Here is a 45,967-nt window from a genome sequence, read left to right on the forward strand (position 1 = left end):
CGACTTCTCCGAGAAGCTGGAGCTGGACCTCTCCACGGTCGTCCCCTCCATCGCCGGACCGAAGCGCCCGCAGGACCGCATCGTCCTGGCGAACGCCGCCGAGCAGTTCAAGTCGGACGTCCTCAACTACGTCGACGTCGTGGACGAGGCGGGCAAGGAGTCCTTCCCGGCCTCCGACTCCCCGGCGATCGCCCCCAACGGCACCCCGTCGAACCCGGTCACCGTGACCGCCCCCGACGGCACCACCTACGAGCTGGACCACGGTGCGGTGACGGTCGCGGCCATCACCTCCTGCACCAACACCTCCAACCCGTACGTCATGGTCGCCGCGGCGCTCGTCGCCAAGAAGGCCGTGGAGAAGGGCCTGACCCGCAAGCCGTGGGTCAAGACCACCCTCGCCCCGGGCTCCAAGGTCGTCACCGACTACTTCGAGAAGGCGGGCCTGACCCCCTACCTCGACAAGGTCGGCTTCAACCTGGTCGGTTACGGCTGCACCACCTGCATCGGCAACTCCGGCCCGCTGCCGGAGGAGGTCTCCAAGGCCGTCAACGATCACGACCTCGCGGTCACCTCGGTCCTCTCGGGCAACCGCAACTTCGAGGGCCGGATCAACCCCGACGTCAAGATGAACTACCTGGCCTCCCCGCCGCTGGTGGTCGCGTACGCCCTCGCGGGTTCCATGAAGGTGGACATCACCAAGGACGCCCTGGGCACCGACCAGGACGGCAACCCGGTCTTCCTCAAGGACATCTGGCCCTCCGAGGCCGAGGTCAACGAGGTCGTCGCGAACGCCATCGGCGAGGACATGTTCGCCAAGTCCTACGAGGACGTCTTCGCGGGCGACGCCCAGTGGCAGGCGCTGTCGATCCCGACCGGCAACACCTTCGAGTGGGACGCGGAGTCCACCTACGTCCGCAAGCCCCCGTACTTCGAGGGCATGCAGACGGAGCCGTCCCCGGTCACCGACATCACCGGTGCCCGCGTGCTCGCCAAGCTGGGCGACTCGGTCACCACCGACCACATCTCCCCGGCCGGCGCGATCAAGGCCGACACCCCGGCGGGCAAGTACCTCACCGAGCACGGTGTGGAGCGTCGTGACTTCAACTCCTACGGCTCGCGCCGTGGCAACCACGAGGTCATGATCCGCGGCACGTTCGCCAACATCCGCCTGCGCAACCAGATCGCGCCGGGCACCGAGGGCGGCTACACCCGCGACTTCACCGTCGAGGGCGCGCCGGTCTCCTTCATCTACGACGCCTCGCGCAACTACATCGAGCAGGGCATCCCGCTGGTCGTCCTGGCCGGCAAGGAGTACGGCTCCGGCTCGTCGCGCGACTGGGCCGCCAAGGGCACCGCGCTCCTCGGCGTCAAGGCCGTCATCGCCGAGTCCTACGAGCGCATCCACCGCTCGAACCTCATCGGCATGGGCGTGCTCCCGCTCCAGTTCCCGGAGGGCCAGAACGCGGCCTCCCTCGGCCTGACCGGCGAGGAGACCTTCTCCTTCACCGGCGTCGAGGAGCTGAACAACGGCACCACCCCGCGCACGGTCAAGGTCACCACCGACACCGGTGTGGAGTTCGACGCGGTCGTCCGCATCGACACCCCCGGCGAGGCGGACTACTACCGCAACGGCGGCATCATGCAGTACGTGCTGCGCAACCTGATCGCCAAGTAAGCGGTCCGGAAACGCGGTTGAAGGGCCGCATCCCCTCGGGGGTGCGGCCCTTCGTCGTGCGCGGCCGTGCCGCCGTCACCGGGGTGGACTGAGTAGGCGTACTCATGCGGCGCCGGGGCCGGAGCGGCACGGTAGGCGCATGACAGCGTCGCACCCCGCCTCCGCCTCCGTCTCCCCACCGCGCCGGAGACGGCCCTGGTCCCGCAGGACCTCCACGTTCGCGGACGTCTCCGTCGCCCTGCTGCTCTTCGCGGTGGAGGCGCTGGTGATCTGGGGGGCCGTCCTCGGGTACGGCATGTGGGCCTGGGCCGCCCAGGGGATGCGGTCGGAGATCGACGCCGCCGCGCTCGCGGAGATCGGCTGGCTGCGCGGCGCGGCTGTCGTCGTGACCGTCTGCGCCGTACTCGCGCTGCTCTCCCGGGCGCCCTGGACCGTCACCTCGCAGGTGATCGTGGCGCTGGTGGTGGGGGCGCTGCTCGCGCAGGTCCAGCGTGATTACGACCGGAGCCATCCGGCGCCTCCGCCTCCGCCGGCGGCAGGTTATGTGCCCTGCTACAGCGGAAGCGGCACCTGTGAGTGACCCCGGCCCGCCGGTTCCCCGGTGAGGAACCGGGCGGCCGCCTCGCCGATCATCACCGACGGCGCGTTGGTGTTGGCCGAGGTGATGACCGGCATGACCGAGGCGTCGGCGACCCGCAGGCCCGTGATGCCGTGGACGCGCAGACGGGCGTCCACCACGGCCTCCGGCCCGCCGCCCATGGCGCAGGTCCCGGCCGTGTGCTGGTAGGGAAGACAGGCGTCCCGCAGGAACGCCCTGATCCGCCGTCCGTCCAGGGGTCCCGCCGGGGCGATCCGGCGCCGGATCAGCGCGCGGTGGGCGGGCTGGTCCGCGAGGTCGAGACCCAGCTCCACGGCCGCCGACAGGGCGTCCACATCGGCCTGTTCGGTGAGCAGGTTCGGCTGGATCTCCAGCGGGCCGGCGGGGTCGGCCGACAGCAGCCGGAGATGGCCGCGGCTCTCGACCCGCATCAGCCCCGGCAGGATCGAGAAGGCGTGCGGCGGGGGCGGGGGAGGGGACACCGCGCCGATCTCCGGTGACACGTACGGCAGTTGGATGGACACGAACATCAGGTCGGGGACCGGCCGGCCCGGACCGCTGGGCCAGAAGGCGATGCTGCCCTCCAGATTGTGCTCCGGCGGCGGCAGCGCCCGCCGGGTCTCGAAGCACAGCCCCGCGAGCAGCGGGTGCTCCTGGAGGTTCCGTCCCACGCCGGGCAGGTCGGCCACCGTCCTGATGCCCAGCCGGGCCAGCTCGTCGGCGGGTCCGATCCCGGACAGCATCAGCAGCCGGGGACTGTCGACGGCACCGGCCGACAGCACCACCTCGCCGGTGGCGCGGACCCGGTGCACCCGGCCCTCCCGCGCGAACTCCACGCCCGTGCAACGGTTTCCGGCGAAGGTCAGCCGCCGGACGGCCGCCCGGGTGACCACGGTGAGCCGGGGATGGCCGAGCAGTGGCCGCAGACAGCCGTGCCAGGAGTTCCAGCGCCGGCCGTCCCGGACGTTCATGCTGACCGGGCCCGCGCCGAGGGGCTCGGGAACGTTGATGTCGTCCAGATACGGCATGCCGTAGGACCGGCAGCTGTCGATCAGGGCGGCCGCGACGGGATGCAGGTCCCTGGCCCGCTCCACCCGCAGGGGTCCGCCCGCGCCCCGGTGGGCGCTCGGCCCGTCCTCCCAGTCCTCGGAGGCGGTGAAGTACGGCAGGACCGAGGCGTAGTCCCAGCCCGGGTTGCCGGCCGCCGCCCAGCCGTCGTAGTCCGCCGCCCGGCCGCGCGCCCACACCAGCGCGTTGACGGCACCGGAGCCGCCGACGACCTTGCCCCGGGCCAGCGGCAGCGTGCGGTTGCCGGTGTGCGGGTTCGGGGCGTACCGGTAGTTCCAGTCGAAGGCCGAGCCGAGGTTCTCCACCCACCGCCGGGGGCAGGTCAGGCTCGGGGCGTCGTCGCGACCGCCGCCCGCCTCCAGGACCAGGACGCGGCCTTCGGTACGGCACAGCAGACGCGCGGCGACGACACAGCCGGCGGAACCGGCGCCCACCACGATGTGGTCGTACTCCCGCGCCCGCTTCCTCGTGGCCCTGATCATGAGCCCAGCACCATCGCGAAGGCGGCGTGGTCCGCCAGGGAGCCGGACCGGTCGACGCTGATGAACTTGGACTCGGTGTAGGCGTCCAGGGCGTCCGGGCCGCCCTCGCGCCCCAGACCGCTCTGCTTCATCCCGCCGAACGGGTAGGCCGTCGGCGTCACGTGCCAGTCGTTGACGAACACCATCCCGGCGTCGATCCGCCGGGCGACGTCGAGCGCCCGCTCCTCGTCCCGGCCCCACACCCCGGCCGACAGCCCGTACGAGGTGTCGTTGGCGAGCGCGACCGCGTCCTCGACCGAGTCGTAGGCGAGGACCGTCAGGACCGGTCCGAACACCTCCTCGCGGGCGATGCGGGAGTCCCGCGCGACACCGGCGACGACGGTCGGCTCGATCCAGTTGCCCGTCTCGAACCGCTCGCCCTTGGGCACGCCCCCGCCGCAGACGACGGCCGCGCCCTCGGCGCGGGCCTCCTCGACGCGGGCCAGGATGCCGTCCCGCTGCTCCCTCGTGATCACGGGGCCGAGATCGGTCGCCGGGTCGAGCGGGTCGCCCACGCGCAGGGAGCCCGCGCGGGCGGCGAGCGCGGCCACGAAGGCGGTCTCGCGCTCCCGGGGCACCAGGAGCCGGCTGCCCGCCTCGCAGGCCTGCCCGTTGTTGGCCATGACCGCGTACAGGGCGCCGTCCACCGCGAGCTCGAAGCCGGCGTCCGGCAGGACGATGTTCGGTCCCTTGCCGCCCAGCTCCAGCGTCACCCGCCGTACCGTGCCGGCGCTCTGCCGGAGGATCTCCTTGCCCACCTCGGTGGAGCCGGTGAAGGCGGCCTTGCGGACGCCCGGGTGCCCGCTGAGATGCGCGCCCACCGGTACGCCGTCCCCCGTCACCACGTGGAGCACACCGCGCGGCAGGCCCGCCGCCTCGAACTCCCGGGCCAGCTCCAGGGCGAGCAGCGGGGTGTGCTCGTCGGGCTTGAGGACCACGGTGTTCCCGGCCGCCAGCGCGGGGCCGACCTTCAGCGCGGTCACGGTCAGCGGAAGATTGAAGGGCACGATCGCCGCGACCACACCGACAGGTTCCCGGCGCAGAATTCCGGTGCTCTGGAACGGGTACATGTCGGGGCCGCGGATTTCGAAGGGGTACGACTCCGCAAGGTCCGCGAAATACCGTAGATGCGCGATACTCAGGCCCAGGTGCAGAACGCGGCTGGTGCGGATCGTCGCGCCGTTCTCCCGCGACTGGAGGACGGCCAGTTCCTCCTGGCGGCGCTCCAGCGCGTCCGCGACCGTGCGGATGATCCGGGCGCGCTCCGCCGGCGGGGTCCGGCGCCAGGAACCCTCCGCGTGCGCGGCGGCGGCCGAGGCGACCGCCTGGTCCACGTGCTCCGTGGTGCCCCGCGCGACGGTCGCCACGGGCTCGCCGGTGGCGGGGTCGGTGATCGTGTAACGGTCCGCGCTGTCGGTCCACTCGCCGTTCACGTACAGCGGATAATGCGGGATATTCATTTCTCCTCCATTTCGCGGGTCGGACGCGCTTTCACGGACCGGATTCGCGGACCGGATCGGACCGGAGCGGCCGGAAAAGGGAATCGCGATCAGCGTAGGTTTCGCCCGCGTACACGGAACACCCAGTAAGCTGGGGAAATCGGCCGCACGTCAGGGCGGGTGCAGCATGAGCGATTCCCGGCTCCAGCGGGGCCTTCGGAAACTGGCGGGACAGGGGCTGGGCTCGTCCGCGTTCCGGCACGCGTCCGCGGACCGGATCGCCTCGGCGGTCGGCGCCGACGCGTACTGCTTCGCCGAGACCGACCCGGAGTCGGTGCTCGCGACCACCTACGCGACCGGCAACCTCGACCGGTCCGGCGCCGCCCTGCTGCACTTCAACGAGGCCGGCCAGCACGACTTCCTGAAGCTGCGCGCCCTGGCCGCCGGCCCGGACCCGGCCGGTGCCCTGTCGGCGGTGACCGGCGGCCGGCTCGACCGCAGCGCGCGCCACCGGGAGCTGCTCGGCCCGCTCGGCCTCGGCGACGAGATCCGGGCCGTCGCGCGGACCGACGGCCGGGTCTGGGGCTTCCTCCATCTGTTCCGCCGGGAGGACCGGCCCGCCTTCGGCCCGGACGAGGTCGGCGTGGTCGCCGCGGCGGCGCCGTTGCTGGCCGAGGGCATCCGCGACGCCGCCCTCGGCTCGCCGGGGCCCGCCCACGACGTGCCGGGCCCCGTGCTGGTCCTGCTCGACGACACCGACCGCGTCGTGGAGTCGACGCCCCGCGCCGACGAGGTGCTGGCCGAACTGCGCGACCCGGACGAACGGCCGGCCGAGACCCCGGACGTCGCCCTCATGATGGCCGTCCTCGCCCGGGCCCCCGCCGAGGCGTCCGCTCCCGTGACCGCCCGGGTGCGGACGCGGGCGGGCCGCTGGTTCTCGCTGCACGCGGGCACGACCACCGCGGCCGGCGGTGTCCGGCGGGTCGCGCTGATCCTGGAACCCGTCGCGGCCCCGCTGACCCCGGAGACCTGGCGTGCCCGCTTCGGGCTGTCGGCCGGGGAGGCCGAGGTGGTGGAGAAGATGCTCGCCGGACGCTCCACCGCGCAGACGGCCGCCGAGCTGATGATCTCGCCATGGACCGTGCAGGACCGGTTCACCAGCGTCTTCGCCAAGACCGGCGTCCGCAGCCGCCGCGAACTGAGCGGCCTGCTGCGCCCCTGAGCACGGCCCGGCTCCACGCCCGTGACCTCCCCACTGAGTAGCCGTACTCATGCGGTCCGGTCACCGGAGCGGCACGGTGGGCGCATGACACAGCCGCACCCCCTCTCCCCGCCGCGACGGAGATGGCCCTGGTCCCGCAGGACCCCCACGTTCGCGGACGTGAGCATCGCCCTGTTCCTCCTCGTGGTGGACGCGATGGTGATCTGGGCGACCGTCCTCGGGTACGGAATGCGGGGCTGGGCCGCGCAGGGGGATCGGCAGGAGATCGACACCGTCGCGCTCGCGGAGATGGCGTGGCTGCGGAACCTGGCCGTCGTCCTGACGGTCGGCGCCGGGATCGCGCTGCTCTGCCGGGCGCGCTGGACCGTCGCCTCGCTGGTGCTCGCGGGGCTCGTGGTGGGGGCGTTCCACACGCAGGTCCAGCGCGAGTACGACACGGACCATCCGAGCCCGGCGCCGGCCTCGCGTCATGTGCCCTGCTACAGCGGCAGCGGAACCTGCGAGTGAGCCCCTCGGCATCGCTCTGGGCGGACCCGGTGGAGAACGGTCCACCGGGTCCGCGAGCCGGGTGGGCGAGGGGGTGGTGCCCGTCCGGATGGGGCTGGTCCTGCGGGGGTGCGGCGGCTTGTGCCGGGGGAGGCGGGGCCTCGTCCCGGAGTGGAGCGCGACAACGTTGTCTAGTGGGTCCGTACCTGACTTTACCGCCCCAACGGACAACGATGTCAACCCAGTTGAGGGAACCGGGCCCCGCTGGTGCGGGCGGTCTTCCATGGGGCGGGCGGCGCACGTTACTGTCCCTGCGGCTTGTGCGACCCGTGGGGCGCGACCCGTCCGCAAGGAGGAAGGGCCGCGTCATGCGTTTCCGTCCGATGTCCCTGCTGCTCGCCGCCGCGCTCGCGCTCGGCGGCGGTGCCACCCCCGCCCTCGCGGCGACCCACGCACCACCCGCTCTCGTCGACGACCCGACGCCGTACGCCGATCCGCTGATCGGCACCAGCAACGGCGGCGACACCTTCCCCGGTGCCGTCGTGCCCTTCGGCATGTTCTCCTGGAGCCCGGAGAACACCAGAGGCGACGCCACCCGCACCGCCGCACCCGGTGGTTACCACTACGACGCCACCCGGGTCAGAGGCTTCAGTCTCACCCACATGTCCGGCACCGGCTGCGCGGGCGGCAGCGGCGACATCCCGTTCTTCCCGTACGCGGGCGAGGTCACCTCCTCCCCGGCGAGCGACACCAAGGACGCCGTCTACGCCTCGGACTTCAAGCACACCGACGAGACCGCCGAACCCGGCCACTACAAGCTCGGCCTCGCCTCCGGCGTCACCGCCGACCTCACCGCGACCGCCCGCACCGGCGCGGCCCGCTTCACCTACCCCGCCGACAAGCCCGCCTCGCTACTCGTGCGCACCGCCAACTCCGAGGTGGGGTCCGAGGATTCGACGGTCAGCATCGACCCCGACCGCCACACGGTCTCGGGCTCGGTCACCTCCGGCAACTTCTGCGGCTACCTCGATCCCGAGGGCCAACGCTCCTACTACACCCTCTACTTCACCGCCCACTTCGACCGCGCCTTCAAGTCCACCGGCACCTGGCAGGACGACAAGCTCACCCCCGGCTCCACCAGCGCCTCCGGCGGCACCGGCGGCTTCTCCCACGGCGGCCGCCCCGTCGCCGGCAAGGGCGCCGGAGGATACGTCGAGTTCGCGCCCGGCGCCGGACCGGTGAACGTCAAGGTCGGCATCTCCTACGTCAGCAAGGACGCCGCCGAGGCCAACCTCCGTGCGGAGAACGGCAGTCACCGCTCCTTCGACGCCGTACGGAACGCGGCCCGCGCGGCCTGGCGCGAGCGCCTCGGTGCCGTCCGTGTCGGCGGCGGCACCGACGACGAGCGCACCACCTTCTACACCGCGCTCTACCACGCCCTGCTGCACCCCAACGTGATCAGCGACGCCGACGGCCGCTACCGGGGCAGCGACGACAAGGTCCACCGCACCGCGCGCGGCCACCGCGCCCAGTACGGCACCTTCTCCGGCTGGGACGTCTACCGCGACCAGGTCCAGCTGCTCACCCTGCTCGACCCGCGCACCGGCTCCGACATCGCCCAGTCGCTCTACGAACTCAGCGAGCAGAACGGCGGCGTCTGGGACCGCTGGCTGCACGGCGCGAGCGGCACCCACGTCATGAACGGCGACCCCGCACCCACCGCCCTGGCCGGCATCCACGCCTTCGGCGGCACGGACTTCGACCTCAAGGGCGCCCTGAAGTCCCTGGTCGAGGCGGCCACCGTACCCACCGAGGAGGACCTGTCCGCCTCCGGCAAGCCGGTGCTGTCGGCCGGCCAGCGCCCCTCGCTCGACAAGTACCTGAAGCTGCACTACATGCCCAGCGTCTCCAACGCCTGGGGCGGCGCCGCCGAGACCCTGGAGATGTCCACCGCCGACTTCTCCCTCTCCCAACTCGCCACGGCCGCAGGGCGGAAGAGCACGGCTGACACCTTCGCGAACCGCGCCCAGTGGTGGCAGAACAACTTCAACATCGCCGCCGACTCCACCGGCGGCTACATCGCCAACCGCAAGGCCGACGGCAGCTGGGTCACCGGCTTCACCCCCGACACCGGCAACGGCTTCGTGGAGGGCTCGGCCGCCCAGTACACCTGGATGGTCCAGCACAACCCCGCCGGGCTCTTCGCCGCGCTCGGCGGCGCCGACAAGGCACTGGCCCGGCTGGACGACTTCTTCCACACCGCCGACGGCGAGTGGGCCCTCACCGGCAACGGCGGCGCCAAGTCCGAGCTGGACAACGAGCCCTCGATCAACGTGCCGTACCTCTACGACTACGCGGGCGCCCCGTACAAGGCGCAGGAGACCGTGCGGGCGGCGATGACCCAGCTGTGGGCGCCGACGCCCGGCGGCATCCCCGGCAACGACGACCTCGGCGCCATGTCGGCCTGGTACGTCTTCTCCGCGATGGGCATGTACCCCCAGGTCCCCTCGCGGGCCGAACTCGTCCTCGCATCCCCGCTGTTCGAGCGGATCGAGATCAGCCGCCCGCACGGCAACGACATCTCCGTGCGCGCGAGCGGAGCGGCGGCAAACGCGCCCTACGTCCAGTCCCTGAAGGTCAACGGACGTTCCAGCGACCGTCCTTGGCTGCCTGCCTCCTTCGTCCGCGACGGCGGCCGCCTCGACTACACCCTCGGCACCACCGCCGACCACGCCTGGGGCGCCCACAATCCGCCGCCGTCCTTCCGGCAGGGCGAGCAGCCCTACCAGATCGGCGTCGGCCCCACGGCGGCCACCCTCGCACCCGGTGACAGCACGAAGATCGGCATCCGCGCGCTGTCCCTGAACGGCGGCACCGGACCCGAGGTCCGCTACCAGGTCGAGACCCCGGCGGGGATCACGGCCACGCCCGCCGAGGGCACGGTCACCGGGGGCGCCCAGGAGATCACCCTGACCGCCGCCGAGGACGCCGGACAGGGCTTCGCCACCGCCAAGGTCACCGTGACCTCCGGGAGCACCTCCTACGAGCAGCCCGTGGCCCTCACGGTCGCCGCCCCCGGCACCCTGCTCGCCGCCTACGACAACACCGGCGTCTCCGACGACCAGGGCGACCACGACGAGGCCGACTACGACGGTGGCGGCTGGTCCTACTCCCGCCAGGCCCTCACCACGGCCGGACTCGACGCGGGCAAGCAGTACGCCACCGACGGCCTCGCCTTCACCTGGCCCGACTCGCCGGCGGGCCGCCCCGACAACGCCACCGGCGCCGGACAGACCGTCCAACTCAAGGACGGGGTGCATCAGTTGGCGTTCGTCGGCAGTGCCGTCAACGGCAACCAGCAGGCCAAGGCCACCGTCACCTACACCGACGGCAGCACCGCGACCGCCGACCTCTCCTTCACCGACTGGACCGTCGGCGGAGGCGGCGGCACCGTCCAGTACGGCAACGAGGTCGTCGCCAAGGCCGCGTACCGCAATGTCGCGGGCGCCGACAAGGACCCGGTCGCCACCTACGTCTTCGCCACCAAGCCGTTCACCGCGCCGGAGGGCAAGGCGGTGAAGAGCGTCAAGCTTCCCACCGACAGCGACCTGCACGTGTTCACCATCGCCACCGACTGACCCCGCACACACCGAAGGGGCGGGCCCGTGAGGGCCCGCCCCTTCGTCATGCCCGGTGCGTCAGCCCAGCAACTCCACCTCCGCGAGGGTGGATTCGCCGTCCAGGACGAGCCGGTACCTCGTGTACGACCCCGGCTTCGCGATGCTGAACGCCCGTGTCTGCCGGTCCCAGGCGAAGGACTCGCCCGACCGCTTGTCCAGCGTCGTCCACGTGGTGCCGTCCGTGGACCCCTGGAGCGTCCAGCCGGCCGGCGCCTTGGTGCGGTCCGCCGGTGAAGTCAGCGTGTACTGGGCGCCCTTGACGGCCCCGCTCACCGGAAGGTCCACCGAGGTGACCGTCGCGCTCGTCGCCGAGGTGTTGTCGAACAGCGCGCCGTCACCCTTCAGCACGTCCGCGCGCGGGCTCGGCACCTTGTCGTCCTGGGTGATGGAGGCCGGCGCCGCGTCCTTGCCCGTGCCCCACGACGAGGGCTTGTCGCCCATGGAGAACTCCAGCACCCCGCCCTTGGACAGCAGCGAGTGGGGGAGCGAAGTGGAGTTCCAGCTGCGGCCGTTGAAGCGCACACCCTGCACATAGACGTTGCGGGCGCTGTTGCGCGGGGCCTTGATCACCAGGTCGTGTCCGTTCTCCAGGTGGACGGTGACCTTCTTGAACAGCGGGGAGCCGATGGAGTATTCACCGCTGCCCATGACCAGCGGGTAGAAGCCGAGCGAGGAGAAGAGGTACCAGGCCGACTGCTCGCCGTTGTCCTCGTCGCCGTGGTAGCCCTGCCCGATCTCGCTGCCCGTGTACAGCCGGGACAGCGCCTGGCGCACGGTCGCCTGCGCCTTCCAGGGCTCGCCCGCCGCGTCGTACATGTAGATGACGTGGTGCGCGACCTGGTTGGAGTGGCCGTACATGCCCATCCGGACGTCCCGCGCCTCGGTCATCTCGTGGATGACACCGCCGTAGGAGCCCACGAACTCAGGGGAGGCCGTCTCCGGGGTGGCGAAGTAGGTGTCCAGCTTGTCGCCGAGGGCCTTGCGGCCGCCGTAGAGGTTGGCCAGGCCCCGGCTGTCCTGCGGGGCGGTGAAGGCGTAGCCCCAGCCGTTGGTCTCCGTGTAGTCGTAACCCCACACGCGCGGGTCGTACTTGGCGGAGTCCACGCGCCAGGCGCCCTTGGCGGTGCGGCCCTGGAAGAAACCCGCCTTGTCGTCGAAGAGGTTCACGTAGTCGCGGGCCCGGTTGAGGAAGTACTGCGACTCCTCGTGGTACCGCTTCTCGCCGGTCTTCCGGTAGAGGGCCTCGCCCATCTTGGCGATGCCGTAGTCGTTGACGTAGCCCTCCATGGCCCAGGAGAAGCCCTCGCCGGTGTCGGTGCTGGTGTAGCCGAGGAAGGGCGAGGTGGCCATGCCCTTGCGTCCGACGCCCGAACTCGGCGGCACCACGGTCGCGTTCTTCACGGCCGCGTCGTACGCCGCCTTGGCGTCGAACTTCACGCCCTTGACGTAGGCGTCGGCGAACGCCACGTCCGAGGAGGTGCCGGTCATCAGGTCGGCGTAGCCGGGGGAGGACCAGCGGGAGGTCCAGCCGCCGTCCTTGTACTGCTGCACGAACCCGTCGACCATCTCACCCGCCTGACCGGGCGTCAGCAGCGAGTACGCCGGCCAGGTCGTCCGATAGGTGTCCCAGAAGCCGTTGTTGACGTACACCTTGCCGTCCACGATCTTGGCGCCGGTGTGCGTCGGGGAGTCCGGGTTCGGCATCGGGGAGAACGGCGAGGCGTACTGGTACTTCGAACCCACCTTCTCGAAGCCGGAGTTGGGGTAGAGGTACAGCCGGTACATGCTGGAGTACAGCGTGGTCAGCTGGTCCGGGGTCGCCCCCTCCACCTCGACCTTGCCGAACAGCTTGTCCCAGGTGCGCTGGGCGCGCGCCTTCACGGTGTCGAAGGAGGTGCCGTCCGGGATCTCCTGGCGCAGGTTGTCCTTCGCCTGGTCGACGCTGATCAGCGAGGTGGCCAGGCGCAGCGTCACGGTGTGCCCGGAGCCGGCGGCGAACCGCAGATAGCCCTTGACCCCGCTGGAGGAGCCGTCCGTCACGGGCTTGTCGAAGGTGCCGTACACGAACAGCCGCGTCGCGCCCGTGGACAGGCCCGACTTGACGTCCGAGTAGCCGGTGACGATCCCGTGTTCCTTGTCGAGGGTGAGCCCCGCCTGCTCGGTGACGTTGTCGAAGAGCACGGACGCGTCGTCGCCGGGGTAGGTGAAGCGGAGCGCGGCCGCGTGGTCGGTCGGGGTCATCTCGGCCTTGAGACCGTTCTCGAACGTCACGCCGTAGTAGTACGGCCGCGCGGTCTCGTTCTCGTGCCGGAAGGCCAGCTCGCGCGCGTCACGGCCGGTGTCCGGGGTGCCCTTCGCGGCCGACGGCATCAGCTGGAAGGTCTGCCGGTCGCCCATCCACGGGCTCGGCTCGTGGCTCGCGCTGAACGCCTGGATGGTGGGCAGGTTGTCGTCGTTGTTGGCCCGTGCGTACTCGTACAGCCAGCTCAGCGAGGACGCGTTGGTCACCGGGGTCCAGAAGTTGAACCCGTGCGGGAGCGCGGTCGCGGGGAAGTTGTTGCCACGCGAGAAGCTGCCGCTGGAGTTGGTGCCGCGCGTGGTCAGCGCGTAGTCCGAGAGGTGCGCCTTGGGCCGCTCGGGCGCGGCCCGCCCGATGGCCACGTCGTCGATCCAGCCCCGGAACTTCGCCGGGCCCTTGGGGGAGTCGTAGGCCAGCAGGATCCGGTCGACGGTCTTGCCCGCCGCGACCGAACCGATGCGCGAGGCCACGTTGTTCCACTGGTTGACGTAGAGCACCTTGGCGTCGCCCTGGCCGCGCGGGGTCAGCGGGAAGCCGTGCTGGTCGCTCGCGCCCAGGTTGCTCAGATAGGTGCCGTCGGTGAAGGCCAGGTCCACGGAGACGTTGGTGGCGTCGTAGTCCCGGTCGCCGTCGGCCATCGACGGGAAGACGCGGTACGACAACCGGCTGTCGCGGCCGACCTTCACGTTGACGTCGAAGACCTTGTTGTACGAATAGGCGCGGCCGTCGGCCGTGTGGCGCCCCGCGTAGCGCAGCGCGTGCCTGCCGGTGAAGCCCGCGCCCGCCTTGGCCGTGGGCGAGCCGCTGGGCCCGCGGTCCACCAGCGAGAGCATGTCGTGCGGGACCGGGCCGTCGCTCCCGCCGGTCGAGAACTGCGCGTCGGCGAGCTGGAGGGCGTCGGTCGCGCCGTTGTTCTTCGTCACCTCCAGGCGGAAGTGCTGGTACTCCGCCGGGGCCGCCAGGTCGTAGGACTTGGTCTGGAAGCGCTCGGAGAAGGACTCGCCCGTGCGCGCGTCCACCTGCTTCCAGTCCTTGCCGTCCGCCGAGCCGAGCAGCTTCCAGTCCCTGGGGTCGCGCTCGTCGTGGTCGTTGGCCGAGGTGAGCGCGTAGGTGACCAGCTTGACCGGCTTGTCGAGGTCGAACTCGACCCAGCCGGTGGGCTGGAAGGTCAGCCACTTGGTGCTCGGGTCGACGTCGGTCAGGTTCTCCTTGACCTCGCCCGCGCCCGTGTTCTCGCCGTTGGCCCGCAGATCGGTGACGTGGTCGGTGACATTGCCCGGGATGCCGTTGCTGAAGCCGCCGTCCACCCCCGAGGAACGTTTGGCGCCGTCCGGCCCGGTGTCGACGGTACTGAGCCAGTCGGGCGCCGGATCACCCGCCTCGAACGAGGAGGCGAACTCCCCTTCCGCGGCCTTCGGATGGACGGGCAGGGCGATCGCGGCCCCTTGCGCGCCCGCGGCCATGACAAAGGCGGCCGTGAGGACGACCGCCGGAGTCCATCTGTGCCGAGTTCTCCGCTGCATCTACGGATTCCCCTCCTGCGCTCACTGCGGACAACGTTGTCAACTTGCTGCGCAAGAACCAGTAGGTGGTCAAGTGACCCGCGATGTCAAGGGCGTTGGGTGTGGCATTCAGGGGGCTGTCGCGCGCATTCGGCACAGGGGTCCGAACCCGCCGGACCGATATTTCCGGCAGGTCTCAACTCGGAAAAGTCCCGAGGTCCCGTTGTGCTCGATCTTGCCCCGTTGGCGGGAAGTGGACTATACCTATCGGCGTTTCCTGCACGAACCAGCACTACCCGACGCGGCGGCCGGGGGAGATCCGGTTCACCGCCTGAGTGGCGAGGACTTGAGCATGGGATCACTTCCGCACCTCGGTGGAGAGGGCGTCGGCCGGCGCGACCTGATCAAGCGTTCGGCGGCGATTGGCCTGATCGCGGCACCCGGTATGGGACTGCTGTCGGCCTGCGCGAGCAGCGGGGGCGACGCGCAGGGCAAGGCGAAGGCAGGCGAGAAGACCAAGAAGAACCCACTCGGTGTCAACAAGAGCGCGGGGATGGAATTCGTCCTCTTCGACGGCGGTTTCGGCAAGGAGTACGCCGAGGACGCGGTGAAGATCTACGAGAAGGACTTCCCCGGCGCCAAGGTGAAGTTCTCCGCCACCCAGAAGATCCAGTCCACGCTCCAGTCCCGCTTCAACCAGGGCAACCCGCCGGACCTCATCGACAACTCCGGCGCGGAGCAGATGGACATGGGCGTCCTGGTCGGCAAGAAGCAGCTCGCCGACCTCACCCCGCTGCTCGACGCGCCGTCGTACGACGACCCCTCGAAGAAGGTCCGCGACACCCTGCGCCCGGGCATCGTGGAGATGGGCCAGTTCGACGGCGACCCGGTCTGGATCATGTACTACGCCTACACGGTGTACGGCGTCTGGTACTCGCAGAAGGCGCTCGACTCGCTCGACGAGAAGTACCCCGAGACCTGGGACGAGATGCTCAAGGTCTGCGCCAAGGCCAAGAAGAAGGGCATCGCGGGCTGGACGTACGCGGGCAAGTACCCGTACTACATCCCCTTCTCGCTCTACCCGATGATCGGCAAGGTGGGCGGGCGCGACGTGCTCGACGCCATCGACAACCTGGAGCCGAACGCCTGGAAGCACCCCGCGGTCAAGGCGTGTTTCGAGGCCTACTACGAGCTGTACAAGAAGGGGTACATCCTGCGCGGCACCCCGGGGCTCGACCACATCCAGTCGCAGACCGCGTGGGCCAAGGGCGAGGCGCTGTTCATCCCCAACGGCTCCTGGGTGGAGAACGAGTCGGCCAACGTCATCCCGGCCGACTTCGACCTCGCGGTGTCGGCGCCGACCGGCATCGACAGCTCGGACAAGCTGCCCTTCGGCACCATCTGGGCCTCCGGCGGTGAACCCTTCGTCGTCCCCGCCAAGGCGGCCAACGCCGAGGGAGGTATGGAGCAGCTGCGCATCATGCTGTCCGAGGCGTCCTCGAAGAACTTCACCGCCAAGGTGAAGTCGCTGACCGCGTTCAACGGCGGCACCGACGGCATCACCCTCACGCCCGGCCTCAAGTCCGGTGTGGCGGCGCTGGAGAAGGCCGGCACGAACGTGGTGAACCCGCGCATCCCCGACTGGTACGTCCAGCTGGAGAAGGAGAAGATCGGCGTCTCCGGGCTCGGCGAGATGATGGCCGGCCGGATCACCCCCGCCGAGGCGGTCAAGCGCATCCAGGGCTACGCCGACCAGGCCGCCAAGGACTCGTCGATCAAGCATTACAAGCACCAGTAACGCGGCTTCTCCCACCAGCGGCGGCATCTGACCACAGATCGGGGTCGGCAGCAATGCAGCACGGCAAGTACCGCTTCATCGTGGGGTTTCTGGCACTACCGCTGGGGCTCTACGCGCTCTTTGTCGTCTGGCCGTTCATCCAGTCCATCTACTACACGTTCACGGACTGGACCGGACTCAGCCCGGAATTCAAGACGGTCGGTTTCGACAACTATCGGCGGATGCTGCACGACGACATCTTCTGGAAGTCGCTGTGGCACAGTCTGCTGTTCGCGCTGGTGCTGCCGCTGGTGACGCTCGGCATGGCGCTGTTCTTCGCCTTCATGATCAATGTGGGCGGGCGGCGCCGCCGGGGCGGACCGGCGATCTCCGGAGTCCGGGGATCGGGTTTCTACAAGATCGTCTATTTCTTTCCGCAGGTGCTCTCGATCGCCATCGTGGCCCTGCTGTTCACCTTCGCCTACAACCCCGACACCGGGATGATCAATTCATTCCTGCGGGACATCGGGCTGGGGAGCCTCCAGCCGCTCTGGCTCGGTGATCCGTCCCTCGCGCTGTGGTGCGTGATGGCGGTGCTGGTGTGGTCCACGACCGGCTTCTTCGTGGTGCTGTTCTCGGCGGGCATGGCCTCGATCCCCGTCGAGCTGTACGAGGCGGCGCTCCTGGACGGCGCGAGCCGCGTCGCCACCTTCTTCCGCGTCACCCTGCCGCTGCTGTGGGACACCGTGCAGTCCGGCTGGGTCTACATGGGCATCCTCGCGCTCGGGGCCGAGTCCTTCGCGGTCGTCCAGATCATGACGACCGGCCCGGGCGGCCCCGACTACTCGACCACCGTGCTGGTCCTGTACGTGTACCAGAAGGCGTTCCGGGACGGTCAGGCCGCCTACGCCACCACCATCGGCGTCGCCCTCCTCGTCGTCACCCTCGCGTTCGCCGCGATCGTGATGCGGCTGGGCCGCCGCGAGCGGCTGGAGTACTGAGAGCGATGAAGACGACCGAGCCCCCTGCCCCGCTGCCGGCCGAACGCGGCCCGGCAGTCACCAAGTCGGACACGACCGGGGCGCGGCCCGGCCGCCGGAAGGAGACCGAGGGCGCGGTCCTCAACGTCTTCTCCCACGGCGTGCTGGTCATCTGGGCGATCCTGGTGGTGCTGCCGCTGGCGTGGGCGGTGATGACCTCGTTCAAGGACGACAACTCGATCCTCACCTCGCCCTGGTCGCTGCCCACCCGGCTGCACTTCGACAACTGGTCGCGGGCCTGGACCGGGGCCAACATGAGCGACTACTTCCTCAACACCGTTCTGGTGGTGGGTGGTTCACTCATCGGCACGATGGTCCTGGGCTCGATGGCGGCCTATGTGCTGGCCCGCTTCGACTTCCCCGGGAACCGGTTCGTCTACTACCTGTTCGTCGGCGGCATGAGCTTCCCGGTGATGCTCGCGCTGGTCCCGCTGTTCTACGTCGTGAACAACATGGGCCTGCTGAACACGATCCACGGGCTGATCCTGGTCTACATCGCCTACTCGCTGCCGTTCACGGTGTTCTTCCTGACGGCGTTCTTCCGCACGCTGCCCACCTCGGTCGCGGAGGCGGCCTTCGTCGACGGCGCCTCGCACAGCCGGACCTTCTTCCAGATCATGCTGCCGATGGCCAGGCCCGGACTGATCAGCGTCGCGATCTTCAACTTCCTCGGTCAGTGGAACCAGTACATGCTCCCGACGGTCCTGAACACCGACCCGGACAAAAAGGTGCTCACCCAGGGACTCGTGCAGCTCGCGGTCAGCCAGGGCTACAAGGGCGACTGGTCCGGACTGTTCGCCGGGCTGGTCATGGCGATGCTGCCGGTGCTGGCGGCGTACATCGTCTTCCAGCGGCAGGTCGTCTCCGGACTGACGGCGGGAGCGCTCAAGTAGGATCACACACCGTGTGGAGTCGATCACTCACCCGATGTCGTAGCTTCTGACGGCGATTTCCGTCAAGGACTTGACTGCGGGAACCCCTTCGGCACAGCTTGGAGTTCATAACTTGTAAGTGGCCCGGTTCCGCAGATGTGACCTGGGCCACGGGCGGCGATGGGGCCGCCCGGCCGATGGCGGGAGTGAATGGGTCGATGGAGACTCCGGGGTCGCAGTCGTCGCTGCACCGAGCCAACCTGGAAAGAGTCGTACGGGCGGTGCGGCTGGCCGGGTCGCTCACGCAGGCCGAGATCGCCCGCACGACCGGTCTGTCCGCCGCGACGGTCTCCAACATCGTGCGGGAGCTGAAGGATCACGGCACCGTGGAGGTCACGCCCACGTCGGCCGGCGGCCGGCGGGCCCGCAGCGTCTCGCTGAGCGGGGACGCGGGGATAGTGATCGGCATCGACTTCGGGCACACGCACCTGCGCGTCGCGATCGGCAACCTCGCGCACCAGGTGCTCGCCGAGGAGTCCGAGCCGCTGGACGTGGACGCCTCCTCCGCGCAGGGCTTCGACCGGGCCGAGGAACTGGTCGACCGGCTGATCGCGGCGACCGGGGTGGACCGGTCCAAGATCGCCGGGGTGGGTCTCGGCGTACCGGGCCCGATCGACGTGGAGTCGGGCACCCTCGGCTCGACCTCGATCCTGCCGGGCTGGGGCGGCACCAAACCCGCCGACGAGCTGCGCGAACGCCTCGGCGTCCCGGTCCACGTGGACAACGACGCCAATCTCGGGGCCCTCGGCGAGCTGGTCTGGGGCAGCGGCAAGGGCGTGCGCGACCTGGCCTACATCAAGGTGGCCAGCGGGGTCGGGGCCGGTCTGGTGATCGACGGCAAGATCTACCGGGGTCCCGGGGGGACGGCCGGTGAGATCGGGCACATCACGATCGACGAGTCGGGCCCGGTGTGCCGCTGCGGCAACCGGGGCTGCCTGGAGACCTTCACCGCCGCGCGGTACGTCCTGCCGCTGCTTCAGCCGAGCCATGGCAGCGCGCTGACCATGGAGGGCGTCGTGCGTCTCGCGCGGGACGGAGACCCCGGCTGCCGGCGTGTGATCGCCGACGTGGGGCGGCACGTGGGCAGCGGAGTGGCCAATCTGTGCAACCTGCTGAACCCCAGCCGGGTCGTCCTGGGCGGCGATCTGGCCGAGGCCGGCGAACTGGTCCTCGGGCCCATCCGGGAGGCCGTGGGACGCTATGCGATTCCCAGTGCGAGCCGTCAACTGTCTATTCTTCCAGGGGCACTTGGCGGTCGCGCGGAAGTGCTCGGCGCCCTCGCCCTCGCGCTCAGCGAAATGGGCGATTCGACCCTTCTGGACGGTTCTGCGACAGCCGCCCTGCCTGTCGTCGCGCCTGCGTTCACTTAAACAACGATTGGCACCGTTGCCATCTCGTTAAGAATTTACTTCTTGACGCCGAACGCGTGGCCGAGTTGACTTCCAGCCACCTCGGCCGCAACGACGCGGCCTCGTCAGGGAGGTTTCTGAAGTGAACACGCGTATGCGTCGTGCGGCCTTCGCCGTTGCTGCTGGTGCCATGGCCGTCTCTCTCGCCGCCTGTGGCAGCGCCAAGGAGTCCACCGGTGGCGCCTCGAAGACCGCTGACACCAAGAAGGGCGACGCGATCAAGGTCGGTCTGCTCCTTCCGGAGAACCAGACCGCGCGTTACGAGAAGTTCGACCGTCCGCTGATCGAGAAGAAGGTCTCGGAGCTGACGAACGGCAAGGGCAAGGTCGTCTACGCCAACGCCAAGCAGGACGCGACGCTGCAGAGCCAGCAGGTCGACACCATGATCACCAACAAGGTGGACGTCCTGGTGATCGACGCGGTGGACGCCGCGGCCATCAAGAACTCGGTCCAGAAGGCCCACGAGGCGGGCATCCCCGTCGTGGCCTACGACCGCCTGGCGCAGGGCCCGATCGCCGCCTACACCTCGTTCGACAACGAGACCGTCGGCAAGACCCAGGGCGAGGCGCTCCTCAAGGCGCTGGGCTCCAAGGCCAAGTCCGGCAAGATCGTCATGATGAACGGCTCCTCCACCGACCCGAACGCCGCGCAGTTCAAGAAGGGCGCCCACGAGGTGCTCGACGGCAAGGTCAAGGTCGGCAAGGAGTACGACACCAAGGAGTGGAAGCCGGAGAACGCCAACTCCAACATGGAGGGCGCGATCTCCGCTCTGGGCAAGAAGAACATCGTCGGCGTCTACTCCGCCAACGACGGTATGGCCGGCGGTATCATCACCGCCCTCAAGCAGGCCGGCATCAACGTCCCGGTCACCGGCCAGGACGCGGAGCTCGCGGGTGTCCAGCGCATCGTCGCCGGTGAGCAGTTCATGAGCGTCTACAAGCCGTACGCCCCGGAGGCCGCCGCCGCCGCCGAGATGGCCGTGGACCTCGCCCAGGGCAAGTCGCTCGACTCCGTCGCCAAGGACAAGGTCGACAGCCCCACCACGAAGGGCGTCCCCTCGGTCCTCGTCGCCGTCACCTCGCTGACGAAGGACAACATCAAGGACACCGTCATCAAGGACGGCGTCTACACCGTGGCCGACATCTGCACGGCCCAGTACAAGGCCGCCTGCGCGAAGGCCGGCCTGAAGTAAGCCGCCGCCCCGCCCGGGGCCGGACCCGCTCGACGAGTCCCGCCCCCGGCCGGGCCGCAGGCCGGCAGGCCGCAAGGCCGTACGGCCGCATCAGGCTCCCTCCGGCGCCCCGCGCCTTCACACAGCCCCGCAAGCTCGTCGCGGGGCGCCGGACGGAATTCCCCCAAACTTCTGCACAACCTCCCGCCGGGTCAGGCGGCGAAGGAGTTGGTTCACGTGTCCGCTACGCCCGTGCTGGCGTTGCGCGGAGTCTCCAAGCGGTTCGGTGCCGTCCAGGCGCTCACCGATGTCACGCTGGAGATCCACGCCGGTGAGGTGGTCGCCCTGGTGGGCGACAACGGTGCCGGAAAGTCCACGCTGGTGAAGACGATCGCCGGTGTGCACCCCATCGACGAGGGCGTCATCGAGTGGGAGGGCAGGACTGTCCAGGTCAACAAGCCCCACGACGCCCAGAACCTGGGCATCGCCACGGTGTACCAGGACCTCGCGCTGTGCGACAACATCGACGTCGTCGGCAACCTCTACCTCGGCCGGGAGCTCCGCCGCAGCGGAGTGCTGGACGAGGTGGAGATGGAGCGGCGTTCGCGCGAGCTGCTGGACCAGCTCTCGATCCGCATCCCCAGCGTCCGCATCCCGATCGCCTCGCTCTCCGGCGGTCAGCGCCAGGTCGTGGCCATCGCCCGCTCCATGCTCGGCGAGCCCAAGCTGGTGATCCTCGACGAGCCCACCGCCGCGCTGGGCGTCGAGCAGACCGCCCAGGTTCTCGACCTCGTCGAGCGGCTGCGGGAGCGCGGCCATGCCGTGATCCTCATCAGCCACAACATGGCCGACGTCAAGGCGGTCGCCGACAAGGTGGCCGTTCTGCGACTGGGCCGCAACAACGGCGTCTTCGAGGTCAAGTCGACCTCTCAGGAAGAGATCATCTCCGCCATCACCGGCGCCACGGACAATGCCGTCACCCGTCGTGCGGCGCGCACCAATGGGGAGAGCACGAAGTGAGCATCGACAAGACCCCCACGCCCTCCGGGGGCGCGGCCGTGGCGAACCCGGAGGCCGCTCCCGGCGCCGGTGTCGCCGTGGACCCCCGGCTGCTGGTACGCGAGCAGGGACTCGCGGGCTACGTCGGCGAGTTCAAGCGCAAGATGAAGGCCGGCGACCTGGGCTCGATGCCCGTCGTCGTCGGACTCATCGTCATCTGGATCATCTTCCAGAGCCTGAACTCCAACTTCCTCACCGCGGGCAACCTCTCCGACATCTCCGTCGCCATGGTCGGCACGGGCATGATCGCCGTCGGTATCGTGTTCGTCCTGCTGCTCGGTGAGATCGACCTCTCGGTCGGCTCCCTCTCCGGTGTCGCGGGCGCCACCTTCGCGGTGCTGAACATCACCCACGGCATGAACGAGGTGCTGGCCTTCGTGCTGGCGATCCTCACCGGCGCCGTCGCCGGCGCCGTCCAGGGCTTCTTCTTCGCCAAGATCGGTGTGCCCGCCTTCGCGGTCACCCTGGCGGGTCTGCTGTTCTGGAACGGCCTCATGCTCAAGATCCTGGGCGACAACGGCACGATCAACCTCAACAGCGACGGCCTCGTGGCCAACCTGACGAGCTACTACTTCTCCGACGTGGCCGCCGCCTACGGTCTGGCCGCCGCGGTGACCGTGCTCTTCTTCCTCAACTCGTTCTTCGCCAACAAGCGCCGCGAGGCGGCCGGTGTGCCGTCGAAGCCGCTGAGCGAGACGATTCTGCGCACGGTGCTGCTGGGTGTCCTCGCCTTCGCCGTCGCGATCGTGTTCAACCAGTACAAGGGCCTGCCCCTGGCTGTCGTGATCTTCGTCGCGGTCCTCTTCGTCACCGACTTCGTGCTGCGCCGCACGGCCTACGGCCGCAAGGTGTTCGCGCTCGGCGGCAGCGTCGAGGCATCCCGCCGCGCCGGTATCAACGTGGACCTGGTCCGCATCTCGGTGTTCGCCATCTCCGGCACCTTCGCGGCGCTGGGCGGTCTGTTCATCGCCTCCAAGATCGCGTCCGCCAACCAGGGCGCCGGCGGCGGTGACCTGCTGATGAACGCCATCGCGGCGGCCGTCATCGGTGGTACGTCCCTCTTCGGCGGCCGCGGCCGCACCTGGAACGCGCTCCTCGGTGTGCTGGTCATCGTCTCGATCCAGTACGGCCTGGCCCTCCAGGGCATCCCCTCTCCGGTGCAGTACATGATCACCGGTGGTGTCCTGCTGGCGACCGTCGTCATCGACGCCGTCACCCGCAAGACCCAGAAGTCGGCCGGCCGCGCGTAAGCGCGGCTGGCTCAGAGGCCCGGCGCAACGGAGCGCCGGGCCTCTTCGGCGTCTCCGGCCGCTCCGTCTGCCTGGTGAAACAACCATGGGCACGCCCGGACACCGGCGGCCGGAGCGGAACATTAGACTCATCAAGCCCGGCAACAGCTCGATCAGCTCTTATCTGCAAGGAGGCACGGGTGCCGCTGCTGACCCGCATCACGGGACCGCGCGATCTGGACCGGCTCACTCTGGAGGAGCTGAACCAGCTGGCGGAGGAGATCCGGACCTTCCTCGTCGAGGCCGTCTCCAAGACCGGCGGCCACCTCGGCCCCAACCTCGGTGTGGTCGAGCTGACCATCGCGATGCACCGGGTGTTCCACTCGCCCAAGGACAAGGTGCTGTGGGACACCGGCCACCAGTCCTACGTGCACAAGCTGCTCACGGGCCGCCAGGACTTCTCCCGCCTGAAGATGAAGGGCGGCCTGTCCGGCTACCCCGCGCAGGCGGAGTCCGAGCACGACGTCATCGAGAACAGCCACGCCTCCACGGTGCTCGGCTGGGCCGACGGCATCGCCAAGGCCAACGAGCTGAAACAGCGCGACAGCCACGTCGTCGCCGTCATCGGTGACGGCGCCCTGACCGGCGGCATGGCCTGGGAGGCGCTCAACAACATCGCCGAGGCCAAGGACCGCCCGCTCGTCATCGTCGTCAACGACAACGAGCGCTCCTACGCGCCCACCATCGGCGGCCTCGCCAACCACCTGGCCACCCTGCGCACCACCGACGGCTACGAGCGCTTCCTCGCCCGTACCAAGGACCTGCTCGACCGCACCCCGGTCGTCGGCCGCCCGCTCTACGACACCCTGCACGGCGCCAAGAAGGGCCTGAAGGACTTCATCGCCCCGCAGGGCATGTTCGAGGACCTCGGCCTGAAGTACGTCGGCCCGATCGACGGTCACGACATCGAGGCGCTGGAGTCCGCGCTGGCCCGCGCCAAGCGGTTCGGCGGCCCGGTCATCGTGCACTGCCTCACCGAGAAGGGCCGCGGCTACCAGCCCGCCCTCCAGGACGAGGCCGACCGCTTCCACGCCGTCGGCAAGATCCACCCCGACACCGGCCTGCCGATCGCCACCTCCGGCGCCGACTGGACCTCCGTCTTCGGCGACGAGATGGTCAAGCTCGGCGAGGAGCGCGAGGACGTCGTCGCCATCACGGCGGCCATGCTCCAGCCGGTCGGCCTGGACAAGTTCGCCAAGCGCTTCCCCGACCGCGTCTACGACGTGGGCATCGCCGAGCAGCACGGCGCCGTCTCCGCCGCCGGTCTCGCGCACGGCGGGGTGCACCCCGTCTTCGCCGTCTACGCCACCTTCCTCAACCGCGCCTTCGACCAGGTCCTGATGGACGTCGCCCTGCACAAGTGCGGCGTCACCTTCGTCCTGGACCGCGCGGGCGTCACCGGCACCGACGGCGCCTCCCACAACGGCATGTGGGACATGTCGATCCTCCAGGTGGTCCCCGGGCTGCGGCTGGCCGCGCCGCGCGACGCCGACCAGGTGCGCGCCCAGCTGCGCGAGGCCGTCGCCGTGGAGGACGCGCCGACCGTGGTCCGCTTCTCCAAGGGCGCCGTCGGCCCCGCCGTACCCGCCCTGCGCAAGGTGGGCGGCATGGACGTGCTGCGCGAGCCCGGCGCCGACCGGCCCGACGTGCTCCTGGTCTCCGTCGGCGCGCTCGCCCCGATGTGCCTGGAGATCGCGGACCTGCTCGACAAGCAGGGCATCTCCACCACCGTCGTCGACCCCCGCTGGGTCAAGCCGGTCGACGAGGCCATGGCCCCGCTCGCCAACGAGCACCGGGTCGTCGTCACCGTGGAGGACAACAGCCGCGTCGGCGGGGTCGGCTCCGCCGTCGCCCAGGCGCTGCGCGACGCGGGCGTGGACGTGCCGCTGCGCGACTTCGGCATCCCGCCGCGCTTCCTCGACCACGCCTCGCGCGCCGAGGTCATGGCCGAGATCGGGCTGACCGCGCCGGACATCGCGCGTCAGGTCACCGGCCTGGTCGCCAAGCTCGACGGCCGCTTCGAGGACAGCGCCGCCGCCGTGGAGTCCGCGCGCGACTAGCCGGCACAAGAGCGCGCGGGCGGACGCGCGCTCCATGAACAACCCTTCGGGCCGGTTTCGCCGCCTCTCCAGGTGGCGGAACCGGCCCGCCTGCGTGAACCTGCCAGTGCCGGGCACACGCATCCCCGGCCCTCTCGATCATGTCGAGGTCGACGAGCGTGGGAGGTAGGTACGTGTGAGCACGCTCTTCCGGACGAAGAACGTCGAGCAGTCCATCCGGGACACCGAGGAACCGGAGCATTCCCTCAAGAAGTCCCTCTCCGCCCTCGACCTGACCGTCTTCGGCGTCGGAGTCATCATCGGCACCGGCATCTTCGTCCTCACCGGCCAGGTGGCGAAGAACAACGCGGGCCCCGCGGTGGCGCTCTCCTTCGTCGTGGCCGGCATCGTCTGCGGCCTGGCCGCGCTCTGCTACGCCGAGTTCGCCTCCACGGTCCCGGTGGCCGGGTCCGCGTACACCTTCTCGTACGCCTCCCTGGGCGAACTGCCCGCCTGGATCATCGGCTGGGACCTGGTCCTGGAGTTCGCGCTGGGCACGGCGGTGGTGGCGGTCGGCTGGTCCGGCTACATCCGCTCGCTGCTCGACAGCTGGGGCGCGACCCTGCCCCCGTACCTCTCGGGCCGCGACGGCGCGAGCGGGTTCGGCTTCGACATCCTGGCCGCCGCACTCGTGCTGCTGCTGACGGTCGTCCTCGTCGTGGGCATGAAGCTCTCGGCGCGGATCACCTCCGTGGTCGTCGCCATCAAGGTGATCGTGGTGCTCATCGTGATCATCGGCGGCGCCTTCTTCGTCACGGGCTCCAACTACCACCCGTTCATCCCTCCGGCCCAGCCGGCCGAGGCGGGCGGCGACCTCAGCGCGCCGCTCATCCAGCTGATGTTCGGCTGGGCCCCGGCCAACTTCGGGGTGATGGGCATCTTCACCGCCGCCTCGGTGGTGTTCTTCGCGTTCATCGGCTTCGACATCGTCGCCACCGCCGCCGAGGAGACCCGCAATCCGCAGCGGGACATGCCGCGCGGCATCCTCGGCTCGCTGATCATCTGCACCCTGCTCTACGTCGCCGTGTCCATCGTGGTGACCGGGATGGTGAAGTACGACAAGCTGTCGATCGAGGCGCCGCTCGCGGACGCCTTCAAATCGCTCGGCCATCCCTGGTTCGCGGGGGTCATCAGCTTCGGCGCGGTGATCGGTCTGACGACCGTGTGCATGATCCTGCTGCTCGGGCAGACCCGGGTGTTCTTCGCGATGAGCCGGGACGGGCTGCTGCCCCGCTTCTTCTCCCGCGTCCACCCGCGCTTCCGCACCCCGCACCGGCCGACCATCCTGCTCGGCGTGATCATCGCCGTCATCGCGGGCTTCACCAGCCTGAGCGAGCTGGCCGAGCTGGTGAACATCGGCACGCTGTTCGCGTTCGTCGTCGTCGCGCTCAGCGTGATCATCCTGCGCAGGACCCGCCCCGACCTGCCCCGCGCGTTCCGCACCCCGTGGGTGCCGTTCCTGCCGATCGTCTCGGTGTGCGCCTCGCTGTGGCTGATGGTCAACCTGCCCGCCGAGACCTGGCTCCGCTTCGCCATCTGGATGGCGATCGGCTTCGTCGTCTACTTCGTCTACGGCCGCACCCACAGCCGCCTGGCGGTACGGGCGCGGGAGGAGGCGGCGGAGAAGCCCTCGGGAGGCGCCGGCTGAGAGCGGGCGCGGGCGGGGCGCAGCCCAGTGCCGTACGGGGGCGCTCAGCCCAGTGCCGTACGAGGGCCGGACACGTCCGCGCCCAGCTCGCCCACCCGGCGCCGCAGTTCGCGGTCGGCCGTGACCACGAGACGGTCGCGGCCGTCCGCGTCGGCGACCAGCTCCACGATCCAGTCGTCGCCGCTGCCGGGCGCGGACTCCACCCGTACGCCGGGGACGGACTCCACGCCGCGCGCGGCGCCCTCCACGACGAGCACGATCTCCACGTCGTCGGTCCGCCCGGGCAGCCCGTCGGAGGCCAGCCGGTCGCGCAGCCGCTCGGCGGCGCCCTTGCGGTCGCGCCACCAGCCGTCGGGCCGTGAACCGACGACGTTCGCGCAGTCCACGATCGCGAGGAGGGTGCCGTCCTGGTCAGCGTTGCCTTGCACGTCGTCCATGACTCCAGCGTCCCACTCCCGGGCCCAGGGGGCGCGGGAGGGCGCCCGGACCGGGCCGTTTATGGTGATTCCGTGAACGGCGACTGGCTCATATGCGGACGCGACGGGCGGCTCGGTGCCTATCTGCTCTCGGGCGACGCCGTCCTGTGCCGGGCGGAACGCGGCCCCGGCGGCGGCTGGAGCGCACCGCGCAGGGCGGGCGGCGACCAGCGGCTGCACCCCGTCCTGGCCGTCGGACAGGGCGCCGACGGCTACGCCCACCTCGTCTCCTGGCGCCCCACGGCGAAGGGCGAGGCGGCCCTGGTGCACTCGACCCACTTCCGCGCCCATCTCGCCCCGCTCGACTGGACCCCCATCGGCCACCCCGACAAGAAGGGCCCGCGCACCGGCACCCCGGCCGTCGCCGTGGACGCCCAGGGCCGCGCCCATGTCTTCGTCCGCAACGACGGCGGCGGGGTGAGCATGACCGTGCAGAAGGAGAAGGGCGGCTGGGAGCCCTGGAAGGACCTCAAGGGCCATGACGTCCAGGACCGCCCGGCGGCGGTGACGGGGGAGTCCGGCCGTATCGAGCTGTACGCGGCGGTGCCCGGCGGCATCCTGCACTGGCGTCAGGAGAAGGCGGGCGCCGAACCGGTCCTCAAGGAGGCCCTGGAGACCCCGGTCCGCCCCGGCACCCTGTACGCGCTGGCCACCTCGCCGGGGCACACGACCCTCTTCTACACGGACGACTCCGGCGCCCTGCACGCCTGGCGGCCCGGCGCCGAGCCCGCCGCGCTGCTGACCGCCGCCGGACCGGGCCCGGTGACCGCCGTCCGCTGCACGCTCGACGGCCACGACTGCACCCTGCTGGCCCAGCGCACCGCGAACTCCCGCGTGGCGTTCGCGGCGTACCCCACGGAGCTGGAGTCGGCCGGCGCCTGGTGGGCCGAGTCGGGCCCGCGGCTGGCCGAGGACGCGGTGGTGTCGCTGGCGACGGACGAGTTCGGCCGTACGGTCGCGGCCGCGCTGTCCCCCTCCACCGGGCGGCTGCTGCTGACGCGCCGCAAGGACGAGCCGGGGCTCGCGCTGGAGGCGTGGCGCGAGGTCTGAGCGGACCGGGGCCCCGCCGGACCGGGCGAAGCCCCGCCGCGCTTACGGGGTCTCGCCGCCCCGGGCCGGGGACTTCTTGGCGGAGGCGGGGATCGCCGTGTCGCTGCGGACGGCCTTCCACAGCTGGGTGGCCTGCGGGTCGGCGGCCACGACCCGGTTGGGGTCCTGGGTGTCGTAGCGCACCGGGAGCATGATCGTCTCCATGGTCTCGGGGTCGACGCCGTTCATGCTGCGGCTGAACTCCGCGAGCTTGGTGAGGGAGTCGAGCCCGGAGTCGGTCGTGAGTGACTGGGTGAGCTTGTCCGCGACGGTGTACGCCTTGGTGGGGCTGCCCAGCAGGTCCTGCTTCTTGATCTCGGAGAGCAGCGAGATCAGGAACTTCTGCTGGAGCCCGATGCGCCCGAGGTCGCTGCCGTCGCCGATGCCGTGCCGGGTGCGCACGAACTGCAGCGCCTGCGTGCCCGTCAGCCGGGTCGTGCCCGCCTTCAGGTCCAGGCCGCTGGAGGAGTCGTGGATGTCGCGGTCCACGGTGACGGGCACGCCGCCTATCGCGTCCACCAGCCCCTGGAAGCCGGCGAAGTCGATCTCCACGAAGTGGTCGAGCCGCACGCCCGACATCTGCTCGACCGTCTTGACCACACACGCCGGACCGGCCACCGAGTAGACCGAGTTGAACATGACGCGCTTGGCCGAGGGCAGCTGCTTGCCGCTCCGGCCCGTGCACTCGGGCCTGGTCACCAGGGTGTCGCGCGGAATGCTGATGGCGACGGCCTTCTTCCGCCCCTCGGGTATGTGAATCACCAGCGCGGTGTCCGAACGCGCCCCGGACACCTGCCCGGTGTGCAGCGCCGCGTTGGCCCCGGAACGCGAGTCGGAGCCGAGCACGAGCAGGTTCTGCCCCGAAGTCGGCTGCTTCTGCGGCCGGTTGTCACCGATGGCCTGGTCGAGGTCGACGCCCTTGATGTTGGAGTCGAGGCTGTCGTAGAGCCAGTAGCCCGTGCCGCCCGCCGCGACCAGGACGACGGCGAGGGCGATGAGGATCTTCCGGCCGGTACGGCGTTTGCGCTGCGGGGCCTCTCCGGTGCCGGGCCCGGCGGGCGTTCCGGGGGCGCTGTGCTGGGGCGTCGAGACGTGACTCATCCTGCTTCGAGTTCCTCGTGGGTCGTGCCCCGCGGGGCGGGGGGAAGTGGCGTGGGGAGGCGGAGGATCGACTGATCCTGTAGGAAAAGTGAGGCATCTGTAAACATCCGGCGCTGATGCGCCCGTTGTGCTAGCGCTCCTGATCGCGAATGATCGACACGCAAAGTGATCAAAGAGTCGCCCTGTGTCGCGCGAGGGGTGGGCGGCCTTGCGCCCCGGCCCGGTCAAAGCTGTCACATGTGGCGTCAACTCCCTTGCCGGACTTGAGGCTTGAACCCCCAGTGCACCGGTCGGCGACGGGTTACGCAGACATGAGCGGCGAAGTCGGCAAAAGGTTGTACGGAAGGTCTGTGATCATCCTCGCCGTGTATGGAGGGTGATCGCGCGTCGACACTTAGTTGAAGCGTTGTTAAAGTTCACCACCTCATGTGATGGTTCTGTGAAACACCAGGTACGTGCGTGAGAAACCCGTCGGGCGCCCTTCGCGCGACGGAAGATCTTGTCCCGTCCGGCGCGTATCTGAGGGGTTATGGCCGATCTGTCGCTGCGGGCGGTACAGAAGCTGACGTGTAAGAAGCGCGATGCGTGGTGGACCGTGTTCCTGGTCGACCCGCTCGCCACCCGGCTGCTGATGGTGGTGGCCCGCTTCCGGTTCATCACCCCCAACGGGGTCACCTGGGCCGCGCTCTTCGTCGGACTCGCTTCGGCGGTCTTCTTCCTCGAAGGGGACACCGCCTCCCTCGTCGTCGGCGCGCTGCTCTACCACTTCAGCTTCGTCCTCGACTGCATCGACGGGAAGCTCGCCCGCCTCAAGGGCAACGGCTCCGTCTTCGGCGGCTGGCTCGACTACGTCTTCGACCGCGTCCGCGTGCTGGCCTGTGCCCTCGCGCTGATGGGCGGTCAGTATCTGCGCACCGACGACCCGCGCTTCCTGCTGGCCGCGCTCGGCGTCGTCTTCCTCGACATGCTGCGCTACCTGGACGCCCTGCAGATCTACAAGATGCGCCAGTCCATGCGCACCCGGCTCGAACGCACCGCCGCGGCACGGGCCGAGGCCGAGCGCGCCGAGCGCGACGCACGGGGCGAGGGCCGGCTGGTCTTCATGGAGGACCTGCTGCGCGACAACCCGGCCACCCCCGTGGAGACCCTCCGCGCGAAGGCCGAGGCCCCGGTCGTCGACCTGCACGAGCAGTTCCGGGACCAGTTCCCCTGGTACACCCGCGTCCGCCGCGCCATGCTGCGCACCCGGATACGCCCGCATCTGTTCAGCGGCATCGAATTCCAGATGTTCGTGTTCATCGTGGGCCCGCTGCTCGGCAGCATCCTGTGGACCACAGCCGCCTCGGCCGCCCTGCTGCTGGCCTTCGAGCTGTTCATCATGTACAAGTTCTGGCTCTCCACGCGCGACTTCAACCGGGTCGTACGGGACATGACGACCGACCGGGCCCCGGCGCCGGCCCCCGCCCCCGCCGAGCCCGTGTGGACCGAGCCGACCCCGGCTCCCGAGGGCGCCCCCGCCCCCGAGGCCGCCTGGACCGAGCCCGCCCCGGACCCCGCCTGGACCGAGCCCGCCCAGGACCCCGCCTCCGTCCCCTCCTGGGCCCGGCCCGAGGTCCCGCTCGCCGCGGGCGTCCCCAGCCAGCCGCAGCACGGCGCCGAGGACCACTTCCCCTCCCGCGAGGAACGCCTCGGCTTCCCGCACCAGGAGCAGTACCAGGAGTACGACCCGTACGGGCAGCAACACCAGCCGCAGTACGGGCAGTACGAGCACCACGAGCCGTACCCGGACCACGCGCCGTACGCACCGTACGAGGACCCCGCCCAGCCGGCCCCCGTCTCCTGGTTCGAGCCCTACGCCGAGCCCCAGCCCGACCCCGACCCGTACGCGCAGCCGTACCCCCAGACCCCGTCCCCGCAGTACCCCGAGTACCAGACCCAGCCCCACGCCCAGCCTCAGCCCTGGACGGACGGGGGATACGCGCGATGAACGAACCGAACGCAGCCACCGCACCCACCACGCTTCCCGAGCCCCCCTCCCGCGCCGCCCTCGCCGAGGTGGACACGCTCACCTACGCCGACGCCTCCGCGTACACCGTCACGGTCGTGGTCGCCGCCTACAACGCGGGCGCCACCCTCGACCGGGCGCTGCGCTCGGCGCTCGGCCAGACCCACCGCAACCTCGAAGTGCTGGTCCTGGACGACGCGTCCACCGACGGCACCCTCGCGGTCGCCCACCGGTACGCCGAGAAGGACCCCCGGGTCCAGGTCGTGGTCCGCACCCGCAACAGCGGCGGCGTGGGCTCCCCGCGCAACCACGGCATCGAGATCGCCACCGGCCAGTACCTGATGTTCCTCGACGCCGACGACGAACTGCCGCACCGCGCCTGCGAGACGCTGCTCGCCTCCGCGCTGGCCACCGGCGCCGACATCACCGCCGGGCGGGCGCTCCGCGTCAACCTCGACAAGGGCGAGAACACCGTCTGGCAGCCGCAGCTCTACGGCGCCGACCGCACGGTGGAGGGCGGCCTCACCGCCATGCCCGAGCTGTTCGAGGACCCGATCGCGGCGGCCAAGCTGTACCGCACGGAGTTCCTGCACGAGCACGGCATCCGCTTCCCGCAGGGCGTCCACTTCGAGGACACCTACTTCTCCACCGTCGCCCACTACTTCGCCGGCACGATCAGCCTGCTCACCGCCCCGGTCTACCGGTGGATCTGGGAGCGCGAGTCGGACACCCCGTCGCTGACCAACCGGCGCGGCGAACTGCGCAGCATCCGCGACCGGGTGCTCGTCCACCAGTGGACCGACGACTTCCTCGCCCGCCAGGGCGCCGACGAGCTGATCGTCCGCAAGGCGGCCAAGTTCCTCTCGCACGACCTCGGGCTCTACATGGGCGCCCTGCGCGCGGGCGACGACGCCTACCGCGAGGGCTTCCTGCGCGCCACGGGCCCCTATCTGCGCACCCTCCCCGAGGACTGCTGGGACCTGTGCGGACCGCTGGAGCGGGTGCGCGCCTTCGGGCTCATGCAGGGCAGGCCCGACGTGGCGCTGTCCGCCGCCGACTTCACCCAGCGGCGCCCGGTGCTCAGCTCCGACCTGGTGGAGCGCGACGGCCGCGTCTTCTGGTCCGGCTCGCTGCTCGGCCGCCCGGACGCCGAGCGGTTCCTCGACGTCACCGACCTGGACCTCACCGGCACCCGGCTCTCCGACGCCCGGCTGTTCAACCAGGCCACCCGGGTGGAGACCACCGGCGGCGAACTCCAGCTGACCGGCTTCATCCGCAACCAGTTCGGCCGCGTCGGCGCCAAGGACAAGCTCGAACTCGTCGCCGTCCTGCGCTGCCGGGGCCCGAAGACCGACCACACCTTCCCCGTCACCGGCATCGAGGTGGACGAGGAGCAGATCCGCTACCACGCCACCATCTCCCTGGACGCGACCCTCGGCGCCTTCGAGCGCCCCGCGGTCTGGAACCTCCTCATCCAGGTACGGCACGAGGGCGAGCGCGCGACCACGGCCGTCTGCGTGCGCGGTGTCGACATCGAGGCGGAGCGCTACACCGGCGCCGGGACCACGTACGAGATGTACGAGACCGTCAGCGGCAACCTCGCGCTGCGCCCGGAGACCAGGGAGCAGCAGACCCGGACCGACCGGCGCGGCACCCCCTGGACCTGGTGGACCAAGAAGCGGCTGCCGGAGCCGTTCGCCCGGCGCGAGCGCCCTCACGCGGCCGTGGTCGTCCACTGCCACAACGACGAGTACAACCTGCCCGAGTTCCTCGGCTCCCTGGACACCCAGCGCGACTTCGCGTCCATGCAGGTCGTGCTGGTCGACGACGGCTCGACCGACGCCACCGCCCACCGGATCGAGGAGTTCGCGGCCCGCTGGCCGAACGTCACCGTCGTCTCCCAGATCGCCATGGGGATGCGCGCCGCGTTCGACCACGGTCTGCGCCATGTGACCGCGCCGTACGTCATGTTCGCCCGCGCCCGCGACATCCTCGGCGAGGACAGCGTGCACCGGCTGCTGCACGCCGCCCGCGCCGCCAAGGCGGACGTCGTGGTGGGCCGCACCGACAACTTCCCCGAGCCGAGCCGAGCCGGGCCGGCGACGAGGCGTGGGCGCGCTACTTCGGGCCGACGCCCGCCAAGGTGGAGCGGCTGCGCGACGCGCCGTACCTGGTGTTCTCCACCAGCCTCGGCGCCAAGCTGCTGCGCACCGGCCTGGTCCGCGAGCAGCGGCTGCGCTGCGGTCAGGGCCCCGGCTTCGAGGACGCCTGGCTGACCGTGCCCGCCCTGCTGCAGGCCCGCCGGGTCACCATCGCGCCGGGCGCCACCTGCTACGAACGCGACGGCGAGCAGCACGACTCGCTCTTCGACCTGCCGTGGAACGACCCGGTCAAGGCGCAGGAGCTGATCCGGCTGTGCCGGCACGTCCTGCGCCGGGCCACGGAGCTGGACGCGCGCACCCTGCGCCTGGCGCAGCGGTTCGTGGTGCGCACCTTCCAGCCGTATCTGCGCAATCTGCACCGGATCATGAGCGGTGAGGAGCTCGCGGCGGTCTTCCCCGCGCTGTGCCAGGTCTACGCGGACATCCCCGACGACCTGATCCTGCAGTACGCCACGGCCGGCCTCGCGCGCATCCAGCACCACGCGGTGCGCACGGAGAACCTGGAGCTGTTCCGCGACCCGTACACCGCGCCCGGGTTCCGGCCGCACCTGTACCTGGACGACAAGGGTCTCTTCCGCAGGCTCATCGCGGACCGCGCGGACACCTCGCTGCTGCGGGTGGACCGGCACCGGTTCGTCCTGGAGACCTGCCATGTCGAGGCGGAGCAGATCGTCTTCGAGGGGCTGATGGTCCTCTCGGGCGTCGACATCGCCCACCTCCTCGACAACCGGATCGAACTCGTCCTGTCCGACGGGCAGACCGAACGGGCCGTCCCCGTCGGCCAGGTGTACCGCCGCGACCGCTGGCGCACCCGCAAGGAGCAGGACTGGTACAGCGGCTGGCGTGCCGTGGTCCGCCCCGAGGACTTCGCCGGGCTGGACAACCAGGACCTCACCCTCACCCTGCGCGTGCACGACGGCGAGCGGCACCTGGACGCGCCGGTGGACCCGCGTCAGATGCTGCACCGCTTCAAGGGCGTGCACCGCGCGGGCAAGGCCACCGTGCTCCTGGACATCGACGCCGACGAGAAGATCACGCTGCGCCGGGTCGCGGGTGCGGGCAAGCGGCTCACCCACAAGACGAAACGTTTCTTCAGGGCGTTCCGCATGGCCCTGCCCGGCCGCCCCGGCTGGCGCACCCGGATGCTCTACTGGCTGTTCCACCCGTGGCTGCGCGGCAAGGACATCTGGATCATCGGCGAGCGCGAGGACACCGCGCAGGACAACTCGTACCACCTGTTCAAGTGGATACGGACCAACGAGCGCCGCCGCCGGGTGTACTACGCCATCAACGGCACCGCCGCCGACCGCGCCAAGGTGGCTCCGCTGGGCCGCGTCATCGACCGCCTGTCCTGGAAGTACCGGGTCTATCTGCTGCACGCCACCAGGCTGATCAACGCCTACGACCTGGAGGCCTACCTCGGCTTCCCCGGGCTGTCCAAGCGCGCCTTCCTCACCGGCTACGGCGATCTGCTGCGCTACAAGCGGGTCTTCCTCCAGCACGGCGTGGTCTACAACGACGTGGCGCCCTCCATCCACGCCCAGGTCACCAACGTCGACATGGTGCTCACCACCGGGCGCAGCGAGCGCGCCTACTACGCCGAGCACTGCGGCTACGGCTACGACCGCGTCGCCGCCACCGGCCTGCCGCGCTTCGACGCCCTGGAGCCGGTGCGCGGACCGCGCCGCGTGCTGATCATGCCGACCTGGCGCCGTGACATCGTGGCGCCCTCGTACAACAAGGCGGCCAAGCCGGAGATCCCGTTCGCCGCCTCCGAGTACTACCGCTTCTTCTCGGCCCTGCTGCGCGACGAGCGGCTGCTCGCGGCCTGTCAACGGCACGACGTGCAGCTGGAGTTCATGCCGCACTACGAGATCCGGCCCTATCTGAAGCACTTCCGCATCGACCACCCGTCGATCACGGTCTCCACCACCGGGCGCGACGTCCAGCTGGCGATGCGCGAGTGCTCGATGCTCGTCACCGACTACTCCTCGGTGTTCTTCGACGTGGCCTACATGGGCAAGCCGATCGTCTACACCAACTTCGACGACGAGAGCTTCTACAGCAAGCACTACAAGCGCGGTTACTTCGACCTCGGCCGGGACGGCTTCGGCCCCGCCTGCGCCACCGTCGACCGCGCGGTGGAGGAGATCATCGCCTCCATCGAGCGCGGCTTCGAGGTCGAACCGCGCTACCGGCAGCGCGCGGAGGAGTTCTTCGTCCTGCGCGACACCAACAACTGCCGCCGCGCCTACGACGTCATCGCCACCATGGACGCCGCCGTCGCGGGCGACCCCGGGCTGCCGTCGGCCCCGCTCGTCATGGGCCGGCCGGAGCCGCAGCAGGCGGGAAGGGGCTGAGATGACGACGCCCAGGATCTTCCTCACGGGCGACTCCGGCACGGCAGGCCGCCGCCGGGACGAGGCTCCGCTGGCCGGCTGGGGGCAGGCGCTGCCGCTGTTCCTCACCCGCGCCGAGGTCGTCAACTCGGCCCGGCCTGGCGCCAGTTCGCGGACCTTCGTGGAGTCCGGCGACCTCGCGGCGGTCCTCGACGCGCTCGCCCCCGGCGATCTGCTGCTGGCCTGCTTCGGGCTCAACGACGTCCACACCGACGACCCGCGCGGCACCGAGCCCTTCGGCGACTACCAGCGGGCCCTGCGCACCCACGTCCACGGCGCCCGCGACCGGGGCGCCCACCCCGTGCTGGTGACGAGCCACGAACGCCGCCTCTTCGACGACCAGGGCAATCTGCTGAGGCCGCTCGGGATGTACCACGCCGCCGTGCGCGAACTGGGCGCGAGCCTGTGCGTGCCCGTGGCCGACCTCGGGGAGTGGAGCGCCGCCCGCTGGCGCCGCGCGGGCGACACGGGCAGCCGCGCCTGCTTCGCCCACCTCGAACCCGGCGAACACCCGGCCCACCCCGACGGGCTGCGCGACAACACCCACCTCAGGGAGCGGGGCGCCGTCGAGTGCGCCCGCTTCGTGGCCGCCGAACTGAAACGGCAGGGGCTGCTCACCCCGGAGCACTTCCGCGAGCTGGACACCCCGGTGCCGCTGGAGGCGGTGCCCTACGCGGAGAGCCCGGACGACCTAGGACTCCGATGAACGACGACCATCTTCTGGCTCTCGCGCACGCCGCCCACCCCGGCGCCGCCGGGACGCCCGGCACGCTGCGCCTCGTCGCGGACGCCGATCCGGCGCTGCCCGTCGCCCCGGGGCAGGAGATCACCCTCTCCCTGACCCTCACCCCCGCCGAGGGCGCCTACCGCACCTACGGCTACCTCATCGACGACTCCCTCGCCCCGGGCGCCGCGATGCTCCGCCACCCCGGCCTGAACCTGCTGGCGAACGGCAGATACGCCACCTACGTCACCGAGGACGACGAGCCGCGCACCGTGAGCTGCGTGATCCGCGTCGACCCCCACGCACCGGACGGCGCGACGGTGCTGCCCCGGATCGTCGTCGGTGTGATGGCGGCGGAGGGGGACCGGCTGGTCCCCTCGGCCGCCGTCTCGGACACCGGCTTCCGGGTGCGCCGCACCTGGCTGCCCGGCCAGTGCGTCACCCTCGGCCCGGGCGGCCGCGCCCTGCTGCCCGCGGGCCACACCCCGGCCCCCGGACTGCGCCTGGTCGCCGTCGGCCGCGCCCGGCACGGCCTGCTGACCTGCGCGCCCGACGGCGGCGTCAGCTACCAGGCCCACCCCGAACACCTCGGCTACGACCGCTTCGAGCTGGCCTTCGAGGCCGAGGACGGGCACCGGGTGTGGTCCGAGGTGACCGTGTACGTCGGTGACCTCGGGGACTCGCCGGGCGCGCTGGCCGTGCATGGCTAGCATCCGGCGCCTGCGGGAGGCGGCCTGTGCCGTCGCGCTCGCGGGGACGCTGGCCGGCTGTGCGGGCCCGGCCCCCGGCTCCCCGGACCGGCCGGCCCCCGCGTCCTCGCCGGCCTCGTCGCCCTCGGGTACGGCGGACCCCGGCGCGGCCGGGCCCGCCCCGGCCGCGACCGGACTGCCCGCGGGCTTCGGCTTCCGGCAGCTCACCCGGAGTCTCGGGCCCGGCGCGCCCGTCCGGCTGACCGTGCTCAGCATCGCCCCCGACGCCCACGTACGCGTCACCGGCGTGCACGGCGCCGACATGACCCGCTCCGACACCGTGCGCACCCTGGCCGTCCGGTCGGACGCGCTCGCCGCCATCAACGGCACCTACTTCGACATCCGCACCGGCCACCACCACTCCGGCTACGAGGGCGACCCCATCGGGCTGTACGCCGAACACGGCCGCGTGCTCAGCGAGGCCCTCGACGGCCGCCCCGCCCTCCTCCTGGGCCACACCGGCGGCCGGCTCGACGCCCGCGTGGCCGAGGTGGCCACCACCGGACGGCTGCGCGCGGCCGACGGCGCGGTCCGTGAACTCGACGGCGTGGACCGGGTGCCCGGCCGCATCCTCGGCTGCGGAGGAACCGGCGGCGACCGCCTCGCCACCACGGGCCGCCCCCAGGAGACGCCGTTCGAGGGCCTGTGCACCGACCCGGACGAGGTGGTCTCCTTCGCGCCCGAGTGGGGCGGCGACACCCCGCCCGGCACCGAGGGCAGCACGGAGGCGCTGCTCTCCACCGCCGGGACCGTGCTCCGGCTGCGCACCCCCGCCGGCGGCCCGCTGCCCGAGGGCAGCAGCTCGCTCTACGGCATCGGCACGGGCGCCGCGTGGCTGCGCGCGCACGCGGTACCGGGCACGCGGATGGCCGTCTCGGAGCGGATGACCGGCCCGGCGGGCCTTCCGCTGCCCGGGCCCGTCGAGACCGCCGTGGGCGGCAGCGCCCGGCTGCTGCGCGCCGGGGTGTTCGACCCGGAGGCCACCGCGCTGCTCGGGCCGCGCCGGGAACCGCGCACCATGGCCGCCGTCACGGCCGACGGCACGCTGCTGCTGATCGCCGTCGACGGCCGCTCCCGGCGCGAGAGCGTGGGCGCGACCCCGGCCGAGGAGGCGCGGCTCGCGCGGTCCCTCGGCGCGGTGGACGCGGTCAACCTGGACGGCGGCGGCTCCACCTCGGTGGTGCTCCGGGGCCGGCTGCGCAACCGCCCCCGCGACACCGAGGACGGCCCGGTGCGCGAGCGCGCGGTCGCCGACGGGCTCGTCATCCTGCCGGACGAGCCCGTGAAGTGACGTTTCCTCAGATCGTGATCGACCCGGCCGAGGCCGAGAACAGCGTCCCGCCCGTGCTCATCGAGATGTACATCTCGTACTCGCCGGACACCGTCGCCGGCAGGGTGACGCCCTTGTACCCCGAGGTGGCGAAGTAGCCGTAGTCGTAGGTGCCGTAGTCGCCGCGCCGCACATGCGGGCGGACCGCGTTCGGGCGGTGGGACTTGCCGAGCCGGAAGGAGTGCGTGGACTTCGCGCCGCGCAGCACCAGGTAGTACAGGGCGTGCTGGTGGGAGTCCGCCTCCACGCCGTGCACGAAGAACACGCCCTCCACGTGCAGCGCGCGCTCCTCCAGCCAGCTCTTCTCCAGCGAGAAGACGGTCTCCTGGGAGAAGTGGCCGATGACCGCGCGGCGCATGACCCGCACCCGCTTCTCGTCGCCCGTCAGCGCGATCTCCAGGCCGCCGTACGGCCGCCGGATGTCGAAGGGGCGCCGGGCCACCAGCGGGGTGCGGCGGTCGATGCCCTCCGAGGGGCTGGAGACGCGCACCGAGAGGTCGTAGACCCCGCTCGGGATACCCCGCAGCGGGATGCCGGCGGGGGACTCGGGCTCGAAGCCGCCGTCCGCGTAGTCCCGCGCGAAGCCGTCGAACCAGCGGCTGTAGGTGTACTTCGCCTCGCTCGTCGTCAGCGGGAACTCCCAGTGCCGGCCGCCGCTTTCGAGGACCAGGGACTTGGTCTCCCGGAACTCGCCGTACGGCGACTCGCCGGGTATGAACGCCTCGCCGCTCAGCAGCAGTTGGCTGCCGCGCACCTCCTGCTTGGTGAGGACGGCGGTCAGGGCGTCCGAGGTGCGCAGCTCGGCCAGATGGCGCCGGCGCTCCTCCTCGTCCACCTGCGGGTCGCCGTTCTCCAGGAGGCCCAGGCGCGGTTCGGCGCCCTCGGCCAGCGCGGCCAGAACTCCCAGCAGGAGCTGGAGGTTGTAGGCGGAGACCTCGCCGTGCTGACGGACCAGTTCCGAACGGGTCCTGACCAGATTGAAGTTGTCGCAGGCCCAGAAGTGGTCGAGGTGCGGGGCGATCTCCGTCTCGTACTGCTCGTCGGCCTCGGAGGTGAACAGATAGACGTTGTGCCCCTGGCCGCCGCGCACGCGCAGCATCTCCGGGATCGCCTCGTCCAGGGTGTCGACGTGCTCCTGCGGCATGTCCTCGCCGAGCATGTACCGGCCGGTGACGGCGCGGTCGCGCACGTAACTGCCCACCAGGAACTGGGGAACGACGGTCACGATGTTGCGATAGCCGTACTTCAGGCCGTAGTAGAGCGCCGCGCTGCCGCCCTTGGAGACGCCCAGCAGGCTGACCTGATCGCGCGTCAGGCCGAGCCGGGCCATGGTGGACTCGATGAGCCGGTGGACGGAGTCCTCGATCCCGAAGTCCATCGAGCGGCACAGGTAGTAGCTGTAGTGGCCGTCGAAGTCGTCCTTGATCCACAGGACGTTGGCGCGCAGCGCGTTCAGCGAACGGCCCGCGAAGTGGTAGCCGTTGGGGGCGCCGAGGCCGGAGAAGACCACGACCAGATGACGGACGTCGGCGTCGGCGGCGCGGAAGCGGTACTCGACCGGAACGGGACCCCAGGTGTCGGTCTCGGTGACGATCTTCCGCCGGTCCACGGTGGCGAGATTCGGCGAGAGTTCCGGAAGTGCCGTGTCCATGAAGTGCCTTGCTCGCTTCTGTGAGGAGTGAACCGACTTCCTTACGGAAGCTTGCAAGATTCTAACCAGCCATATCGCATAGGTGAACAACTGGTGTGGAAGGTGTGAACGCGCGTGAACTCCGGGCAAGACGAAGGGCCCCCGCGTCACCGCGGGGGCCCTTCGATGCTCGGGGGAGCGTTACGCGGGCACGCTCGCCACGCCCGGCTCCAGGAAGCGCTTCCCGTTCACCCGCTCCGAGACGCCCTCGCGGTCCAGGTACGGCGTGATGCCGCCCAGGTGGAAGGGCCAGCCGGCGCCGGTGATCAGGCAGAGGTCGATGTCCTGGGCCTCGGCGACGACGCCCTCGTCCAGCATGAGGCCGATCTCCTGGGCCACCGCGTCCAGGACGCGGGCGCGGACCTGCTCCTCGGTCAGGACGGTGTCGCCCTGCTTGAGGAGCGCGGCGACCTCGGGGTCCAGTTCCGGCTTGCCGGAGTCGTAGACGTAGAAGCCGCGCTTGCCCGCCTCGACGACCGCCTTGAGGTTCGGGGAGACCGTGAAGCGCTCGGGGTAGGCCCGGTTGAGGGTCTCCGAGACGTGCAGACCGATCGCGGGACCGACCAGCTCAAGCAGGACCAGCGGGGACATCGGCAGACCGAGCGGCTCGACGGCCTTCTCGGCGACGGCGACCGGGGTGCCCTCGTCGATGACGTTCTGGATCTCGCCCATGAAGCGGGTCAGGATGCGGTTCACGACGAACGCCGGGGCGTCCTTGACCAGCACCGCGGTCTTCTTCAGCTTCTTGGCCACCGCGAACGCGGTCGCCAGCGAGGCGTCGTCCGTCTGCTCGCCGCGCACGATCTCCAGCAGCGGCAGGATCGCGACCGGGTTGAAGAAGTGGAAGCCCACGACCCGCTCGGGGTGCTTCAGCTTCGACGCCATCTCCGACACCGACAGCGAGGAGGTGTTGGTGGCGAGGATCGCGTGCGCCGGGGCGACCGCCTCGACCTCCGCGAACACCTTCTGCTTGACGCCCATCTCCTCGAAGACGGCTTCGATGATGAAGTCCGCGTCCGCGAAGCCCTCGGCCTTGTCCAGGACACCGGTCACCAGCGCCTTGAGACGGTTGGCCTTGTCCTGGTGGATACGGCCCTTGCCGAGCAGCTTGTCGATCTCGGCGTGGACGTAGCCCACACCCTTGTCGACGCGCTCCTGGTCGATGTCGGTCAGCACGACCGGCACCTCCAGGCGGCGCAGGAACAGCAGCGCGAGCTGGGAGGCCATCAGACCGGCGCCCACGACACCGACCTTGGTGACCGGACGCGCCAGCGCCTTGTCCGGCGCGCCGGCGGGGCGCTTGCCGCGCTTCTGCACCAGGTTGAACGCGTAGATGCCCGCGCGCAGTTCGCCACCCATGATGAGGTCGGCGAGCGCCTGGTCCTCGGCGGCGAAGCCCTTGTCCAGGTCGCCGTCCTTGGCACCCTCGATGATGTCGAGAGCGCGGTAGGCGGCCGGGGCCGCGCCGTGCACCTTGGAGTCCGCGATGAAACGGCCCTTGGCGACGGCCTGGTCCCACGCCTCGCCCCGGTCGATCTCCGGGCGCTCGACGACGAGGTCGCCCTTGAGCACCCGGGCGGTCCACAGCAGCGACTGCTCCAGGAAGTCCGCGCCCTCGAACAGCGCGTCCGCGATGCCGAGTTCGAAGACCTGCTTGCCCTTGAGCTGACGGTTCTGGTTGAGGCTGTTCTCGATGATGACCGAGACGGCCTTGTCGGCGCCGATCAGGTTCGGCAGCAGGGCGCAGCCGCCCCAGCCGGGGACCAGGCCGAGGAAGACCTCGGGCAGCGAGAACGCCGGGACCGACTGGGAGACGGTCCGGTAGGTGCAGTGCAGACCGACCTCGACACCGCCGCCCATGGCCGCGCCGTTGTAGTACGCGAAGGTCGGCACGGCCAGCCCGGACAGGCGCTTGAAGACCGCGTGGCCGCCCTTGCCGATGGCGAGCGCGTCCTCGTGGTTCTTCAGCAGCTCGACGCCCTTGAGGTCGGCGCCGACCGCGAAGATGAACGGCTTGCCGGTGATGCCGACGCCGACGATGCCGCCGTCCGCGGCCTCCTTCTCGACCTGGTCGATGGCGGCGTTCAGGTTCGCCAGCGAGGCCGGGCCGAAGGTGGTCGGCTTGGTGTGGTCGAAGCCGTTGTCCAGCGTGATCAGCGCGAACCTGCCCGCGTTGAAGGGCAGTTCGAAGTGCCGTACATGGGCCTGGGTGACGACCTCGCCGGGGAACAGCTCGGCCGCACCCTTCAGCAGCTCGGTGGTGGTGCTCACTTGTCCCCCTCGAAGTTCGGGTTCTCCCAGATGACCGTCGCGCCCATGCCGAAGCCGACGCACATGGTCGTCAGGCCGTAGCGGACCTCGGGGTGCTCCTCGAACTGGCGGGCCAGCTGAGTCATCAGACGCACGCCGGAGGAGGCCAGCGGGTGGCCGAAGGCGATGGCGCCGCCGTACTGGTTGACGCGGCTGTCGTCGTCCGCGATGCCGTAGTGCTCCAGGAAGGCCAGCACCTGGACGGCGAAGGCCTCGTTGATCTCGAACAGGCCGATGTCGGAGATCGACAGGCCCGCCTTGGCCAGCGCCTTCTCGGTCGCCGGGATCGGGCCGTAGCCCATGACCTCGGGCTCGACGCCCGCGAAGGCGTACGAGACCAGGCGCATCTTGACCGGCAGGCCGTGCTCGCGGGCGAAGTCCTCGCTCGCGATGATCGAGGCGGTGGCGCCGTCGTTCAGACCGGCCGCGTTGCCCGCGGTGACCCGGCCGTGCACCCGGAACGGCGTCTTCAGGCCGGCCAGGTTCTCCAGCGTGGTGCCCGGGCGCATCGGCTCGTCGGCCGTGACCAGACCCCAGCCGGTCTCGCCCGCCTCCTCGTTGGTACGGCGGACCGAGATCGGCACCAGGTCCTGCTGGATCTTGCCGTCGGCGTACGCCTTGGCGGCCTTCTCCTGCGAGCGCACCGCGTACTCGTCGGCGCGCTGCTTGGTGATCGTCGGGTAGCGGTCGTGCAGGTTCTCGGCGGTCATGCCCATGAACAGGGCGGACTCGTCGACCAGCTTCTCGCTCACGAAGCGGGGGTTGGGGTCCACGCCCTCGCCCATGGGGTGACGGCCCATGTGCTCGACGCCGCCCGCGATCGCCACGTCGTACGCGCCGAAGGCGACCGAGCCGGAGACCGAGGTCACGGCGGTCAGGGCGCCCGCGCACATGCGGTCGATGGAGTAGCCGGGGACCGACTGCGGCAGGCCGGCGAGGATGCCCGCCGTGCGGCCCAGGGTCAGGCCCTGGTCGCCGATCTGGGTCGTCGCGGCGATGGCGACTTCGTCGATCTTCTGCGGGTCCAGGCCGGGGTTGCGGCGCAGCAGCTCACGGATCGCCTTGACGACGAGGTCGTCCGCGCGGGTCTCGTGGTAGATGCCCTTCGGGCCCGCCTTGCCGAACGGGGTACGGACGCCGTCGACGAAGACGACGTCCCTGACGGTACGAGGCACGATGGCTCCTCCAGGGTGCGGGACGCTGAGCGCTTGCTCAACCCCATGCTACTTATGAGTAACGTAGCTGCACAGCCCGGCCCCGGCTAGCGGTGAACGTCACACCGGTGGCTTCAGTGGACCTGTGCTGAAGAGGCGCCCGGCGTGGGAGGCCGTGCCCACCCGTTCCGCCCCAGCGGAACGACTGCCCACGGCCAGGACGGGGGCGGGGTGGGCGTTTTCAGCGGGCGGCCAGGTGTGGTCTTTTCAGGGGCGCGGGGAACTGCGCGAACGGCCACCGGCGGCCCGCACCCGCCATGCCCGCGCAACCCGTTACGGCGATTACGCGCCGTCGGCAGACAGTGCCGTCACCAGAACCGGCGTCACCTGAGCGATCTGCCACTCCCGCGCGCCGAGTCCCCGCAGCACAGCCGAGACGGACTCCCCGCTGACAACCACCGGAGGTTCCCAGCACAGGCGCCGCACCGTGTCCGGGGAGATCAGGTTCTCCTGGGGCATGTCGAGCCGCTCGGCCAGCGCGGTGACCCCCGCGCGGGCGGCGGAGAGGCGGGCGGCGGCCGCTGGGTCCTTGTCGGACCAGGCGCGCGGCGGAGGCGGACCCGTCAGCTGCTGGCCCGGCTGGGGAAGCTCGGACTCGGGAAGAGCCTTCACCCGGTCGATCGCCGTCTGCCACTGCTCCAGCTGACGCCGCCCCATCCGGTGTCCGAAACCGTTCAGCGCGGCGAGCGCGTGGACGTTGGACGGCACGGCCAGCGCCGCTTCCACGATCGCCGCGTCGCTCAGCACCTTGCCCGGCGAGACGTCCCGCCGCTGGGCGATCCGGTCCCGGGTCTCCCACAGCTCGCGGACGACACCGAGCTGGCGCCGCCTGCGTACCTTGTGCATCCCGGACGTACGCCGCCAGGGGTCCTTGCGCGGCTCGGCGGGCGGCGCGGAGGCGATCGCGGCGAACTCCTCCAGGGCCCACTCCAGCTTGCCCTGCCGGTCCAGCTCCTTCTCCAGGGCGTCCCGCAGGTCCACCAGGAGTTCCACGTCCAGCGCGGCGTAGCGCAGCCAGGGTTCGGGCAGCGGGCGGGTGGACCAGTCGACGGCCGAGTGGCCCTTCTCCAGGACGAAGCCGAGCACGTTCTCGACCATCGCGCCGAGGCCGACCCGGGGGAACCCGGCGAGCCGGCCGGCCAGTTCGGTGTCGAACAGCCGGGTGGGCAGCATGCCTATCTCGCGCAGACAGGGCAGGTCCTGGGTGGCGGCGTGCAGCACCCACTCGGTGCCGGACAGCGCCTCGCCGAGGGAGGACAGGTCGGGGCAGCCGACGGGGTCGATCAGCGCGGTGCCCGCGCCCTGGCGGCGCAGCTGCACCAGGTAGGCGCGCTGGCCGTAGCGGTAGCCCGAGGCGCGCTCGGCGTCGACGGCGACCGGTCCCGAACCGGCGGCGAACGCGGCGACGACCTCGGCCAGCCCGGCCGCGTCGGCGATCACCGGCGGGATGCCCTCACGGGGCTCAAGCAGCGGGACCGGCGCCGGAATCGGGGCCCCGGCCAGGGCGGACGCCCCCGTCACAGAAGATCCGGCGTCGTCCGGAGGGGTGCCTCCGGTGATGCGCAGGGAACTGTCTGCTGCGGTGTCTTGGGCGTCGGTCACATGCCCAGGGTATCCGTATGGCCGCGGCGCTGGCCTGCGCGTTCGGCCGGGCGGCGCGCGGACCGTACAAATCCGGCCGCCCCGGCGCGCTCCCCGGGCCCGCGCACACGCCGGCGCGCCGGGGCGGGCCCAAACCCCGCCGCGCGCCCCGCCGCGGGCGGCGCCGCCCGCCCCCCCCCCGCGCGGCGCCCCGCGGGGGCGG

Annotated in this window: 29 protein-coding genes and 1 pseudogene (1 of these 30 cut by a window edge); 21 read left to right on the forward strand and 9 right to left on the reverse strand. The window is 70.7% G+C overall.

Going from position 1 to position 45,967, the window contains the following annotated elements; all coding sequences use genetic code 11:
* On the forward strand, positions 1 to 1,675 hold the 3' portion of the coding sequence (acnA, locus tag AB0898_RS15335; RefSeq protein WP_366803395.1) for an aconitate hydratase AcnA. Its footprint begins 1,043 nt before the window's first position; only the last 1,675 of its 2,718 coding nucleotides appear in the window; the start codon falls outside the window, past its left edge; its stop codon occupies positions 1,673 to 1,675.
* A 139-nt stretch (positions 1,676 to 1,814) separates the two neighbouring features.
* Complete coding sequence (locus tag AB0898_RS15340; RefSeq protein ID WP_366803396.1) at positions 1,815 to 2,255, forward strand: DUF6234 family protein; 441 nt, start codon at positions 1,815 to 1,817, stop codon at positions 2,253 to 2,255.
* Here AB0898_RS15340 and AB0898_RS15345 read toward each other — a convergent pair.
* Complete coding sequence (locus AB0898_RS15345; protein WP_366803397.1) at positions 2,228 to 3,823, reverse strand: GMC family oxidoreductase N-terminal domain-containing protein; 1,596 nt, start codon at positions 3,821 to 3,823, stop codon at positions 2,228 to 2,230. The two genes, AB0898_RS15340 and AB0898_RS15345, sit on opposite strands and share 28 nt — an antisense overlap.
* Entirely contained in the window at positions 3,820 to 5,322 is a 1,503-nt protein-coding gene (locus AB0898_RS15350) for an aldehyde dehydrogenase family protein (RefSeq protein WP_366803399.1), read from the reverse strand. The genes AB0898_RS15345 and AB0898_RS15350 overlap by 4 nt, the downstream gene beginning before the upstream one ends.
* 166 nt (positions 5,323 to 5,488) lie before the next feature.
* Between AB0898_RS15350 and AB0898_RS15355 the strand changes: the two genes are divergently transcribed.
* From AB0898_RS15355 to AB0898_RS15365, 3 genes are all read left to right on the forward strand, one after another.
* Entirely contained in the window at positions 5,489 to 6,523 is a 1,035-nt protein-coding gene (locus AB0898_RS15355; RefSeq protein WP_366803400.1) for a LuxR C-terminal-related transcriptional regulator, read from the forward strand.
* 84 nt (positions 6,524 to 6,607) lie between these two features.
* Positions 6,608 to 7,030 carry a DUF6234 family protein gene (locus tag AB0898_RS15360; protein ID WP_366803401.1) on the forward strand — a complete coding sequence of 141 codons (423 nt, stop codon included), beginning with the start codon at positions 6,608 to 6,610 and terminating at the stop codon, positions 7,028 to 7,030.
* A 347-nt stretch (positions 7,031 to 7,377) separates the two neighbouring features.
* Complete coding sequence (locus tag AB0898_RS15365) at positions 7,378 to 10,647, forward strand: GH92 family glycosyl hydrolase (RefSeq protein ID WP_366803402.1); 3,270 nt, start codon at positions 7,378 to 7,380, stop codon at positions 10,645 to 10,647.
* Positions 10,648 to 10,707: 60 nt separating this feature from the next.
* On the opposite strand, the gene AB0898_RS15370 is transcribed toward AB0898_RS15365, so the two are convergent.
* Positions 10,708 to 14,511: a GH92 family glycosyl hydrolase gene (locus tag AB0898_RS15370; RefSeq protein ID WP_366803403.1), complete on the reverse strand. Its 3,804-nt coding sequence runs from the start codon at positions 14,509 to 14,511 to the stop codon at positions 10,708 to 10,710.
* 331 nt (positions 14,512 to 14,842) lie between these two features.
* Between AB0898_RS15370 and ngcE the strand changes: the two genes are divergently transcribed.
* From ngcE to AB0898_RS15415, 9 genes are all read left to right on the forward strand, one after another.
* Complete coding sequence (ngcE, locus tag AB0898_RS15375) at positions 14,843 to 16,288, forward strand: N-acetylglucosamine/diacetylchitobiose ABC transporter substrate-binding protein (protein ID WP_366803404.1); 1,446 nt, start codon at positions 14,843 to 14,845, stop codon at positions 16,286 to 16,288.
* Between the two features lie 53 nt (positions 16,289 to 16,341).
* Positions 16,342 to 17,268, forward strand: a complete 927-nt coding sequence (locus AB0898_RS15380; RefSeq protein WP_366803405.1) for a sugar ABC transporter permease — start codon at positions 16,342 to 16,344, stop codon at positions 17,266 to 17,268.
* Positions 17,269 to 17,273: 5 nt separating this feature from the next.
* Positions 17,274 to 18,200 (forward strand): carbohydrate ABC transporter permease, encoded by a 927-nt coding sequence (locus AB0898_RS15385; protein WP_366803406.1) that lies wholly within the window; start codon positions 17,274 to 17,276, stop codon positions 18,198 to 18,200.
* A 197-nt stretch (positions 18,201 to 18,397) separates the two neighbouring features.
* Positions 18,398 to 19,609, forward strand: coding sequence for an ROK family transcriptional regulator (locus AB0898_RS15390; protein WP_161180595.1), 1,212 nt, complete (start codon positions 18,398 to 18,400; stop codon positions 19,607 to 19,609).
* A gap of 133 nt (positions 19,610 to 19,742) precedes the next feature.
* Positions 19,743 to 20,840: a substrate-binding domain-containing protein gene (locus AB0898_RS15395; protein ID WP_366803431.1), complete on the forward strand. Its 1,098-nt coding sequence runs from the start codon at positions 19,743 to 19,745 to the stop codon at positions 20,838 to 20,840.
* A gap of 207 nt (positions 20,841 to 21,047) precedes the next feature.
* Entirely contained in the window at positions 21,048 to 21,839 is a 792-nt protein-coding gene (locus AB0898_RS15400) for an ATP-binding cassette domain-containing protein (RefSeq protein WP_366803407.1), read from the forward strand.
* Positions 21,836 to 23,128, forward strand: a complete 1,293-nt coding sequence (locus AB0898_RS15405; RefSeq protein WP_366803408.1) for an ABC transporter permease subunit — start codon at positions 21,836 to 21,838, stop codon at positions 23,126 to 23,128. Before AB0898_RS15400 ends, AB0898_RS15405 begins: the two co-directional genes overlap by 4 nt.
* Before the next feature lie 179 nt (positions 23,129 to 23,307).
* Positions 23,308 to 25,227: a 1-deoxy-D-xylulose-5-phosphate synthase gene (gene dxs, locus AB0898_RS15410; protein WP_366803409.1), complete on the forward strand. Its 1,920-nt coding sequence runs from the start codon at positions 23,308 to 23,310 to the stop codon at positions 25,225 to 25,227.
* A 175-nt stretch (positions 25,228 to 25,402) separates the two neighbouring features.
* The gene (locus tag AB0898_RS15415) at positions 25,403 to 26,914 is read left to right on the forward strand and encodes an amino acid permease (RefSeq protein WP_366803410.1); all 1,512 of its coding nucleotides are present in this window, start codon (positions 25,403 to 25,405) and stop codon (positions 26,912 to 26,914) included.
* 44 nt (positions 26,915 to 26,958) lie between these two features.
* Here the strand turns inward: AB0898_RS15415 and AB0898_RS15420 are convergent, their stop codons facing one another.
* Positions 26,959 to 27,351 (reverse strand): NTP pyrophosphohydrolase, encoded by a 393-nt coding sequence (locus tag AB0898_RS15420; protein WP_366803411.1) that lies wholly within the window; start codon positions 27,349 to 27,351, stop codon positions 26,959 to 26,961.
* A gap of 72 nt (positions 27,352 to 27,423) precedes the next feature.
* Here AB0898_RS15420 and AB0898_RS15425 point away from each other — a divergent pair, with 72 nt between their 5' ends.
* A complete protein-coding gene (locus AB0898_RS15425) occupies positions 27,424 to 28,440 on the forward strand; it encodes a hypothetical protein (protein WP_366803412.1) in 1,017 nt (338 codons plus the stop codon).
* 42 nt (positions 28,441 to 28,482) lie between these two features.
* On the opposite strand, the gene AB0898_RS15430 is transcribed toward AB0898_RS15425, so the two are convergent.
* Positions 28,483 to 29,580 carry an LCP family protein gene (locus AB0898_RS15430; protein WP_366803413.1) on the reverse strand — a complete coding sequence of 366 codons (1,098 nt, stop codon included), beginning with the start codon at positions 29,578 to 29,580 and terminating at the stop codon, positions 28,483 to 28,485.
* Between the two features lie 529 nt (positions 29,581 to 30,109).
* Between AB0898_RS15430 and AB0898_RS31865 the strand changes: the two are divergent.
* From AB0898_RS31865 to AB0898_RS15460, 6 genes and pseudogenes are all read left to right on the forward strand, one after another.
* Positions 30,110 to 31,033 (forward strand): annotated as a pseudogene (locus tag AB0898_RS31865) (CDP-alcohol phosphatidyltransferase family protein); the annotation flags it as partial.
* Between the two features lie 530 nt (positions 31,034 to 31,563).
* Positions 31,564 to 33,861, forward strand: coding sequence for a glycosyltransferase family 2 protein (locus AB0898_RS15440; RefSeq protein WP_366803415.1), 2,298 nt, complete (start codon positions 31,564 to 31,566; stop codon positions 33,859 to 33,861).
* A 1,028-nt stretch (positions 33,862 to 34,889) separates the two neighbouring features.
* The gene (locus AB0898_RS15445) at positions 34,890 to 36,107 is read left to right on the forward strand and encodes a CDP-glycerol glycerophosphotransferase family protein (RefSeq protein ID WP_366803432.1); all 1,218 of its coding nucleotides are present in this window, start codon (positions 34,890 to 34,892) and stop codon (positions 36,105 to 36,107) included.
* A gap of 1 nt (position 36,108) precedes the next feature.
* On the forward strand, positions 36,109 to 36,852 hold the full coding sequence (locus AB0898_RS15450) for a rhamnogalacturonan acetylesterase (protein ID WP_366803416.1): 744 nt from the start codon (positions 36,109 to 36,111) through the stop codon (positions 36,850 to 36,852).
* On the forward strand, positions 36,849 to 37,580 hold the full coding sequence (locus AB0898_RS15455) for a hypothetical protein (protein ID WP_366803417.1): 732 nt from the start codon (positions 36,849 to 36,851) through the stop codon (positions 37,578 to 37,580). The genes AB0898_RS15450 and AB0898_RS15455 overlap by 4 nt, the downstream gene beginning before the upstream one ends.
* Positions 37,573 to 38,910: a phosphodiester glycosidase family protein gene (locus tag AB0898_RS15460; RefSeq protein WP_366803418.1), complete on the forward strand. Its 1,338-nt coding sequence runs from the start codon at positions 37,573 to 37,575 to the stop codon at positions 38,908 to 38,910. The genes AB0898_RS15455 and AB0898_RS15460 overlap by 8 nt, the downstream gene beginning before the upstream one ends.
* A 7-nt stretch (positions 38,911 to 38,917) precedes the next feature.
* Here AB0898_RS15460 and AB0898_RS15465 read toward each other — a convergent pair whose 3' ends face one another.
* From AB0898_RS15465 to AB0898_RS15480, 4 genes are all read right to left on the reverse strand, one after another.
* Complete coding sequence (locus AB0898_RS15465) at positions 38,918 to 40,600, reverse strand: hypothetical protein (RefSeq protein WP_366803419.1); 1,683 nt, start codon at positions 40,598 to 40,600, stop codon at positions 38,918 to 38,920.
* Positions 40,601 to 40,780: 180 nt separating this feature from the next.
* Entirely contained in the window at positions 40,781 to 42,910 is a 2,130-nt protein-coding gene (locus AB0898_RS15470) for a 3-hydroxyacyl-CoA dehydrogenase NAD-binding domain-containing protein (RefSeq protein ID WP_366803420.1), read from the reverse strand.
* Positions 42,907 to 44,124, reverse strand: a complete 1,218-nt coding sequence (locus AB0898_RS15475) for an acetyl-CoA C-acyltransferase (RefSeq protein ID WP_366803421.1) — start codon at positions 44,122 to 44,124, stop codon at positions 42,907 to 42,909. Before AB0898_RS15475 ends, AB0898_RS15470 begins: the two co-directional genes overlap by 4 nt.
* Before the next feature lie 321 nt (positions 44,125 to 44,445).
* Entirely contained in the window at positions 44,446 to 45,765 is a 1,320-nt protein-coding gene (locus tag AB0898_RS15480; RefSeq protein WP_366803422.1) for a ribonuclease D, read from the reverse strand.
* Positions 45,766 to 45,967: the final 202 nt, after the last annotated feature.

Source organism: Streptomyces sp. NPDC005435 (assembly GCF_040703155.1).
Classification (GTDB): domain Bacteria; phylum Actinomycetota; class Actinomycetes; order Streptomycetales; family Streptomycetaceae; genus Streptomyces.

Coding starts and splice junctions, on each gene's coding strand:
- AB0898_RS15355 (WP_366803400.1), top strand. CDS start 5,489: ATGAGCGATTCCCGGCTCCAGCGGGGCCTTCGGAAACTGGCGGGACAG.
- AB0898_RS15395 (WP_366803431.1), top strand. CDS start 19,743: ATGCGTCGTGCGGCCTTCGCCGTTGCTGCTGGTGCCATGGCCGTCTCT.
- AB0898_RS15445 (WP_366803432.1), top strand. CDS start 34,890: ATGCTCTACTGGCTGTTCCACCCGTGGCTGCGCGGCAAGGACATCTGG.
- AB0898_RS15450 (WP_366803416.1), top strand. CDS start 36,109: ATGACGACGCCCAGGATCTTCCTCACGGGCGACTCCGGCACGGCAGGC.
- AB0898_RS15345 (WP_366803397.1), bottom strand. CDS start 3,823: ATGATCAGGGCCACGAGGAAGCGGGCGCGGGAGTACGACCACATCGTG.
- AB0898_RS15365 (WP_366803402.1), top strand. CDS start 7,378: ATGCGTTTCCGTCCGATGTCCCTGCTGCTCGCCGCCGCGCTCGCGCTC.
- AB0898_RS15380 (WP_366803405.1), top strand. CDS start 16,342: ATGCAGCACGGCAAGTACCGCTTCATCGTGGGGTTTCTGGCACTACCG.
- AB0898_RS15385 (WP_366803406.1), top strand. CDS start 17,274: ATGAAGACGACCGAGCCCCCTGCCCCGCTGCCGGCCGAACGCGGCCCG.
- AB0898_RS15390 (WP_161180595.1), top strand. CDS start 18,398: ATGGAGACTCCGGGGTCGCAGTCGTCGCTGCACCGAGCCAACCTGGAA.
- AB0898_RS15420 (WP_366803411.1), bottom strand. CDS start 27,351: ATGGACGACGTGCAAGGCAACGCTGACCAGGACGGCACCCTCCTCGCG.
- AB0898_RS15440 (WP_366803415.1), top strand. CDS start 31,564: ATGAACGAACCGAACGCAGCCACCGCACCCACCACGCTTCCCGAGCCC.
- AB0898_RS15350 (WP_366803399.1), bottom strand. CDS start 5,322: ATGAATATCCCGCATTATCCGCTGTACGTGAACGGCGAGTGGACCGAC.
- AB0898_RS15465 (WP_366803419.1), bottom strand. CDS start 40,600: ATGGACACGGCACTTCCGGAACTCTCGCCGAATCTCGCCACCGTGGAC.
- AB0898_RS15460 (WP_366803418.1), top strand. CDS start 37,573: ATGGCTAGCATCCGGCGCCTGCGGGAGGCGGCCTGTGCCGTCGCGCTC.
- ngcE (WP_366803404.1), top strand. CDS start 14,843: ATGGGATCACTTCCGCACCTCGGTGGAGAGGGCGTCGGCCGGCGCGAC.
- AB0898_RS15370 (WP_366803403.1), bottom strand. CDS start 14,511: ATGCAGCGGAGAACTCGGCACAGATGGACTCCGGCGGTCGTCCTCACG.
- AB0898_RS15340 (WP_366803396.1), top strand. CDS start 1,815: ATGACAGCGTCGCACCCCGCCTCCGCCTCCGTCTCCCCACCGCGCCGG.
- AB0898_RS15360 (WP_366803401.1), top strand. CDS start 6,608: ATGACACAGCCGCACCCCCTCTCCCCGCCGCGACGGAGATGGCCCTGG.
- AB0898_RS15430 (WP_366803413.1), bottom strand. CDS start 29,580: ATGAGTCACGTCTCGACGCCCCAGCACAGCGCCCCCGGAACGCCCGCC.
- AB0898_RS15455 (WP_366803417.1), top strand. CDS start 36,849: ATGAACGACGACCATCTTCTGGCTCTCGCGCACGCCGCCCACCCCGGC.